The 57671-nt window shown below is 61.1% G+C and carries 52 protein-coding genes (1 of these 52 running past the window's edge); 21 read left to right on the top strand and 31 right to left on the bottom strand.

The annotated features are described in order from the left end of the window. The 4 genes from SPHS8_RS16670 to SPHS8_RS16645 form a co-directional block, all read left to right on the top strand. A protein-coding gene (locus SPHS8_RS16670; RefSeq protein ID WP_201516538.1) for a PD40 domain-containing protein crosses the window boundary here: on the top strand, positions 1-612 show its 3' portion. The gene continues 549 nt to the left of window position 1, outside the view; only the last 612 of its 1161 coding nucleotides appear in the window; its start codon lies off the left edge, out of view; the stop codon is at positions 610-612. Positions 613-728: 116 nt separating this feature from the next. After that, positions 729-3761, top strand: a complete 3033-nt coding sequence (locus tag SPHS8_RS20495) for a PAS domain-containing protein (RefSeq protein WP_236575232.1) — start codon at positions 729-731, stop codon at positions 3759-3761. A 180-nt stretch (positions 3762-3941) separates the two neighbouring features. Next, entirely contained in the window at positions 3942-4241 is a 300-nt protein-coding gene (locus tag SPHS8_RS16650; protein ID WP_236575231.1) for a hypothetical protein, read from the top strand. A 180-nt stretch (positions 4242-4421) separates the two neighbouring features. Next, complete coding sequence (locus SPHS8_RS16645; protein WP_201516536.1) at positions 4422-5399, top strand: SDR family NAD(P)-dependent oxidoreductase; 978 nt, start codon at positions 4422-4424, stop codon at positions 5397-5399. 46 nt (positions 5400-5445) lie between these two features. On the opposite strand, the gene SPHS8_RS16640 is transcribed toward SPHS8_RS16645, so the two are convergent. The 3 genes from SPHS8_RS16640 to SPHS8_RS16630 all read right to left on the bottom strand — a co-directional run bounded on the left by SPHS8_RS16640 (position 5446) and on the right by SPHS8_RS16630 (position 8616). After that, positions 5446-6339 (bottom strand): amidohydrolase family protein, encoded by an 894-nt coding sequence (locus tag SPHS8_RS16640; RefSeq protein WP_201516535.1) that lies wholly within the window; start codon positions 6337-6339, stop codon positions 5446-5448. Then, positions 6336-7505, bottom strand: a complete 1170-nt coding sequence (locus SPHS8_RS16635) for an alpha-hydroxy acid oxidase (protein ID WP_201516534.1) — start codon at positions 7503-7505, stop codon at positions 6336-6338. The genes SPHS8_RS16640 and SPHS8_RS16635 overlap by 4 nt, the downstream gene beginning before the upstream one ends. Positions 7506-7668: 163 nt before the next feature. Beyond that, positions 7669-8616: a LysR substrate-binding domain-containing protein gene (locus SPHS8_RS16630; protein WP_097093442.1), complete on the bottom strand. Its 948-nt coding sequence runs from the start codon at positions 8614-8616 to the stop codon at positions 7669-7671. An 89-nt stretch (positions 8617-8705) separates the two neighbouring features. Between SPHS8_RS16630 and SPHS8_RS16625 the strand changes: the two genes are divergently transcribed. Genes SPHS8_RS16625 through SPHS8_RS16610 form a run of 4 tightly spaced genes read left to right on the top strand, consistent with a single transcriptional unit; the run spans position 8706 to position 12723 of the window. Beyond that, a complete protein-coding gene (locus tag SPHS8_RS16625; RefSeq protein WP_097093441.1) occupies positions 8706-9257 on the top strand; it encodes a thiamine pyrophosphate-binding protein in 552 nt (183 codons plus the stop codon). Beyond that, positions 9245-9835, top strand: a complete 591-nt coding sequence (locus tag SPHS8_RS16620; RefSeq protein WP_097093440.1) for a thiamine pyrophosphate-dependent enzyme — start codon at positions 9245-9247, stop codon at positions 9833-9835. Before SPHS8_RS16625 ends, SPHS8_RS16620 begins: the two co-directional genes overlap by 13 nt. 25 nt (positions 9836-9860) lie before the next feature. Then, a complete protein-coding gene (locus SPHS8_RS16615) occupies positions 9861-11351 on the top strand; it encodes an aldehyde dehydrogenase (RefSeq protein ID WP_201516532.1) in 1491 nt (496 codons plus the stop codon). 4 nt (positions 11352-11355) lie between these two features. Next, on the top strand, positions 11356-12723 hold the full coding sequence (locus tag SPHS8_RS16610; protein WP_201516531.1) for an MmgE/PrpD family protein: 1368 nt from the start codon (positions 11356-11358) through the stop codon (positions 12721-12723). A gap of 70 nt (positions 12724-12793) precedes the next feature. Here the strand turns inward: SPHS8_RS16610 and SPHS8_RS16605 are convergent, their stop codons facing one another. From SPHS8_RS16605 to SPHS8_RS16590, 4 genes are all read right to left on the bottom strand, one after another. Next, positions 12794-13594, bottom strand: a complete 801-nt coding sequence (locus tag SPHS8_RS16605; RefSeq protein WP_201516530.1) for an FAS1-like dehydratase domain-containing protein — start codon at positions 13592-13594, stop codon at positions 12794-12796. Then, a complete protein-coding gene (locus SPHS8_RS16600; protein WP_201516529.1) occupies positions 13591-14712 on the bottom strand; it encodes a CaiB/BaiF CoA transferase family protein in 1122 nt (373 codons plus the stop codon). The genes SPHS8_RS16605 and SPHS8_RS16600 overlap by 4 nt, the downstream gene beginning before the upstream one ends. After that, the gene (locus SPHS8_RS16595) at positions 14712-15884 is read right to left on the bottom strand and encodes an acyl-CoA dehydrogenase family protein (protein ID WP_201516578.1); all 1173 of its coding nucleotides are present in this window, start codon (positions 15882-15884) and stop codon (positions 14712-14714) included. The genes SPHS8_RS16600 and SPHS8_RS16595 overlap by 1 nt, the downstream gene beginning before the upstream one ends. Positions 15885-15988: 104 nt before the next feature. Further along, positions 15989-16540 carry a cupin domain-containing protein gene (locus SPHS8_RS16590; RefSeq protein WP_201516528.1) on the bottom strand — a complete coding sequence of 184 codons (552 nt, stop codon included), beginning with the start codon at positions 16538-16540 and terminating at the stop codon, positions 15989-15991. A 150-nt stretch (positions 16541-16690) separates the two neighbouring features. Here SPHS8_RS16590 and SPHS8_RS16585 point away from each other — a divergent pair, with 150 nt between their 5' ends. The 7 genes from SPHS8_RS16585 to SPHS8_RS16555 all read left to right on the top strand — a co-directional run bounded on the left by SPHS8_RS16585 (position 16691) and on the right by SPHS8_RS16555 (position 25438). Beyond that, complete coding sequence (locus SPHS8_RS16585; protein WP_236575230.1) at positions 16691-18010, top strand: aspartate aminotransferase family protein; 1320 nt, start codon at positions 16691-16693, stop codon at positions 18008-18010. 86 nt (positions 18011-18096) lie between these two features. After that, positions 18097-18897, top strand: coding sequence for a phytanoyl-CoA dioxygenase family protein (locus SPHS8_RS16580; protein ID WP_201516527.1), 801 nt, complete (start codon positions 18097-18099; stop codon positions 18895-18897). Between the two features lie 67 nt (positions 18898-18964). Further along, the gene (locus SPHS8_RS16575; protein WP_201516526.1) at positions 18965-20011 is read left to right on the top strand and encodes a hypothetical protein; all 1047 of its coding nucleotides are present in this window, start codon (positions 18965-18967) and stop codon (positions 20009-20011) included. 83 nt (positions 20012-20094) lie between these two features. Then, complete coding sequence (locus SPHS8_RS16570) at positions 20095-22602, top strand: TonB-dependent receptor (RefSeq protein WP_201516525.1); 2508 nt, start codon at positions 20095-20097, stop codon at positions 22600-22602. A 68-nt stretch (positions 22603-22670) separates the two neighbouring features. Further along, entirely contained in the window at positions 22671-23057 is a 387-nt protein-coding gene (locus tag SPHS8_RS16565) for a VOC family protein (RefSeq protein ID WP_097093431.1), read from the top strand. Positions 23058-23105: 48 nt separating this feature from the next. Continuing rightward, positions 23106-23501 carry a VOC family protein gene (locus SPHS8_RS16560; protein WP_201516524.1) on the top strand — a complete coding sequence of 132 codons (396 nt, stop codon included), beginning with the start codon at positions 23106-23108 and terminating at the stop codon, positions 23499-23501. A 146-nt stretch (positions 23502-23647) separates the two neighbouring features. Continuing rightward, positions 23648-25438, top strand: coding sequence for a flavin-containing monooxygenase (locus tag SPHS8_RS16555; protein WP_201516523.1), 1791 nt, complete (start codon positions 23648-23650; stop codon positions 25436-25438). A 157-nt stretch (positions 25439-25595) separates the two neighbouring features. Here SPHS8_RS16555 and SPHS8_RS16550 read toward each other — a convergent pair whose 3' ends face one another. Both SPHS8_RS16550 and SPHS8_RS16545 read right to left on the bottom strand, forming a co-directional pair. After that, positions 25596-26384: an SDR family oxidoreductase gene (locus SPHS8_RS16550; protein WP_201516522.1), complete on the bottom strand. Its 789-nt coding sequence runs from the start codon at positions 26382-26384 to the stop codon at positions 25596-25598. Positions 26385-26547: 163 nt separating this feature from the next. Continuing rightward, positions 26548-27246, bottom strand: coding sequence for an SIMPL domain-containing protein (locus SPHS8_RS16545; RefSeq protein WP_236575229.1), 699 nt, complete (start codon positions 27244-27246; stop codon positions 26548-26550). A gap of 207 nt (positions 27247-27453) precedes the next feature. Here SPHS8_RS16545 and SPHS8_RS16540 point away from each other — a divergent pair, with 207 nt between their 5' ends. Further along, positions 27454-27870 carry a BLUF domain-containing protein gene (locus tag SPHS8_RS16540; RefSeq protein WP_201516520.1) on the top strand — a complete coding sequence of 139 codons (417 nt, stop codon included), beginning with the start codon at positions 27454-27456 and terminating at the stop codon, positions 27868-27870. A 36-nt stretch (positions 27871-27906) separates the two neighbouring features. Here the strand turns inward: SPHS8_RS16540 and SPHS8_RS16535 are convergent, their stop codons facing one another. The 13 genes from SPHS8_RS16535 to SPHS8_RS16475 all read right to left on the bottom strand — a co-directional run bounded on the left by SPHS8_RS16535 (position 27907) and on the right by SPHS8_RS16475 (position 42672). Beyond that, positions 27907-28392, bottom strand: a complete 486-nt coding sequence (locus SPHS8_RS16535; protein ID WP_201516519.1) for a nuclear transport factor 2 family protein — start codon at positions 28390-28392, stop codon at positions 27907-27909. A 43-nt stretch (positions 28393-28435) separates the two neighbouring features. Then, a complete protein-coding gene (locus SPHS8_RS16530) occupies positions 28436-30712 on the bottom strand; it encodes a TonB-dependent receptor (RefSeq protein WP_201516518.1) in 2277 nt (758 codons plus the stop codon). Between the two features lie 325 nt (positions 30713-31037). Beyond that, entirely contained in the window at positions 31038-32171 is a 1134-nt protein-coding gene (locus SPHS8_RS16525; protein WP_201516517.1) for a helix-turn-helix transcriptional regulator, read from the bottom strand. A 94-nt stretch (positions 32172-32265) separates the two neighbouring features. Continuing rightward, complete coding sequence (locus SPHS8_RS16520; RefSeq protein ID WP_236575228.1) at positions 32266-32982, bottom strand: SDR family NAD(P)-dependent oxidoreductase; 717 nt, start codon at positions 32980-32982, stop codon at positions 32266-32268. A gap of 11 nt (positions 32983-32993) precedes the next feature. Next, positions 32994-35126 carry an oxidoreductase gene (locus SPHS8_RS16515; RefSeq protein WP_201516515.1) on the bottom strand — a complete coding sequence of 711 codons (2133 nt, stop codon included), beginning with the start codon at positions 35124-35126 and terminating at the stop codon, positions 32994-32996. A 21-nt stretch (positions 35127-35147) separates the two neighbouring features. Continuing rightward, the gene (locus SPHS8_RS16510; protein WP_201516514.1) at positions 35148-35921 is read right to left on the bottom strand and encodes an SDR family NAD(P)-dependent oxidoreductase; all 774 of its coding nucleotides are present in this window, start codon (positions 35919-35921) and stop codon (positions 35148-35150) included. Between the two features lie 106 nt (positions 35922-36027). Continuing rightward, the gene (locus tag SPHS8_RS16505; RefSeq protein ID WP_201516513.1) at positions 36028-36477 is read right to left on the bottom strand and encodes a nuclear transport factor 2 family protein; all 450 of its coding nucleotides are present in this window, start codon (positions 36475-36477) and stop codon (positions 36028-36030) included. A 99-nt stretch (positions 36478-36576) separates the two neighbouring features. Continuing rightward, positions 36577-38244: an FAD-dependent oxidoreductase gene (locus tag SPHS8_RS16500; RefSeq protein ID WP_201516512.1), complete on the bottom strand. Its 1668-nt coding sequence runs from the start codon at positions 38242-38244 to the stop codon at positions 36577-36579. Between the two features lie 4 nt (positions 38245-38248). Further along, on the bottom strand, positions 38249-39292 hold the full coding sequence (locus tag SPHS8_RS16495; RefSeq protein WP_236575227.1) for a zinc-dependent alcohol dehydrogenase: 1044 nt from the start codon (positions 39290-39292) through the stop codon (positions 38249-38251). Between the two features lie 8 nt (positions 39293-39300). Beyond that, positions 39301-40089, bottom strand: coding sequence for an SDR family NAD(P)-dependent oxidoreductase (locus SPHS8_RS16490; protein WP_201516511.1), 789 nt, complete (start codon positions 40087-40089; stop codon positions 39301-39303). Positions 40090-40091: 2 nt separating this feature from the next. Further along, positions 40092-41378 carry an MFS transporter gene (locus tag SPHS8_RS16485; RefSeq protein WP_201516510.1) on the bottom strand — a complete coding sequence of 429 codons (1287 nt, stop codon included), beginning with the start codon at positions 41376-41378 and terminating at the stop codon, positions 40092-40094. Continuing rightward, positions 41378-41884: an SRPBCC domain-containing protein gene (locus tag SPHS8_RS16480; RefSeq protein WP_236575226.1), complete on the bottom strand. Its 507-nt coding sequence runs from the start codon at positions 41882-41884 to the stop codon at positions 41378-41380. Before SPHS8_RS16480 ends, SPHS8_RS16485 begins: the two co-directional genes overlap by 1 nt. A gap of 17 nt (positions 41885-41901) precedes the next feature. Further along, on the bottom strand, positions 41902-42672 hold the full coding sequence (locus SPHS8_RS16475) for an SDR family NAD(P)-dependent oxidoreductase (protein WP_201516509.1): 771 nt from the start codon (positions 42670-42672) through the stop codon (positions 41902-41904). A 243-nt stretch (positions 42673-42915) separates the two neighbouring features. On the opposite strand from SPHS8_RS16475, the gene SPHS8_RS16470 reads away from it, so the two are divergent. Further along, positions 42916-43662 (top strand): SDR family NAD(P)-dependent oxidoreductase, encoded by a 747-nt coding sequence (locus tag SPHS8_RS16470; protein ID WP_201516508.1) that lies wholly within the window; start codon positions 42916-42918, stop codon positions 43660-43662. An 11-nt stretch (positions 43663-43673) separates the two neighbouring features. Here the strand turns inward: SPHS8_RS16470 and SPHS8_RS16465 are convergent, their stop codons facing one another. The 5 genes from SPHS8_RS16465 to SPHS8_RS16445 all read right to left on the bottom strand — a co-directional run bounded on the left by SPHS8_RS16465 (position 43674) and on the right by SPHS8_RS16445 (position 48214). Then, positions 43674-44231 (bottom strand): dihydrofolate reductase family protein, encoded by a 558-nt coding sequence (locus SPHS8_RS16465; protein ID WP_201516507.1) that lies wholly within the window; start codon positions 44229-44231, stop codon positions 43674-43676. A 137-nt stretch (positions 44232-44368) separates the two neighbouring features. Further along, entirely contained in the window at positions 44369-45190 is an 822-nt protein-coding gene (locus SPHS8_RS16460; protein ID WP_201516506.1) for a class I SAM-dependent methyltransferase, read from the bottom strand. A 106-nt stretch (positions 45191-45296) separates the two neighbouring features. Beyond that, positions 45297-46532 carry a hydrolase gene (locus tag SPHS8_RS16455; protein ID WP_236575225.1) on the bottom strand — a complete coding sequence of 412 codons (1236 nt, stop codon included), beginning with the start codon at positions 46530-46532 and terminating at the stop codon, positions 45297-45299. Between the two features lie 106 nt (positions 46533-46638). Further along, a complete protein-coding gene (locus SPHS8_RS16450; protein WP_201516505.1) occupies positions 46639-47658 on the bottom strand; it encodes a DUF1338 domain-containing protein in 1020 nt (339 codons plus the stop codon). 88 nt (positions 47659-47746) lie between these two features. Beyond that, positions 47747-48214 (bottom strand): Lrp/AsnC family transcriptional regulator, encoded by a 468-nt coding sequence (locus SPHS8_RS16445; RefSeq protein ID WP_097093409.1) that lies wholly within the window; start codon positions 48212-48214, stop codon positions 47747-47749. 216 nt (positions 48215-48430) lie between these two features. Between SPHS8_RS16445 and hppD the strand changes: the two genes are divergently transcribed. Genes hppD through SPHS8_RS16430 form a run of 3 tightly spaced genes read left to right on the top strand, consistent with a single transcriptional unit; the run spans position 48431 to position 51092 of the window. Continuing rightward, positions 48431-49522, top strand: coding sequence for a 4-hydroxyphenylpyruvate dioxygenase (hppD, locus tag SPHS8_RS16440; protein ID WP_201516504.1), 1092 nt, complete (start codon positions 48431-48433; stop codon positions 49520-49522). Further along, the gene (locus SPHS8_RS16435; RefSeq protein WP_201516503.1) at positions 49519-50061 is read left to right on the top strand and encodes a VOC family protein; all 543 of its coding nucleotides are present in this window, start codon (positions 49519-49521) and stop codon (positions 50059-50061) included. The genes hppD and SPHS8_RS16435 overlap by 4 nt, the downstream gene beginning before the upstream one ends. Further along, on the top strand, positions 50058-51092 hold the full coding sequence (locus SPHS8_RS16430; protein WP_201516502.1) for a fumarylacetoacetate hydrolase family protein: 1035 nt from the start codon (positions 50058-50060) through the stop codon (positions 51090-51092). Before SPHS8_RS16435 ends, SPHS8_RS16430 begins: the two co-directional genes overlap by 4 nt. A gap of 212 nt (positions 51093-51304) precedes the next feature. On the opposite strand, the gene SPHS8_RS16425 is transcribed toward SPHS8_RS16430, so the two are convergent. Both SPHS8_RS16425 and SPHS8_RS16420 read right to left on the bottom strand, forming a co-directional pair. Beyond that, positions 51305-52909, bottom strand: a complete 1605-nt coding sequence (locus SPHS8_RS16425; RefSeq protein ID WP_201516501.1) for a DUF5597 domain-containing protein — start codon at positions 52907-52909, stop codon at positions 51305-51307. Positions 52910-53048: 139 nt separating this feature from the next. Beyond that, positions 53049-54137: a Rieske 2Fe-2S domain-containing protein gene (locus tag SPHS8_RS16420; protein WP_201516500.1), complete on the bottom strand. Its 1089-nt coding sequence runs from the start codon at positions 54135-54137 to the stop codon at positions 53049-53051. Positions 54138-54437: 300 nt separating this feature from the next. Between SPHS8_RS16420 and SPHS8_RS16415 the strand changes: the two genes are divergently transcribed. After that, positions 54438-55148 (top strand): 3-keto-disaccharide hydrolase, encoded by a 711-nt coding sequence (locus tag SPHS8_RS16415; RefSeq protein WP_236575224.1) that lies wholly within the window; start codon positions 54438-54440, stop codon positions 55146-55148. 93 nt (positions 55149-55241) lie between these two features. Here SPHS8_RS16415 and SPHS8_RS16410 read toward each other — a convergent pair whose 3' ends face one another. Together SPHS8_RS16410 and SPHS8_RS16405 are read right to left on the bottom strand one after the other, a co-directional pair. Then, positions 55242-56492 (bottom strand): serine hydrolase domain-containing protein, encoded by a 1251-nt coding sequence (locus tag SPHS8_RS16410; RefSeq protein WP_201516498.1) that lies wholly within the window; start codon positions 56490-56492, stop codon positions 55242-55244. Positions 56493-56686: 194 nt separating this feature from the next. Continuing rightward, positions 56687-57286: a hypothetical protein gene (locus tag SPHS8_RS16405; protein ID WP_097093402.1), complete on the bottom strand. Its 600-nt coding sequence runs from the start codon at positions 57284-57286 to the stop codon at positions 56687-56689. Positions 57287-57671 lie beyond the last annotated feature (385 nt).

Genomic DNA, 57671 nt, shown 5'->3' with positions numbered 1-57671 from the left:
CTCACCAAGGCAAGGCTCGTCAATGACGGACGCACCGCCCGCCTTGCGGACCAGCAGGCCCTTTATACCTATCGCCCCGGCCAGCCCGGCCCGGCCAGCTTCCCTGAAGCCTATGACTTCATCGACGGCGGGCGGAGCGTCATGTTCTGGACCACCGAGGTGGCCACGCTTGACAGCGAAATGTACAAGGTCGACATCGCGACCAAGGCCGTGAGCAAGGTGTACGCCACCCCGTCACATAACGAAACCCATGTCTTCCCGGACGAGCGCTATGGCCTGGAAGAAGCGAATATCCATTCCGATCCGGATGGCCCCTATCGCGGCATCAGCGCCCATATCAAACCGGGCGTCGAACAGATTCTGCGCTTTGCGGGTAAAAGCAATGCAGCGGAGATCGCCGCCGCCAACTCCGGCAAGGGCTTCGACATCTTCGTCATCACTATGGACGGCAAGTCTCGCCGAGCCCTTACCAATGTCAGCCGATCGGGGGCGCAGGCGCATCAATCCACCGTGTCCCCGGACGGCCGCCGCATAGCTTTTGCCATCAAGGATCCCGCCGGAAAGTCCGGCCACTCGGCAGGGCTTTATATCGGAACCTTCGGAGGAAAATAATTCTTCAGGGGGCGGGTTTTAACCCGCTCCCACCTCCAACCGAAAAGCTACGAAGAAGTGGCCGTCCATTTAGCTCTCTGGCGCATCGACGCGATCTTCTCTATCGCTAGGCGCAAATGCAACAGAGCGACCAATGCACCACCGACCTGCCGCTCATTGCGGAGCAGGAGCTGCTGATAGCTGCTGTCGCGGACCAGCCGATGTCTGTCAGATTGATCACCGGCGTCATCGCGGATGCGCCGTTCCCGATGTTTATCCTCATCGGGGAGACGCGTCGGCTGGTCTACAACAGCGCGTACATTCCCATCCTCGGCCCGCATCACCCCAGCGCGATGGGCCGCCCGTTCTTTGAGGTGTGGCCGGAAGTCCGTGATGTGATCGAGCCGGTAGTGGACCTGGCATTTGCAGGGGAAGCGACACGCTTTGAAGACCTGCCGGTCACGCTTCATCGGCCCGAGCCCGGGCCTGCCTGGTTCACCTTCTCCTATAGCCCAGTACGAGACGAATCCGGAGCCGCCGTTGCCGCCCTTTGCGTCTGCACGGAAACGACCCGAACCGTGATCGCGCGAGAGCGCCAGCATTTCATGAGTCGGCTGGAAGCTTCCTTCCGCAATTTGCAAGACGCCGAAGAGATTGTCATGGCGGCGCAAGCGCTGCTTGGTGAGCATTTCGGGATGAGCCGGGTCGGCTATGGCGGCCTGGATCCGGAAGGGCGCTATTTCACCACGTCCGGTAACTGGACTGATGGCTCCGTGCCGCATCACAACGGCACCCATGATCTCGCCGCCTTTGGTGACGAGATTTTCTCTGCGCTGCGCAATGGCGTCTCCCTGGCGGTTGAGGATACGTTGACGGACCCGCGCGCGCAGGGTTCCATGAGCGCGGCGGCGTTCGCTGCCCTGCAGGTCCGCTCTGCGGTGACGGTATCGCTGATCAAGGATCGCCGCTTCGTCGCCGCGCTTTACCTGCATCATCAAGAACCGCGCCGCTGGACGGCCGAAGAGGTCGATTTGATCCAGGAGGTGGCTGAGCGCACCTGGTCGGCCGTGGAGCGGGCCCATGCTCAAGCGGATTTGCGCGCTCTGGCTGAACGGCAAGGCTTTTTTCTTGAGCTTGGGGATGAATTGAGGCCCTTGGTTCGGGCCGAGCAGATCAAGGAGACTGCGGCGCGCCTTCTGGGACGATATCTGCGCGTGGGCCGCGCCGGCTATGGTGAGATCGACGCGGAGCAGCGCCATGTCACCGTCGAGCGCGACTGGAGCGATGGCCGCATGACCTCTCTCGCGGGCGAAACACGTCCCTTGGATGTTTTCGGCCCCGCCATCATAGCGCAGCTAAAGGCAGGCAAGCTGCTTCGGATTCCGTCGGTCGCGGACGATGCTGTCGCCGCGCCTTTCGCCGAGGGATATGCCAGCATCGGCGCTACGGCCTTGTTGATCGTGCCACTCATAAAGGAAGGCCGCCTGACGGCGATCCTATACCTCCACGAAGCCGAAACAAGAATGTGGACCGATGAGGAGGCCGCCGTTGCGTTGGAGGTCGCGGAGAGGACTTGGGCAGCGGTCGAACGCGCACGTGCCGAAGATGCAGTGCGGCAACTCAACGCGACGCTGGAACGTCGGGTCGGTGAAGCGCTGGCCGAGCGTCGGCTGTTTGCTGAAATCGTCGCCGCGACGGACTCCCCGATCCAGATGATCGGCGTGGACTATCGTTTCCTGGCCATCAACCCGGCCGGTCAGCTTGATTATGAACGCGTATTCGGCGTCCGGCCCCAAATCGGTCAATCATTGCTTCAATTGCTGTCGCATCTGCCTGAACAATGTGAGGGAGCGCGAAAGCTGTGGGCGCGAGCTCTCGCCGGTGAGTCTTTCCAGCAGCGCGCATGGTGGGGCGACAGCCCGGCAGACCGGCGAGCCTATGATATGCATTTTGAGCCGGTGCGCGGTGCGTCTGGGGAGGTGACGGCGGCTTACCTCATCGGGCGAGATGTCACCGATCTGCTGCGCGAGCAGGAGCGCCTTGCTGAAGCGGAAGAACAATTGCGCCACGCCCAGAAAATGGAGGCGATGGGCCAGCTCACCGGTGGCGTCGCACATGATTTCAACAATCTTCTGACGCCGATCGTCGGCAGCCTCGACATCCTGCAACGGAGGGGGTTGGGAGGCGAACGCGAGCAACGTCTGATTGCAGGCGCGGCACAGTCGGCTGAACGCGCCAAGGTTCTGGTGCAACGCCTGCTCGCTTTCGCTCGCCGCCAACCGCTGCAACCGAGCGCGGTAGACCTTGGCAGCCTCGTCCATGGCATGGCCGATCTTATCGCCAGCACGGCGGGCCCTCAGATCAAGGTAGCGGTAGAGGTCGCGGACGATCTTCCTCCCGCACATGCCGATCATAATCAGTTGGAGATGGCGCTGCTCAACCTCGCGGTGAACGCACGCGATGCCATGCCAGACGGCGGCATGCTCCGCATCAGCGTGGTTGCCTCCGAGGATCAGGGCAACCGCCCGGAACAACTGACGGGCGAACGCTATCTCAAGCTTTCCGTTGCCGACACGGGGGTAGGCATGGACGAAGCGACATTGGCACGCGCGATCGAACCATTCTTCTCAACCAAGGGCGTCGGCCAAGGCACAGGTCTTGGCCTGTCCATGGCGCATGGCCTTGCATCGCAACTCGGCGGCGCCCTCACCATTCAGAGCCACCTGGGAGTGGGAACCAACGTGCAACTGTGGCTGCCGATCAGCGGCGCTCACGCCACTGCCGCCCCGCTCCCCACGGCAGCGGCGGGTCAGAAAGCGGCGGCCGGGATTGCGCTGGTCGTCGACGATGAAGATCTTGCCCGCATGACGACGTCCGCGATGCTGAGCGACATCGGCTATGATGTGGTCGAAGCGGACTCCGCCGAACAAGCGATGAAGTTGGTCGAACGAGGATTGTCGCCCGATTTGCTCGTGACCGATCATTTGATGCCGGGGAAAAGCGGAACAGAGCTTGCGCGCGACCTGATTGTGGCACTGCCTCAAATACAAGTGCTTATCGTCTCGGGTTACGCCGAGCTGGATGAGATCGCGCCGGATCTGAGGCGGTTAGTGAAGCCGTTCCGGAGCGACGAGCTTGCCGCGGCCTTGGACGAGGCGCCCGGCGTCTGAAGAAATGTCATTGATCCGAAGCAATGAAGACCTTCTTCACCTTCAATATCTGGAACATCTGAGCCAAGGAATAATTGGTGCTGCGCTTGAACCGGAGTCAGCATGCGCATCCCCCCTCTCGAAGTTCTCATTGGAACAGCCTGTATTGCCGGTGCCGCAGGTTACACCATTCTCTGCTATTTGTTCAAAATGAGCGACATATGCTGCCGGGATGATGTAGGCATTATCGTCTCGGCGAGCCTGCTATTCGTGCTCTTGCCCCTGTTGATGCTGGGGTCGAGCCCGGCCCGGATCGGCGTGACGATCGTTGCTGGATCAGGCCTTGCTCTGGCGCTGCACCATGGAGGCATCACGCTACATGACGGCGCGCTGCATAGCGCAATGGCGAAGGCCGTGGCGGTTCTGCTGATGGGAACGGCCGCCCTGTGGCATTCGCCAGCCAATATCTGGTTCCGTCGCGGGCAGGGCCTGACCTGCTGATCTCTTTCCGTCAAGTTTGACGGATTGAATAGGTCTGCTCCTCTGCCGGCTGGAGCTATGCCCGAAGCAGCGGCTTATCGCATCATGCGCAAAATTCATGAAAAATGCGCAATAATGGAGCCGCTCGGTTGCCGCACTGAACGCGAACGGTAAAGCGTGACACCAATCACGGGAGATAAAATGTCCGATACCATATCGCTGCCGACCGCAGATGACGTGCTGCGTGGCGTGGACCTGACAGGACGCACTGCCGTCGTAACTGGAGCATCCTCCGGCGTCGGCGTGGCCATTGCCGCAGCGCTTGCCGGTGCGGGAGCCGAGGTAACGCTGGCGGTGCGCGACATGGCCGCTGGACGGGACGTATCAGAACGCATCGCCGCTTCGCGAGGAGTGGCACCCCCTGCTGTCGAACAGGTTGATCTCCTTTCAATGGCCTCTGTCCGCGCCTTCGCCGAGCGTTGGCGCAGTCGGCCGCTCGATCTCCTCATCAACAATGCCGGGCTGATGGGCCCGCCGCTCACGATGACTGAGGATGGCTTCGAAAGCCAAATGGCCGTCAACTATTTCGCGCCGTTTCTCCTGTCAGAGCTGCTTCTGCCATCTCTGGCAGCAGCGAGGGAAGGAAGCGGGATCGGCCGGGTAGTCATCGTCTCTTCAGGGTCCCATCAGTTGGCGACTTTGGATACCCACGACCTCAATTATGAGAGGCGTGCCTATGACAAGTTCGAGGCCTATGGCCATGCCAAGCTGTGCGCCAACCTGCTTGCCGTCGAATATAGCCGTCGCCATGCGGATGTGGGCGTGACGATGAATGCGGTCACGCCGGGTGGGGTTGAAACCAAACTGGGCCGGCATGTCACCTTTGAAGACGCGGTCAAGCTGGGTTGGGTCAATGAAGACGGCTCATTGCCGCAGGGCCGCATGAAGACGGCGGATGAAGGCGCGGCAACTCCGGTGTGGGCCGCTGTCGCACCAGAGCTGGAGGGCCAAGGGGGACTGTATCTCGAAGATTGCGCCATTGCGCCGATCTGGGCTCCGCCGATGCCTTCGGGCTGGGGCGTGTCCGCCTCTTCGCTTGATCCGGATGCGGCCCGCCTGCTCTGGCAGGTAGCTGAAGATTTGCTCAGGAGCGCCATGCCCGTGCGCAGTAAATGCTGACCGAACCGCTGCGCAACCGCCTCCCCGCGAGGCCGTCATGACAGCATCAGAAGCCATAGAAGCGTGCCGGATTATCGACGAGAATGCGGTTGCGCACCGTTTCGTCAGGCACCCATTCGGCTAGCAGGTCGAGCAGCCCCGATACCGTAGGCATGGGCCGCCACTGCGCGACATGGGGCCAATCCGATCCCCAGACGCAGCGATCGGGCGCGGCAGCGACCAGCGCCTGGGCGAAGGGGATGGAATCGCGATAACCGGGCTGTTCCGACATGCGGAAGGCGTCCGAAATCTTGACCCATCCGCCATCCGCGACCATCTGCACCAGCGTCTGGAAACCCGGATGATCGACGCCAGCCTCATAGGGTATGTGTCCCATATGATCGATGATCCACGGGGCACGAAGACGAGCTATGCGCGGGGCGAGGTCCACAAGGTTCCGCCCGTCGAGCAGGAACTGAAGATGCCAGCCTATTTCACAGGCCAGCGCGTCGAACCGCTCCAGATCCTTGAAACCTATGCCCCCACCGTACAGACCCGCGCCATCTCGGATGAAATCGTTGAGGCGAAGGCCACGCACGCCCGCCTCATGCGCCCGCGCATATTCTGCCTCGGGCAGGTCAGCGGGCATCACTGCAACGCCGCGCAATCGTGCGCGATGTGCCGACAGTGTCTCATGGAGCAGCCGATTGTCCGTTCCATGCACGCTGACCTGGATAAGGACGCCCTTGGCGAAACCCACAGCATCCAGCATCGCGAGATAGGCCTCGGCGCTCGCAGGCGGCGGGGTGTAGGACCGTTCCGCCACCAGCGGATATTCCGGCGGCGCGCCGATGACATGGCAATGCGTGTCGATCGCGCCTTCAGGCATCACGAAACGGGTTGGCGGGCCCTGCTCAGCAGGCGGGCCGGGGCATGGGCGGGGCTGCTCGGTCTCTGTCATATGGCTGCTCCGTCCGTGCGGTAAAGATAGTCCGGCCCAAGCTCATCCAGCGAGTTGGTCCCCAAGAGGGCCATGTTGCGGTCGATTTCCGCACGCAGCAGCCCGATGGCGTGGCGCACGCCCGCTTCCCCGTGAACCGCCGCAGCATAGAGGAAAGGCCGTCCAATCAGAACCATGCGCGCCCCCAAGGCGATCGCCTTCAATATGTCGCTGCCCCGGCGGAACCCGCTGTCGATCAGGACCGGCATATCGCCTGCTGCGGCGACGGCGGCGGGCAAGGCATCAAGCGTCGCAATCGCCCCGTCGAGCTGCCGCCCGCCATGATTGGACAGGATGATTGCATCCGCCCCAACGCTGCGCGCCAAGCTGGCATCTTCCGCGTGCAGCAATCCCTTGATGACCAGATTACCACGCCAGCGGTCACGAATGTGCCTGATCCCGTCCCAGGTCAGCCGGTCGCGCTGTCCGAAGCTCCGCTCGACATTGCGGGCGATCACTGGCGCGCCCCGCGTCGCGCTCGAATTCTCGAACGCCGGCATGCCATGGCGGAGCAGGGTCAGCGCAAAGGTGCCGAGCAGCCAGCGGGGGTGCAGCACCCCGTCCAGCGCGAGCCGAAGCGACGGCTTGAGCGGCGTGGAGAAACGTTCGCGGATCAAATTCTCACGATTGCCCAGAACCGGCACATCCACGGAAATGACGAGCGTGCCAAAGCCTGCCGCTGTGACCCGGTCCACCACACCGTCGATCCAGTCGCGATCAGCGGGAAGATAGGCCTGGAACCAGCAGGAGGGCGAAACCGCCCGCACCTCCTCCAGCCGGATGAGCGATGTCGCGCTGAGCAGCATCGGCACATTTTCGGCGTGGGCGGCCTGTGCGAGGGCAATGTCCCCCCGCATCGCGATCAAAGCCGAAAGTCCCATCGGTGCTATGCCGAACGGAGAAGACCAGTTCTCACCGAACAGGGAGACTTGCTGCGTCCGGCCCGCCATGTCCCGCAAAGCGCGCGGGACGAAAGCGACGCGGCGCATCGCCTCCCGATTGGCCGCGACCGTCAGATTATCTTCGCATGCTCCAGCGACATAGCCGAACAGCGGGCGTGGCAAATGCGCGCGCGCAAGGGCTTCATAGTCCCCAAGGGAAAGGACGCCCGCTGCCTTCCGCTTCATTCGGGCCGATGGCTCGGCTTCCCGCCTATCCAACCCTGTCCTCCCCACCATTTCCTCGTTCCGGCATCGCGATGAAATAGCCCCCGCACTGCGCTCATAGTCATAGAACAGCTATCGCCACCTATGCCGGATCGATATGTCCGAACGGCGCGATACCTCTTAATCAATATTGCAGCTGGGCCTTCCAGACACCGCTATCCACCAGATGCTTGATCTCCTCACGCACCAGCCGAACGATGATCCGCGTCGAACGGGTCAGCTGCTCCTCGCGCGGCATGCCGAGCACCAACTGGCGGACGACGGGCGGATGGCCGATAGGCGCATAGCGCAAGATGCCAGCATCGACTTCGCGGCTCATCGATGAGAGTGGCAATACAGTATAGCCAAGACCGAATTCCACCAGCTCCTTCAGCACCAGAAAGGAGTCCGCTTCAAATCGGACATTGAGCGGAACACCGGCCTTGCGCGCCGCTGCCTCCACGATCAGCCGAAGTCCGTGCGACTGGCTGGGCAGCACGATGGGCAGCTTGACGACTTCCTGGATCGAAATCGGCGTCGCAGGATTGAGGTCGGAGGATGAGGGGCCGACAAGGACCAACTCCTCATACAATATCTCCGCCACATTCATCTGGAAATCCGAAGCCGGGCCGTACAGCAGCGCGACATCGATCTCGCCTCTTTGCAGCCAGTCGATCAGGTGCCCGGCATAGCCCTCGACGATCCGCAGCGAGATATTGGGCGCCTGCTCCGCGACACGGCGGGCAAGCCGTCCAGCCAGAATATAGCTGACCGTCGGAGGAACCCCCAGGGCGATCTGGCCGCCTCCTTCCGCCGATCGGTTGCGTATGTCGTCGAACGCCTGCCGGACCTGGCGCACGGGTCCTGCGATATGCTGCCGCAATTCCTCGCCAGCCGGCGTGAGCTGCATGCCCCTGCGATGGCGGTAGAACAGCGGCGTGCCCGCCTCTTCCTCAAGGATGCGCATCTGTCTGCTCAACGCGGGCTGAGCGATCCGCATCCTGTCCGCCGCCCGGCTGAGCGAGCCGAGCTCGGCGATTTTCAGGAAATGTTCAAGCCGCCGGAAATCCACCTGCACGCGCCTTTCTATCATGCCCAACCGACATAGCTGGACGCGTATATTGTTCCTATTGGTTTAGCAAATCCCGCAATAGGCTTTGCGAAATCCACTTCGAGGGACACATGTCAGCCATTAGCGAGACGGAAACAGGGGCACACGCCGACTCCCCCTGGGCACCTATAATCTTCGACGCCTTGCAGCAGGCGAATGTACGGCAGGTCAGCTATGTTCCGGACGCAGGCCATGCCCGGCTGATCCGCATGTGCAGCGCCGCCGAGAACATGAAGAGCATTGTCCTCACCACCGAGGAAGAGGGCATAGCGCTCTGCACCGGCGCGTGGCTGGGCGGGGAGCGGAGCGCCCTCCTCATGCAGTCGAGCGGGGTTGGCAATTGCATCAACATGCTCTCGCTGCTGGCGAGCTGCCGCGTTCCGTTTCTGACGATCGTCACGATGCGCGGCGAGTTTCAGGAATTCAACCCGTGGCAAGTCTCGATGGGCCGCGCAACGCCCGCCGCGCTTGAGATCATGGGCGTCACCACCATCCGCATCGACCGGCTCGAAGACCTCGCCCCAATGATGGCGTCCGCCGCGACCATGGCGTTCGAAAGCGATCAGCCGATCGCTATCCTGTTGTCGCAAAGCATGCTGGGAGCGAAGAAATGGCTGAAGTGAACCGTCTCCACCGCCGCCAGGCCGTGGCGGACCTGCTCGCCGATCGCAAGGATATGCTGATCGTCACTGGCCTTGGTTCCCCCACCTATGATGTCTTCGCGGCGGGCGACCATCCCGGCAACTTCTACCTGTGGGGAGCCATGGGCGGCGCGGCTTTGACCGGACTCGGCCTCGCTCTGGCGCAGCCGGAGCGTCCAGTGACGGTCGTGACCGGCGATGGAGAGCAGCTGATGGGCATTGGCGGCCTTGCAACGATCGGCGTTCAGCGGCCGAACAACCTCTCGATCGTTGTTCTCGACAATGGCCATTATGGCGAAACCGGCGGACAGATGAGCCACGCGGGCGCAGGGATCAACCTGGCCGAGATGGCGCGAGTGTGCGGTTTCACGGAATGTTTCGAAGTCACCGATGAGGCGGGCATCGCTCGGGCACGCGAAGCGATCGGCACGATCGGTGAAGGTCCGCGCCTGATCGTCATCCGCATCGTGCACGAGGAAACGCCGCGTGCCCTGCCCGCCCGCGATGGTGTATGGCTGAAGGCACGCATGCGCGAACATCTGGGCTTCGGGCCGAATTGAAGCAGCAGGTCGAGGGGAGAGTTTAATGGCTGAGGATCTGGTCCGGTTCCGCAATCTGCTGGCGGGGAGTGCGCGTGAGGCGGGTGGCGGCGAATGGCTGGAGAGCCTTGACCCCGCGACTGGCAAGCCCTGGGCTCTGATCCCGCGCTGCACCTCTGCCGATGTCGATGCAGCGGTGGAGGCGGCGCGCACCGCCTTCCGCTCGCCCGAGTGGCGTGGCCTGACAGCAACCGCGCGCGGCGCCCTGCTCTACCGCTTTGCCGACATCCTCGCGGAAGAAGCGGAACGCCTCGCGCAACTCGAAACGCAGGACAATGGCAAGCTGATCGCGGAAATGCGGGCGCAGCTTGGCAATCTCCCCACCTATTATCGCTACTTTGCGGGTCTGGCCGACAAGATCGAGGGGCAGGTCCTCCCAATCGACAAGCCGTCAATGCATGCCTTCACCCGCCGCGAGCCGCTGGGGGTGATCGCCTGCATCACGCCGTGGAACTCGCCGCTCATGCTGCTGGCGTGGAAGCTGGCGCCATTGCTGGCGGCGGGCAACACGGCGGTCATCAAGCCGTCGGAACATGCATCCTGCTCGACCCTCGCCTTTGTCGAACTGTTCGAACGCGCGGGCTTCCCGGCGGGGGTCGTCAATACCGTCACCGGCCTGCCACAGGAATGTGGCGAGCCGCTGGTCAAACATCCTGACATTGCCAAGGTCGCCTTTACCGGGGGCGAACCCGGCGGCATCGCCGTCTATCGCTCCGCTGCCGAAAATCTGAAAAAGGTCACGCTGGAGTTGGGCGGCAAGTCGCCCAACATCATCTTTAACGATGCCGACCTCGACCGGGCGGTTTATGGCGCGGTGTCGGGCATCTTCGCGGCATCGGGCCAGACCTGCATCGCGGGATCGCGCCTGTTGGTACAGCACGACGTGCATGACGAGGTGGTGGAGCGTCTGGTCGCCTTGGCCGGCACCGCTCGCATCGGCGATCCGAAGCTGACCGACACACAGGTCGGGCCGGTGACGACCCTGGCGCAGCGCGGCAAGATAATCGATCATATTGCCGGGGCTCGTCAATCGGGCGCAGAATGCGTGCTGGGTGGCGGCCTGCCTACGATTGCCGGGTTGGAAGACGGCTGGTTCGTGCAGCCCACCATCTTCACCGGCGTCAACAACCAGATGCCGATCGCGCGCGAGGAAGTGTTCGGGCCGGTGCTTGCCATCATCCCGTTCGATGATGAGGAAGAGGCGCTGTCGATCGCCAATGACAGCCCCTATGGCCTCGCTGCGGGCGTATGGACGCAGAATATCGGCCGCGCCATTCGCATGTCTGAACGCGTCGAGGCGGGCACGGTCTGGGTCAACACCTATCGCGCCGTCAGTTTCATGGCCCCGTTCGGCGGCATGAAGCGCAGCGGCATCGGACGCGAAAACGGGCAAGAGGCGATGGACGAATATCTCCAGACCAAAAGCGTATGGATCGACCTCGGCTCTCCGGTATCAAATCCATTCGTGATCCGGTGAGATCATGAAAATCACGGAAGCCTTGTCGGATTTCTGTGCCAACGTCTCGATAGCGCCCCTGCCCTCAGAGGTGGTCGAGCGCACGCCCCTTCTCCTGCTCGACCTCATCGGCAACATCGTGCGAGCGCGCAGCGAGGCGGCGGTCGCTCCGCCCCTGCTCGCCACCGTAGCCGCGATGGGCATGGGCAATGGTGCAGCCCGTGTGTTCGGCGATCGGACAGGCTATGCCCCGGCGGGTGCGGCGCTGCTCAATGGCGCGCTGGCGCATGCGCTCGACTTTGACGACACCCATGCCGCTGGGACATTGCATCCCGGCGCGCCGGTCATCCCGGCCGCACTTGCCGCAGCGGAGATTGTGGGAGCATCCGGCGCGGACATTCTAGCCGCCATCGTCGCTGGCTATGAGACTTGCTGCCGGATCGCTGTGGCACTCCCAGCGGGCGATCATTATGCCCGCGGCTTTCATCCCAGCGCGACCTGCGGCGTGTTCGGCGCTGCTGCTGCGGCGGCGCGGATATTCGGCCTTGATGCCGCAGGGATCAGCTCCGCGCTGGGCATTGCGTTGAGCCAGAGCGCGGGAAGCCTCCAGTTCCTGGCCGATGGCGCGCAGACAAAGCCGTTTCAAGTCGGATGGGCGGCGATGGCTGGCCTTACCGCTGCGACATTGGCGCGCAATGGCTACAAGGGTCCGGCAGAAGCGATCGAGGGACGCCATGGCTTTCTTCAGGGCTACGCGCCTGCGCCCAGGCCAGAGCGGGTCGTACAGGATCTCGGCTCCGTTTACGAGTTGATGCATACCGGCATCAAACCCTATCCATCCTGTCGCTACGGCCATGCCGGTATAGACGCGGTGCTGGCGCTGCGGGCGGAGCATGGATTGTTGCCGGAGCAGGTGGACAGCATCACCTACGGCCTGTCCAACGCTGGCCTGCTGCTGGTCGGCGCGCCGATCGAGCATAAACGCAATCCACGCAACATCGTGGACGCGCAGTTCAGCGCGCCGTTCGTCCTCTCCTGCGCGCTGGTCACAGGCGCGATGGAATGGGACAGCTATCAGCGGTTGAACGACCCTGTCATCCGCACGATGCTGCCCAAGGTCGACTGCATCCACGATCCGGAGATCGAGGCGGAGTTCCCAACCAACATGTCGGGGAAAATCACCATCGCGGCGCGCGGTCAGACTTTCAGCCGCAAAGTGGTCGTGCCGCTGGGCGAACCCTCCAACTTCCTCGGAACAGATAAGCTGTTGGCTAAGTTTATGGCGCTTGCCGCTCCAGTGCTGGGAGCGACCAAGGCGGACACGCTTGCCAAGGCTGCACTTGACCTGGCGTCACTGCCGGAGGTCGAAAAGCTGACGCGCCTAGCCTCATAGCCGCCCAGTCAAAGAGCCTACTTTGGCACTGGCGACCTGGCGAGCCCCTGCGCCCGCGAACAGGACTAGATTAGCGGGTTTCTACTCGCGCCCGCATCGCCAAGCCGCCCGCTTGATCAATCGCCATCAAGTCGCCACCTACACCCTCCGGTGACAGGCCCAACATAAACGGCTCTCCCGCAAAAATCGGCCGCTGCGCGCGGAAGGAGAAGCTTGAGACCTGCGCGGCTGGAGCATGGCGCAGGAAATGATCCATCAGCAATGTCGCGATGAAGGGGCCATGGACGACCAGCCCGGGATAGCCTTCCACATCCTGCGTGTAGGGCAAATCATAATGGATGCGGTGCGCGTTGAAAGTGAGGGCGGAGAAGCGGAAAAGCTGCACCGGATCAATCGTTACCGCACGCGCAATTTGCGGCGCGGGCGTCAGCGCATCGGGCGGCGGAGGAGCCCCGTTCCGCCCAGCTTCGCGATAGACGATGTCCTGCTCTTCCTCAACACAGACCTGGCCGTCCACCTTCAACAGGTGACGCAGGGTGACGAAGCGCATCCGCCCGGATCGCCCCTCTTTGTCGTTGATCGCGATCGCGCTCGTTTCCCGCTCCACTTCGCTGCCAAGCGGGATCGGCGCGAGAAAACGCACGCGGCTGCCCGCCCACATCCGGTGCGGCAGGCCATCATCCTCCCGCATCGGGTGACCGTCGGGTCCAATGCATGATTGCCGCGCGTCCGGCGGAAACAACAACCAGTGCGCAAGCGGCGGCAACTCTCCCGCCCGCCACGGCGGCCTGTCATGATCAAGCAGCGCCGCAAGCAAATGCGCCTGCCGAGCGGCGGCTATATCGGTGCGATGTTCGACCGCTCGGCTCACAGAAACTCCGCCCGGATCGCCTCATCATCGCCCCCCAAAGCCGGAACCGGCAGCGCAACCGCCTCCTCCCCATCCCATCTTACGGGCGAGGCTGGCAAGGCGACAGGTCCAGTCGGGGTTTGCGCGGTGACGCGGCGAAGCTGGCTGTGCCGCGACAAACCATCGACACCGTTCAATCGTGCCCAAGCCGTGCCAGCCGCTTCCAGCCGGGCGATCAGTGCGTCAGGCATTTCGGCTGCAAAAACACGGCCGACCATCGCGTCCAGTTCAGGACGATTGGCACTACGCAGCGTGTTGGACGCATAGCGCGGGTCCGTCGCTAGGCCTGCATCGCCCAGCACCGTGGCGCAGAACTTCGCCCATTCCCGCTCATTCTGGATCGACACCACGATCTGCGATCCGTCCGCAGTCGCAAAGGCGCCATAGGGCGCGATCGAAGGATGCTTCAGCCCAGCGCGCGACGGCGCCTTGCCGCCATAATCATAATGTAGCAGCGGCACCGTCATCCAATCGGCCAACCCATCGAACAGCGACACCGCGATGCCGCGCCCCTTGCCGGTCTGTCCCCGCTCGATCAACGCCTGAAGGATCGCAGCATGCGCATTCATCCCGCAGGCGATGTCGGCCACCGAAACCCCGACCCGCGCAGGATCATCCGCCGTGCCGGTGATGCTCGCCAGCCCGGCTTCGCACTGGATCAGGAAGTCATAGGCCTTCATTCCAGCCGCATCGCCGCTCTCGCCATAGCCGGTGATGTCGCAGGTGATGAGGCGGGGATAGCGGGCGCGCAGATCAGCCGATCCGAAACCCGATCGCGCCGCCGCGCCCGGGGCGAGATTCTGGACCAACACGTCTGCCTTGGACAGCATCCGTTCCACCAGCGCCGCGTCGGCGGGGTCTTTCAGATCGATGCGCAGCGACTGCTTGCCGCGGTTGAGCCAGACGAAATAGGCGCTTTCGCCATGCACGACGGAGTCATAACCACGCGCAAAGTCTCCCTCCGCCCGCTCAAGCTTGATGACCCGCGCCCCCGCTTCTGCAAGGCGGCTGGTGCAGAGCGGCGCGGCCACCGCCTGTTCCAGCGAGACGACCAGCAGGCCTTCCAGCACTTTTCCCATCAGAAGCTCTTCGGCAGGCCCAGCACATGCGTCGCCACATGGCTGAGGATCAGGTTGGTCGAAATCGGCGCGACCTGGTAAAGGCGCGTTTCGCGGAACTTGCGCTCGATGTCATATTCTTCCGCAAAGCCGAAGCCGCCATGGGTCTGGACGCACATGTCGGCAGCATACCATGACGCCTCGGATGCCAGCATCTTGGCCATGTTCGCTTCGGTGCCCGGCTGCACCCCCGCGTCGAACAACGCCGCGGCCCGATCCACCATGGCAGCGGCGGCGGTCGTCTGCACATAGGCGCGCGCGATGGGGAATTGGACACCCTGGTTCTGCCCGATCGGACGGCCGAAGACGGACCTGTCCTTTGCATAGGCGCTCGCGCGATCAATGAAGAAGCGCGCGTCGCCAATACATTCCGACGCGATCAGAATGCGTTCGGCGTTCATGCCGGACAGGATGTAGCGGAAGCCCTTGCCTTCCTCCCCGATCAGGTTCGCCGCTGGCACGCGCAAATCGTCGAAGAAGAGTTCCGTCGTCGCATGGTTCAGCATGGTGCGGATCGGCCGAATGGTAAGGCCGTTGCCTACCGCTTCACGCATATCGACCAGCAAGACACTGATGCCATCGGTAGGCTTGGCGCATTCCTCACGCGGCGTGGTGCGAACCAGCAGGACCATCAGGTCGGAATGTTCAGCGCGGCTGATCCAGATCTTCTGGCCATTCACGACATAGTCGTCGCCATCCCGCTTGGCGAAGGTCCTTATACGGGTCGTGTCAGTGCCGCTCGTCGGTTCGGTGACCCCGAACGCCTGGAGGCGAAGCTCACCCGACGCGATCTTCGGCAAATAGCGTGCCTTCTGCTCCTCCGACCCATGCCGCAGGACAGTGCCCATGGTGTACATCTGCGCATGGGCCGCACCGCCATTGCATCCCGAACGGTGCACTTCCTCCAACACCGCCGTTGCAGCAGCCAGCCCAAGACCCGAGCCGCCAAACTCCTCCGGGATCAGCACTGAAAGCCAACCCTCGCTGGCCAGCGCCGTCACGAACTCGGTGGGATAGCGCCGCTCAGCATCCAGTTCCTGCCAATAGGCCCCGGGAAACCGCGCACAAAGCCGGCGGATGCCTTCGCGGATGTCTGAAAACGTCTCTTCTTGTTCGGGCGCGCCCATTTCCATCCCAATCATATCTAAGCTTGCCAGCCGGTATCGACGGACAGGCCATGCTGAAAAGTACAGAAATCAAACCGAGCTATGCGAAGCTGGCATATGATCCAAATATCCTAGACGGTGGGAGGAGTGCACGCACTGATGCAGCGAGCCGGCTCATCCCCGACGCAGCGGAAGCGATGTGGCCGCCTGCTGTCGAAGTTGTAAGCGTCGCCAGGTCCAAGGATGCATCGTTCGTCATCGACGGTGATTTCAATGAAGCCTGATATCACCACCCCGCCCTCCTCGCCTTCATGAGTAAGGCTGATCTTCCCCGTGTCCGAGCCCGGCTGCCACGTCTCCGACAGGATCTGCAGTTGCCGCCCAGCCAGGTTGGATCCCACCTGACGCAAGGACACGGACCCCTTGCCAATTTCCGTGAGTTCGGAAGCCTTGTAGAAAGACTGAGGGCGGTCCGGTTCGTCCATCGCGAAAAAATCGGACAAACTGACGGACATGGCATCGAGCACGCGCTTCAAGGCGCCGATCGACGGATTGGTGCCGTTCGATTCCATCAGCGAGATGGTAGAATTGGTAATCCCAGCACGTTTGGCCAGCGTGCGCTGAGATATTCCGGCCTTTTCACGCGCACGGCGCAGGCGCGATCCGATCTCCACTTCCGACACTGAAACGACTCTCCCTGTTGAACATGTTCGATATATCGAACGTTCATCAAAGCATCCTATTGAAAATCAAGGATCTTCTTAAAAGCTGAAAACGCCTTGCGGCATGCCTGGATAAACGGTCAACATGTCAACAAATTGACGGATGATCAAATGAAGACTTTGACCAACAGCGTAGCACTCGATGCTTATTGGATGCCGTTCACGCCTAATCGGAAGTTCAAGGCAGCGCCGCGGATGCTGGTCGAAGCATCCGGCATGTATTACCGCAGCGATGACGGACGCGACATCCTCGATGGGTCAGCTGGCCTGTGGTGCGTCAACGCTGGCCATGGCCGTAAAGAGATTGCTTCAGCGGTCGCCGCCCAGTTGGAGGGCTTGGACTACGCACCAAGCTTTCAACTAGGTCATCCCCTTGCCTTCCGCTTTGCAGAACGCCTGGCCGAAATAGCGCCCGCGGGTCTCGACCGGATATTCTTCACCGGATCCGGCTCGGAATCCGTGGACACGGCGCTCAAGATCGCTCTCGCCTATCAGCGCGCGATTGGTCAAGGCACACGCACTCGGCTGGTTGGGCGTGAGCGTGGCTATCATGGCGTCGGTTTTGGCGGCATTTCAGTAGGGGGGCTGGTCAATAATCGACGCGCCTTCTCCACCCTCCATGGCGTCGATCACATGCGGCATACCCACGATCCAAGCCGCAACCTTTTCTGCAAGGGCCTTCCCGAACATGGCGCCGAACTGGCCGACGATCTGGAGCGGCTCGTCCAACTCCATGGCGCGGAAACGATCGCTGCGGTTATCGTCGAACCGGTTGCTGGCTCGACAGGGGTGTTGCTGCCTCCACAGGGCTATCTGAAGCGGCTACGCGAAATCGCGACGCGGCACGGCATCCTCCTGATCTTCGATGAGGTCATCACCGGCTTCGGCCGCCTGGGCAGCCCCTTTGCAGCCCAGCATTTCGATGTCGTACCGGACATCATGACGACGGCGAAGGGGCTGACCAACGGCGCCATGCCGATGGGTGCGGTGTTCACATCCCGCTACGTCCACGACGCCCTCATGCAGGGGCCCGAGGCCGCGATCGAGCTATTCCACGGCTACACCTATTCCGGCCACCCGGCCGCCTGCGCAGCTGGTCTTGCCAGCCTCGACATTTATCAGCGCGAAGGCCTCTTCACGCGCGCTGCGGAACTTGAAGAGCATTGGCAGCGCAATCTGCTCTCATTGCAGAATGCGCCGCACATTGCCGATATCCGGGCCATGGGCCTGGTCGCCGCAATCGAGCTTCTGCCCCGACCCGATGACCCCGGATCACGCGGCTTTGATGTATTTGTGGACTGCTTTGAAAAGGGGCTTCTGGTCCGCGCCAACGGTGACACCATCGCATTGTCGCCGCCACTCATCATCGATCGAGACCAGATCGATCGCATCACGCAAACACTCTTCGACATACTTAGAAAAACGAGGTGACGCAGTTTCGGTTTAAATCTGTTTCGGACGACATCTCCCAAGAAGCCGGGATGACGACCGTACAAGCTCGATGAAGGAGCTTCACAATGAGCGTGCAGCATCTGCCAAATACGGCGACGATCGAAGAAGCCACTGCAGTAATGCAGGAACATGGTCATGTCATTATCGATTGCCTGGTTCCTGAGTCGGTGATGGATCAGGTCCGATCGGACATGCAGCCATTCAATCCGCAGGCTCAGCTGACCGACGCAGAGTGGGGCGGGGACTATGCGCAACGGGTGGGCAAGCTGATCGCCCGATCGGCCGCCGGGCGCGATCTGGCGATGAACCCGCTGGTCCTGGGCGTGGTCAAGAATATTCTCACCTGCGCATCGACGTTCCAGATTTGCACGACCGAGATGATCTCGCTCAACCCGGGTGCTCCGGCGCAAGTCATTCATACAGATGAACTACTGTATGATGATTTCATTTTCCCCGATGACTGCATCGCCTGTTGCAACACTCTATGGGCTGTCACCGACTACACTGAAGAAAATGGTGCTACACGGATCGTCCCCGGAAGCCATGCTCGTCCGCCTGCCCATTACAAAATGGAAGACACGCTGCCGGCAGAAATGAAGCGGGGATCAGTGCTGATCTTCTCAGGCAAGCTTTGGCATGCCGGCGGCAACAACCGGTCGAATGATGTGCGTATTGCGCAGGCGATAAACTATTCCCTTGGATGGCTGCGACAAGGCGAAAATCAATATATCGCCTGCCCCCCGGAAATCGCGCGGACCTTGCCTGACGATCTGCTCAAACTCATGGGATATCAGGTCGGTCCCAAATATGGATACGGCCATGCCGGAGCGCAGGCTGATCCATTGAAAGCACTTAGGGAAAGCTGAGGGATATCTTTCTCTCACAGCGATAACACAAAAACAATTGGCTGTTCCGGCAGCAAAAGGAGAAATCATGAACACGCATTCTTTCCTGCGACCGATCGCTGAGCCTCAGCTTATAGAGAACGCGTTCAGCGAAGATCAGCGGCAGCGGCTTTTCTCTGTCTTGCGCAATAAGGGCCCTTGGACGACGATCCTCTCCCAGGAATTCAGTTCGCCTGAAGAGGTGATCGGTGCAACATCCGGCTCACTTCCTGAAGGATTCGTACCGATGTGGGACATGTTCCTCAGCCCCGTCTTTCGGTCAACGCTCGGCCGCGGCTATGCAAGCCTTTACCCAGAGGTTGAGGATTGCTTCTACAACAGCAAGTTTCTTGATCTCGCCCGGGGTTATTGGGGCGCCAAATATGCAGCGCCAAACCTCATGCTCTGCAATATTCAGGGACCCGCCGGTGCGGGCGGGGCGCCTCATGTCGATGGCGCCGACTATCGGGGCGTGACCATTCAGAACACACCCGGCTGGCTTATCGGGCTTATGACCAAATGCGGGCTGTTTCGCCCTTGGCAGGTCAAGAAAGCGCAGGTTCTGACCTGGTACTATAAGGGGCAGATCGGCGGCGGCTTCACCTATTGGCCTGACGGCCCCGAGGGGCAGCCCAAACAGCTTTATGCGCCAATGTGGGGCCGTGCTGCCGTCGTGGAAAATGAGGTCATGTATCACGGCGCCAATGCATGCGGCCCGGCTGAAATGCGCAAGCCCGAAGGCTTGGCAATCAACTCGGTGATCGCAGCCGACCCCGATTCAGACGGCTGGCAAATCAAGACGGATGGAAACGTCATTCAGCAGTTGCCCGCCGACGAGATCCGCCTGCTATTCCATTGGGGCGCCGACATGTACATGGACCTGGATGAAATGACGGTCGCGCTGGATCATAGTGACGACCTGTCTCATGAGCAGGTTTTCGATATCTTCCTGTCGGAACTGCGCGCACGCGGCATAGCTTTCAAAACGCCGAGTTATCCGCTCCACGACCCCGAGTTCATCCAGTTGCTCACCAGCGTGTTCGAGCCAGGCTCGCCTACGATCATGCCCGCAATATACGATCTGGTGGCAGAATGAAGAAGCTCGTCGCCAATTACTGATGAATAACGACAGCCAATAGATTTTGGCACGACATTAAACGAATAAAGGGAGGCTGTTAAATGGTCGGATATACTAGGATTCGCATCGCCTTATTATGTTCAGTTACTCTTTTGCCTGTCGCCATTCCCCAGAATGTGCAGGCCCAGGGTCAAGATCAAGCCGTTGCGGAGCCCGATCCTAACAGCTTTCCTTCGAACGATATCGTCGTGACCGCCCAACGCCGTGATGAGCGCGCGCAAGACGTGCCTATAGCGATCACGGCCTTTTCTCCTGAGCGTCTACAGCAGCAAGGCGTTACGGAGGCGCAAAACCTGCAAGCGACAGTTCCCTCCCTGGTCGTGGGCAATAACGGAAATCCTTCGCGTGAAGCGCAGAGCTTCACGATCCGCGGCCAGGGTGCGACCTTCCAGGCGTCTCCTGGTGTAGTGGTGTACCTCAACGAAGTCTCGCTGCCCGCGTCCATTTCAACCCCGCAGCAGGGCGGCGCCGGGAACTTCGTCGATCTGGAGAATGTGCAGGTTCTGAATGGGCCGCAGGGCACGCTCTTCGGCCGCAACACCACTGGCGGCGCCGTTCTCCTCGTCCCGCACAAACCGACGAACAGATTTGAAGGCTATGCGCAGGCCAAGTTCGGCAACTACGATAATAAGCAGTTGGAAGGCGCGATCAACGTGCCGATCGTCGATGACAAGGTTCTCCTGCGCGTTGCAGGTGCCTATCATGACCGTGACGGCTACACCTATGATGTAGTCTGGGACAAGGATCGCGACAACACCCACTGGTATTCTGGACGCATCGGCCTGACGCTCAAGCCCTTCGAGGGGTTTGAGAACTACACCATGGCATATGGAGCCAATTCCAGGAATAATGGCACCGGCACGGTCAACACTGGGTTTAACATCGCTGCATTGTCAGACCCCACGCTCGGCTTTTGTCAGGAAGGCCCGACCATCCCCGGCGTGATCGCGTCATGTGATGTGTACCGGGCGGCTGTCGCCGATTCAGAAGCCCGCGGTCCCCGGCAGACGGCTCATGGCACCGACTCCTATCAAAAAACGAAGACGTGGGGCATAACCAACACCTCCTCGCTAGCGTTGAACGACGAACTGACCCTCCGCAACATTGTAAGCTACCAGCGTTTCAGGTCATCCTACAGCATCGATAGCGACGGCAGCGTCTTCCAACAGGAAGATAATGACCCACGGCGCTATCCTGCGCCGGGACAGGCAGTTTTGCCGGGCGATGGAACGCCGCTTACATACCTGAATGCGACATTGACCGATCTTCCAAGGGACGACTTGAAAGTTTTCACCGAGGAACTGCAACTGCAGGGCAATCTGCTCGACAATCTTCTGACATTCACCACCGGCGCATTTCTCTACGACCAGCGTCCGGTAGCAAATCAGGGTGCCGGTTCTGTCGGCTTTTGCCCTGCCGCCTTCACCGGTTTCTGCCCGGGATACGACATCAGATATTCAATCACCAACAGGTCGAAGGCGCTCTATGCGCAAGCGACGCTGGACCTAGGCCTGCTTACCCCTGCCCTCGCAAATTTGAAGCTCACGGGCGGATATCGCCATACCTGGGACAAGGTGAGCGGAACGGCGAATTTGTATCAGGCGGGCCCGGGCTTTGTCGCCTGCTATACCGATCCCACGATCCCAGCCACCACGCCTTCCGATTGTCAGTTTTCGGCTAATCTGAAGACCAATGCGCCAACGTGGAATATCGGCCTCGACTATAGGGTATCTCCTGCCCTGCTGCTGTACGGAAAGGTCAGTCGCGGCTACAAGGCCGGTGGCATCAACGCCAACGCCGTCTTTGCGAACACCCGTACATTCCCGCCCGAATATGTCACTTCTTATGAAGGCGGCTTCAAGTCGGACGTCCGCATTGCCGGCATGCCGCTCCGTTTGAATGCCACCTATTATTACCTGACATACAAGGATATCCAGCGAGCGGCCGGTGATTTCAATCCTGCCACGCAGGCTGCTGGCGCTCAGGTTCTGAAGGCTGATGCCCGCATTCAGGGCGTAGAGGCGGAAGCTTCGCTACGGCCGTTCCCCGGCGTGGAGATCGGCGGCACATTCAGCTACACCGACGCCAAATATAAGCGGTACGAATATCAACCGAGCGTGCTGGTACAGGACTGCTCGGGCAACTTCGTCAGCGCGCCTGGCACCGCAAACTTGACCTGTCTGCCGTTCCAATATGTCTCGCCCTACATCTACAGCATTCATGCCTCGGCTGAACAATCGCTTGGCGGCGATCTCGGCACGATCTCGTTCTTCGCGATCTACTCACATACGTCTTCGCAGCACACGTCGGGCACCATAGTCCCGCCGAACGAGCCTGGCGAAAAGCTGCAGGCGTTTGGCACGCTCAACCTGTCGATCGATTGGAAGAAAATCGGCGGGAGCAATCTGGATCTCGGCCTTTACGGCACCAACATCACCAACAAACTGTACCGGGTGTCCAACAGCAATGTGTTCAATTCGGTTCTCTACTCTGCCACCTTATATGGCGAGCCACGCATGTACGGCGTTCGTGCACGCTACTCCTTTTAGGGCGAGCATAGAGGCATCAGGAAATTGAATATCAAAAGCCGGTAATTTGATCGCAAAGAGGTAAATCGATGAGCAATACTTCCCTTTATTACGTCAAGTTGATGGTCGACGATGCGGAGGCTTTGGCGCCATTCTATCGTGAGGTCTTCGGAATGAAGGAAATCCGGCGTATTCACGAACCCGAACATGTACGCCCTCACCTGGAGATATATCTGTCGGCAGGAGAGACCGAACAATTGTGCCTGATGCAATATTTCAACAAGCCCACGCCCCAGCCTGGCGAAGTCAGGGTCGCCTTCACGGTTGGAAATGTGGACGAAGTCGTGGCGGCTTCGCAAGCCAGAGGCGGCGGCATAATCCTACCGGCCGAAACGCTGGAGGCATATAATTTCCGCTGGGCAACGATTACCGATCCTGAAGGTCACGCCATCGAGGTCATGCAGTTCGGCCTTTGACAAACATAGACCATATTTCAGTGATTTGATCACGATAGGAAAAAACCGATGAGCAAGATTTCCCTATATTATTTCAAACTGATGGTTGGCGATGCAGAGACATTGGTGCGTTTCTACAGCGACGCTTTCGGAATGAAGGAAGTGGGACGCTTCGACGGCCTCGAAACCGAAGAGCCCCACATAGAGATTTTCCTAAAAGCAGAAGGGGGAGAAAGCAACCAGCAACTCGCCTTGATGCATTATGTGAACAGGCCTACGCCAACGCCGGGAGAGGCAGCGATTGCCTTCATAGTCGACGATGTGGACGCCGTCGTGGCTGCAGCGCTGGCCGCGGGCGGCAGCATCGCCAGAGCGGCTGAGACGCTCGAGGAGCATAAGTTCCGCTATGCGATCGTGGCCGACCCCGAGGGTCATAAAGTCGAAGTCATGCAATTTGTCGCCTGACCACGGCAAATGAAGGAACGGGCGACGAGTCCCGCCGTCCTCTCAACAGGACGGTCGGGACTGATTGCCTCTCGCATGGTCTATACTGAAGTGGCGCATCGCGGGATGATATTCGAAGATGAATTTGAAGATTTTGGAGCTAGCTCATGAGCGATGTTAAAACAGCAGTCCGGATATCTCCTGAAGCGCTAAGAGAAAAATACCGCATCGAACGCGACAAGCGTCTGCGGGCCGATGGTCCGAACCAGTATCTTGATCCCAACGCCGTTTTCCGCGACTTCGACGCCGACCCTTATGTCGAACCAGGCTTTGCGCGCCCGGCGATCGTCGAAGAAACAGAGGTCGCAATCGTCGGCGGCGGCTTCGGTGGGCTCCTCACCGGTGCGCGCCTGCGGCAGCAAGGCATCGAGGATTTCCGCATCATCGATCGGGCAGGCGACTTCGGCGGCACCTGGTATTGGAACCGCTATCCGGGCGCGGCTTGCGACATTGAAAGCTATATCTACCTGCCGCTGCTTGAGGAAACCGGCTACATCCCGACGGAGAAATACGCCAAGGCGGCGGAAATCTTCGGCTATTGCCAGCAGCTCGGCCGCCATTTCGACCTTTACGACCGCGCATTGTTCCAGACGCAAGTAACGGAAGTGCGCTGGGATGAGCGACGCGCCCGCTGGCTGGTGCGCACCAACCATGACGACGTGCTGGCGGCCCGCTTCCTCGTCATCGCCGGCGGTATCATGCACAAGGCCAAACTGCCGGGCATCCCGGGGATCGAAACGTTCAAGGGACACAGTTTCCATACCAGCCGCTGGGACTATGCCTATACCGGTGGCAGCCCGACCACGCCGATGGATCGCCTGAAGGACAAGCGCATCGGCATCATCGGCACCGGCGCGACCGCGGTGCAGGCGGTGCCCAACCTCGCCCGCGACGCAGAGCATCTCTACGTCTTCCAGCGCACGCCGTCCGGCGTGGGTGAGCGGAACAACCAGCCGACCGATCCTGCATGGGCGGCTTCGCTCCAGCCAGGATGGCAGCAGGAGCGGATCGAGAATTTCGAGGCGCTGGTCGCCGGTCAGCCGGTCGAGCAGGACCTCATCAACGATGGCTGGACGCAGATTTCAGGCGGCGTCAATTTCGAAGGCGGCGCGGCTGATGACGATCAGTATGAACTGGCCGACTTCGCCCGCATGGAGGGCATTCGCGCCCGCATCGATCAGATCGTGCAGGATCCCGCCACGGCAGAGGCATTGAAGCCCTGGTATAACACCATGTGCAAGCGCCCCTGCTTCCATGACGAATATCTGCAAAGCTTCAACCGTCCCAACGTCACCCTGGTCGATACCGACGGCAAGGGTGTCGAGCGCATCACCCCCACCGGCGTGGTGGTCGGCGGCACCGAATATCCCGTCGATTGCCTCGTCTATGCATCGGGCTTCGAAGTCTCGACCGGCTATACCCGCCGCCTGGGCTTTGAACTGTACGGCAAAGGCGGGCAGTCGCTGACCGACGCGTGGAAGGACGGCGCCGCCACCCTGCATGGCATGTATACGAAGGGCTTCCCCAACCTGCTGATGTCCAGCCTGGTCCAGGGCGGCACCGGCGTCAACGTCGTTCCCATTCTCGATAATGTCGCGACACAGACCGCCTACACGATCAAGCGCATGGTCGATCTGGATGCCCGCGCCTTCGAACCGACCGAGCAGGCGCAGGAAGACTGGCTTGGCGTGCTGATGTCGCATCTGACGGGCACCGGCAAGTTCTCCTCCGAATGCACTCCCGGCTTCTACAACAACGAAGGATCGCTCGGCGACCACAAGATGGCCCGCAACGCTCCCTATGCCGGTGGCACCCTGGCCTATTTCGAAGAACTGAAGAAATGGCGCGAAAAGGGCGATCTCGAAGGACTGGAAGTTTCCAGGAATTCGGAAGCCTAGAGACAGCGACGAAGCTATCCGGATTTTGGTGCCGATTTCGTGCACCGAAATCCGGAAGTTCGAGTCGGCCCGCCTCCGGGTGGCAAAGTGCTGTAGTGACGCTTCAATCTGGCTTGACCTTCATCTTGCGGAAGGTCGGCCAATCTCCATCATAGGTTCATTGCTCTGCCCCGAAAATGGCATAGACTTCCGCAATGGACGGATTACGCCGCAGCGTCTGGCCGCCACTGACATGGATCACCTGGCCTGTAACAAAGCTCGACTCTTCGCTCGCCAGCCATAGCGCGGCGTTGGCGATATCCGCAGACATGCCCGGTCGCCGGAGGGGGATCTCTCGCATATAAAGTTCGCGCATCGCCGGGATGGCCATTCCCCCGCCGGACATGGGTGCATCCGCGACGCCGCCAGCCGCGATACTGTTGGCGCGAATGCCCCTGTCGCCAAATTCATTGGCGATCGTGCGGATGACGTGATCGATACCGGCCTTGGTGCCCATATAGGCGGCATGATCCTCAAACATGATCGTCGCCGTCACCGATGAGATTTGGATGATGGACCCGCCATGCTGCATGTTCCGCACCAGCGCCTGGAAAAACTGGAACGGCCCGGTGAACTGGACAGCGGCCATGCGCTCCAGCTCGTCACGGCTTGTTTCCAGAAACGGCTTGAGCAAGCCCCAGCCAGTGCTGTTGACGCCGATGTCGAGCCCGCCCATCTTGTCGGCGGCATCCTCCACCGCCTTGTTGAGACTGGCTTCGTCGGTGATGTCGCAGGCAACCCATTCCGCCCCGATCTCGTCCGCAATCTGTTGCAGCGGTTCCGTTCTGCGACCGGCAATGACGACCTGTGCACCATGATCGATATAGGTACGCGCGATGGCGGCGCCGACATTCTGTAGAGCGACGCCAAGGATCATGGCCCGTTTGCCGCTCAATCGACCGCTCATCTACTCTCTCCCAATTTTCTCGTCACGCTCGGCGTTAGTGGACCGGCCTGCTGTTGCGAAGGCCCAGCATGCCACCCCTCCTAAAGTCATGGCTACGCAAAGTACAAATAACATGATCGCCGTTCGTGCTAACGGCTGCTTCGATCGCGGTTAGATAGAGCGCCTATTTCGGCTTGAGTGCGAAATCCACCTGCACGGCGACTGTGCTCGTTGTCTGCCCCGGCATCAACGGCACATTCGAAGCGTTGGCGGCGGATTGTTCGACCGCGATGGGTGGGGGCGCTACCGGCACCGCACCCGGCAGATAGCGGTTCCCTTGGGTGCCGCCTGCATCGCGTATCGACAGCACGCGCGCGATAGTCATTCCTGCCGCATCGGCATAGGCCTCAGCGCGCGCATGCGCGGCCTTGTACGCTGCCGTGTATGCGGAGTTCGCCGCCTTCTCCGGATCAGCCATGCGCAGATCGGGACCACTCAGGACATTGGCACCCGCCGTGGTAGCCGCTGTCACTGCGGCGGATGCCCGATCAACGTCCCGCACGGTTACGTTGATGATGTTGCTGGCCTGATATTGGCCTTTGCGATCGCCCCAATCGAGCCGTTGCACACTCAGGCTCCGTGTCTGGATGTCCTTCTCCGCTATCCCTGCACCGGAAAGTGCGTCCACGATCTTTCCAATCAACTGTTGGTTCGCGGCAGTGGCTTCGGCGGCTGATTTCGCCCAGCTATTGATACCAGCCTGGAACTGGGCCTGATCAGGACGCGTGTCGCCCTGTCCCGTTGCGCTGACGGACAGCAGCGTTTCATCATGACCAACGCCACGCGGGTCGCGCGGCTCTCGATCACAGGCATGGAGGAGCATCAGCGGGCTCAATGCCAAACACAATTTAGCAACGGACATCATCTCTCCTGAGCTTTGCGGTGAAGCCGAACGTGCCCCACGAAAGATGAAGCGAAGCTGAGCGAAAGGCTGGGCCCACGGTTGGGACTTTCTGCTTAACCCTAGTGAGTTGGAGACGGGGCAGCCGCTTCTCCTGTAATGACGATCGACAATCCCGGAGTTCGCTAAATGATTTTCCGATGGTTCTACATCAGCACGAGCAGGCTTGCCGAGGACGAGTCCGATGAGCTGGTGGCGGATATCGTCAGGGACTCGATACCTCGCAATCGCAAGCTCCAGGTCACGGGCGCACTGCTGTTCACCGGCCGCCATTTCGCGCAATATCTTGAAGGCCCCGCGACTTCGGTGGACACATTGCAGCGGATCATCCTCGATGACCTCCGGCACGAAGATATCCGCACCATCGCAGAGGGCGCATATCCCTGCCGCCGGTTCGTCACCTGGTCGCTGGCATATGTACCCCCCGCGAGATCGGGTGAGCGGAGGATTGAACGGCTGCTAACCGACGCGGCGCGCGCCCGCGAAGACTGTGTCGAAGCATTAGCCCAATTCATGTCCGAATCCGCCATGATGGGACATGCATGAGCCGCTCCGCTTACCCCTCGATCAGCACCCACGCCATCAGATTTCCGGATTGGCGGCCTTCTCCGCAAGATAGCGCGACGTGAAATTGGGCGCCACCGCCGGCTTCTCCATCCGCTCATACAGGCGGCGGTAGGAGGACCGGGCGATCTGCCATTGGCCATCGACCTTGCGATATTCATCACGATAGAGGCAGGCGCCGCTCGTTTCCATGCCCGTACGGAAGTCCATGGCATAGTCGGTAAGCGTCCAGCGGCCCTCCGCCCGATCATCGCTCGTCACGTTGATCTCGGGCTGATGCACGGTATGACAACCGACGAAGTCCTCATGGAAGGCCGCGTGGAGCAGAGACACCACCTCATCGCGGCCCTCGGCATGGAAGTGATAACTGGCGCCAACATAATCGACGACGATGTCTGCCGTAAGGACGGAGGCAAGGCCTTCTGCATCGGCCGTATCCAGATACCGGCAATATTTATGTTTCAGCTGCTTGATGAGCTCTATGTCTTCGAGCCGTATCATCATGACCAATCCTCAAATTTTGCGATAAGGTTCGAACGCGGTCCCATCAAAACTCCACGCCGAAATCGACGCCATAGGTGCGCGGCGCCTGGAAGGTTCCGACAGTCCAGGTATCGAATACGGGAAAGAGGAATTCCGGCTTGTCCGAATTGTTGAGGTTCTTGCCCCACAGCGAAATCCGTCCCTTCACACTGCCAAGCGGGATATCGGCAAAGGTCATGCGGGCGCCGATCTGCCAGCTCGAAGGAATGACCAGCGCGCGATCAAGCGCAGCGTCTCCGCTCCCCAGACAGCCTTCGGTCGGCGACTGCAGCGCGCCGATCGGGCACTGAAGCCGGTAATGCTTGCCCTCATATTGGCCATCCACGCGGAAGCTCAGCGTCGTGCCGTCCGGGAAGGCCGCCGCTTCATATTGCGCCGCGAGATAGGCGGTATGCCGGGGCTGGTAGGACCGCACCGGCGTCGCGGCGGGATTGGACGATTCCGCCTTGGGCTTCACATCGGTGAAGCCGTAATTGGCGTTGAGGGTCAGGCCATCCACCGGCACCACGGTGGTTTCGACCTCGACACCGCGCGCCCGCTCCGTGCCAGTGTTGAGCAGGATGTTGCCGCCCTGGTTTGGATCGAAACCGGTAACCTGAAGCGCCTTGCGATCCGCCTGGAACAGCGCCAGGTTGACGCGGACGCGCCGGTTCAGGAATTCCGATTTAAGGCCGACTTCATAGGATTTGATCGTCTCAGGCTCGAATTCCGCGCCATGGAAGATACCGCCTGAAACGAACCCGGTGGTGAACTTGGCATAGACGCTGCTGTCGGGCGCGAAGCGGTAACGAATGGAGGCGTCATAGTCGAAGCGCCCCTGCTTCGCCCGGAAGCTGCCGCGCGGCACCGTGGGGGTACGCGGAGCCGCCAGCAGGTCGTTCTCCGTTCGATCATCCTTGGAATAACGTGTGCCCGCGCTCAGCTCCAGCTCGTCGGTCAACCGGAAATCCACATGGGCATAGGCGGCGTAAGACTTGTTAAGCACTCGCAACAGGTCGCCACCGGCCAGATAGCTGTCCGGGTTGACGATCGGGATCGGCTGGCCGGGTTGCGCCACCAGGCCGAAGATCACCGGGCTGTTGAGGAAGGCTTTCTCGCGATAGTAGAACAGGCCGCCGACGAAATCCAATCGGTCCATATGGCCCAGCAGCTGGAGTTCGTGGGACCATTGCCGTTGCTTGGCGTATCTCACTGCGCCCAATGCCTGGAAATAACCGCCCGTCCCGCCATAAGGATCGACAAGCGCGTTGCCATCCAGATCGGAAGTGCTGTTCACCTTGAAGCCGCGAAGAGCCCCGATATATTTGACGCTGAGCGCATCGTTCAGGTCATAGACCGCCGTAAGACTATGTCCCCAGGTCTTCTGGCTCGCGGCAGCCAAACCGTCGATCGGCACGCGGTCCAACCGCCTCAAACTCTCAACCGCCGTTCCGCCTAAAGCAGGTTGGTTGGGAAAATTGGTGATCGCGCCAAAGGCCGCACCGCCGTTCAACAACTGCATCGCATCGAGCGTCGTCACCAGATCGGCATAGTCGAACCGATAGTCGAGCGTCAGATTGTCGATGCCAGAATAGCGTACCGCCGCGAAAACGGATTCATTGTTGTTCGCGCCGAAACTGTCCGCGCTGGTTTGCGGCCCGAAAGGTTCCGGAAACAGATAGGTTCTGCGCGGACCGCTATTCTTCACATAGCCGGTATTTTCATCATGCACATAGGTGACCCGCGCGGACAAGCCATTCCATTCCGGTGTATTGACGGTAATCCGCCCCCGCCGCCGCTGGTAATTTCCGATGGTGCCGTCAACGACGACGCCGAACTTGCCGGTCGGCCCTGCCGTCACGAAGCTGATTGCGCCGCCGGTGGAGTTACGGCCAAACAAAGTGCCCTGCGGTCCGCGCAGCACTTCGATCCGTTCGATATCTGCGAGGTCGAATGCGGAATTGCCCGGCCGTCCTAGATACACACCATCAATATAGAGAGCGACGCCGGAATCGATCTGGAAGTTGATCGATCCCGAAGATACGCCGCGAATATTGAATTGGGGCGCGGTCGGCGATCCGGCCTGCTTCTGGATAACCACGTTCGGCGCCGTCTTGCCGACATCCTGAAAGCTTTCGATCTGGAGATCCGCGATCAGCTTCGCATCCATTGCAGTGACTGCGGTTGGAACATTCTGGATATTTTCAGAGCGTTTGCGCGCCGTCACAATGATGTCGGTCAGGCCAGCCTCGGCCCTGCCCGCTGCTGGAGCACTGTCCTGCGCACGGGCGACACCTGTCATGAGGGCGCTCGGCGCGACACAGCTCAATAATGCGCAACAGAAAATTCGAGACATGCTGTTCCTCCCCATTCTCTACGCCAGCGCCCGACGAAGGCATCACTGGCTGCGTCGCGAACGGAGGGAGTGGCTAAGGCTGCCCGGCTGATCCGCATGGCGCGCATTCGCGAGGATCGCAATCCGACCCTATTCGCGTTGGCCATGAGGCGCCTTGTGGCAGCCCCTCCTCTCCTCGTCTCGCGTCTGCCTTCAGCAGATCGTCTCGAGGAGCATCGCGCAGCTAAGGGAGGGACGACACCTCCATATCGATTAAGTCAAATCGAAGAGATCAGCCACGCGGCAGCGTCAGTTCCGGCATGCTGGTGTGGATCAGGTGAACAAGCTGCGATTGCCGGGCGACCCCCGTTTTAGCGAAGATTGACCGCAGATGTGATCGCACCGTGTTTTCAGCAATGCCTAGCCGGTGCGCGGTATCGATGACTGACACACCATTGGCGAGCGACGCGGAAATCGACGCCTCGGTCGGTGTGAAGTTGAAGAGCTTGCGCACGGCATCTGCTGTCACGACGCACTGCCGCTCCGGGTCGCCCAGGAACAGCGCGAGGGCGGGCGAACTGCCGGTATGCATGAAACCGGGGATCTGCACCGGTTGCACGACCATTCCGATGTCGCGATGACCGGAAGGACGCTCCGCCAGGAAAACGAACCGGCCTCCCCCGTTGCCGCATTCCGACGCGGCCGCCTTCAGCCTCTTACGGAATTCGGCGTCGCGGGATGGGTTGGTAAGGGCGACACGGCCTCCCACCAGCCCGATGCCGTCGCCATCCGCCAGGATTGATGCCGCAACCTCGTTGACCTTCAACACCTTCAGATCATGGTCCAGAATGACGGTGCCGACCGCGAACTGTTCGATCGCGCCGATCATCACGGCCTGTTCGGATCTGGATGTTTCCAGTCTCTGATATAATTCGATCGCCTGCCGCAGATGCGGGACGATTTCCTCTACCCGGCTGGTTTCCTCGCGATTGAAGGGATCGCCGCCCGGAGCACGGGTCAGGCGCAGACGCGCTTCGAACCCGCCGCTCATGCGCAGATCGACGCCCAGCACATGGGACCCGTCCATGGATTCAATCCATTCCTTGTAATAGGCGGAGTTCTTGAGCGCCGCCTCTCCCACATATTCATACAGCGTCATGACCTTGCCCTCGGGCAGGTTCACGAACGGATCGATCTCCAGATAGCGGTCCAGATAGCGCTTTATGGACTCGCTGGTCGCAGTCGGCGTGATCATCGTGGTGAGCGAAAGATCCGGCGGCGTCAGGATCAGCGTTCCGTAACGGGCATTGGTCTGGTCGCGCAGCATCAACAGAAATTCGCGCCACGGGTCATCGCCCAGCAGCCCCTGGTTCAAGGCCAGCATCAGGCGCGAAAATTCCATCCGCCTGCTCGCATCGTCAGTCATCTTCGTGCCTCTCCCGCACCGGCCCTGTGCGGCCGTTTCCAGCATGGTAGAGGCTTGAACAGATGTTGCCAATTGCGCAGCAGCCGAGCGGCCCTTACGCCTCTGCGATCATGTAGCCACCGCTCACCACCAGACATTCTCCGGTAATGAATGCCGCCGCGGGGCTGGCCAGGAACAATGCGGGACCAGCGATGTCCTTGGGCTCTCCCCAACGGCCAAGCGCCATGCGCTGCGCGGTCGCCGGGCCATAAACAGGATCGTCGGCATAACGCTCGGTCATGCGCGTGCGAACAGGGCCGGGCGCCAGCGCATTGATGCGAACCCCTTTGCCGCCCCATTGCTGTGCCAGCGATTTGGTCAGTAGCAGCATCCCAGCCTTGGCGGCGCTGTAGCCGGGAAACATGGAATTGCCGAATATCGCCATCATCGATGCGATCATCACCACCGCCGCGCCGCCTTCATGATCGCTCTGCTCCAGCAGGGGCATGCAAGCGCTGGTCAGGGCATGCACCCCCTTCAGGTTGGCGTCTATCGCAGCGTCGAAATCCTCCGGCATCGAAGTTCCGCCCGCATTGTTCACTAATATGTCGAGCTTGCCGAGGCTGTTTGCGAGTCCGTGGACGCTGTCCCGATCCTCCAGGCGGAGGCTGTGATATTCTGCGCCGGCAGGGATCAACTGCGGTTCGACCGCTTCTCGCGTGCCCGTGATGATCACCCGCGCACCGGCCTCCATGAAGGCACTCGCAATGACCGCGCCGATGCCGCTGCTCCCGCCGGTGACAAGCACATGACGCCCTGTGAAATCGAACATGCCGCCTCCCTTCATCCGATCGCGGCGACGGCATCCGCCGCATCCTGCATCGCGCCTTCGATATAGCCGACGCCATTGGCGTCGCCGATGCTGCGCACCTGAAAACCAGCATCGCGCAAAATGTCCGCCAGCCGCGCATCGCCCTGCGCGCCCTTCGCGATGATGACCTGGTCCGCGCCCACGGTCCGGCGCTGGCCAAATCCGTTCACATAGCTGACGGTGCGTTCGCCGATGGCGATGTCGGTGACACCGGGCAGCAGCTTGACGTTCAGGTGCTTCAATTCATCAAGCACACGCCACCGCCGCACCACCTGAAGCCCTGCGCCCATGCGGGAGGCTTCGTCGATCACGACGATCCGGCGATCGCGCTTGGCCAGGAACTCCGCCAGTTCCAGGCCGACCAGTTCGCCCCCGATGATGACGACCTGCTTGCCAAAAGGCATCCAGAAGTCGCTGGCCGCGCGGACGAAGCCGGGACGAGCGGTGAGGCCGGTCACTTTGCCCGCGCGCATCATCAGGCGAGTCTTGCCGTCGATCTTGCCGTTCAGCTGGCCAAGATCCTGTGCCAGCATCAGGCTGCGCATCTCGTCGCCACTGAATACATTGTCGCGGTCGGCGCCCGGGATAGGCGGCAGTTCGCGCCGCGCGCCGGTCGCGACGATCACCTCGTCGGGCGCGATTTCCCTCAGCAGTTCAGGCGTGGCCCGTGTGTTGAGGCGGATGGTGACATTGGGCTGCGCTGCTATCTCGCGCTTCAGCCAGTCGACGATGCCCTGATTGGGCGCATAGGCGATCGAAGCAAAGCGCGCTGTTCCGCCGAGCCCGCCGGTTGCCTCGATCAAGGTCACGCGGTGGCCGCTTGCCGCCGCTCTCCGCGCGGCTTCCATGCCTGCGGGACCGCCGCCGATAACAGCGATGTGCTGAGCGTGGGCCGTAGGATGCAGCGCCCTTTCCCGTTCGAACCCTGTCTCCGGGTTGACCGCGCACTTGACCGGGCGGCTGAAGAAAATCTGGCTGATGCAGGTATAGCAATAGACGCAGGGACGCACCGCGTCGGGTTTTCCGGCCTTCAGCTTGTTGGGCAATGCAGGATCGGCCAACAGCTTGCGGCCCATCGTCACGAAATCAATCTTTCCCGCCGCGATGAAGCGGTCGGCATCCCTGGGCTCGATCCGTCCCGGGCAGATGACGGGGATGTCCACCCGCGCCCTGATCCTCGCGGCCGCCTCGACGAAGCCGTTCCGGATGTCTGTGGCGTGGCCGGTCGAATAGGTCAGGCCGCGCCCGGGATGCCCGTCAGCGGACACATGGATGGCGTCCGCGCCCGCCTCCTGGGCAAGCCTTGCAGTGGTGGCGGCGTCTTCGACGGTGATGCCGCCGTCGATCAGGAAATGCTGGCTGTCGAGACGCGGCCAGATCGGCATGTCGGGACCCACGGCGGACCTGATCCCATGAATGATCTCACAAAGAAGACGCGACCGGTTCTCGATCGATCCGCCATACTCGTCTTTTCGCTGATTTATTAATGGGTTCAGAAATGACGAGATCAGATATCCATGCCCCGCATGGATTTCCACCGCATCCACCCCCGCCCGCTTCGCCCGTTCGGCAGCGCGAGCGAACATCTGCACCAGCTGCTCGATATCCTGCGCCGTCATCACCTTGTAATTGGGTTCCCCCATCGCCGCGAAGGGCGCGGTGAAGATCGCCAGCTCATCTTCCAGGAAGCCCTCCATCATGTCGCCGTCGCTCTTGCCGACCGCTGGAATGGAGGGCGTCCAGATCGGACGCCCGGCGAGCATGTCGTTCATGGCGACCAACCCCGCATGCTGAAGCTGCATCGCGAGCTTTGCACCATGCGCATGAACCGCATCGGCTAGCGCCCTGACGCCGGGCACATGCCGCTCGTCGGAGATCGCTTCGTTCCGCCAGTTACCCGATCCCTCGGGATAGCCGATCGACACCGAACCCATGGTGATAAGCGCCGCGCCGCCCTTCGCCCGCGCCTCATAATAAGCGCGCAGCCGGTCACCCGTGATGCCATCCTCGTCCGCCAGGTTCGATCCCATCGGCGTCATGAAGATGCGGTTGCGCAGCGGCATGGCGCCGATGCGTCCGGGCGCGAGGAGGTGGCGGTAAGCCATGATTATCCCTCTCCTGCCGCGTCAGATGCCGTAGCCGCCCGAGACGTTAATCTGCTGTCCCGTCACATAAGCGGCACGATTGGACGCCAGGAATACGGCAGCGTGGCCGATCTCCTCGGGCTGGCCCCAGCGTTTGAGCGCCAGGCCCTTCTGCACCTCGGCGACCCATTGGGCATCGAAGACGCCTTGGCGGGTGAGTTCCAGGAACATGCCCGCTTCGATCACGCCCACGAGCACGCTGTTGGCGCGGATGTTGTTGCGACCTTCTTCCTTGGCGATGCCGCGCACCAGCGACTCATTGCTCGCTTTCGGCGCGACGGACAGACCATCCTTTTCCGGCCAGTGCATATGGCCAGCGGACCCAAGCGTTACGAAGGAGCCACCGCCACGCGCGCGGAAATGGGGCAGCGCAGCCTGCACGGCGTTGAAGAAACCATGCACCTCGGTATCAATGGCCCGGCGCCATTGTTCATGCGTCATATCGCCTATCATCACCTGATCGACGAGAGGCCCGGCGGCCCAGACAATGGTATGGACCCGGCCGTGCGCGGCTACAGCTGCCTCGAACAAGGCCTCTACCTGTGCCTGATCGCGCACGTCGCCGCGATGGACCGAAACCTTGCACCCCATTGCTTCAATTTGACTGGCAAGCGATTGCGCAGCATCCGCCTTGCTGTGGTAGCCGATCGCGACGTCAGCCCCAGCTTCCGCGAAACTCTGCGCAACGCTGCGGCCAATGCCGCCGCTGCCACCAAACACAAGGGCAGCGCCCTCCGGAAACATTGCCTTTTCCATGATCCACTCTCTTTCTTTATTCCTCTGTCCGCCACCAGGCAGTCGGGACGCGCGGGGTGTAATGCAGGACATCATCTTGCGTTCGGCCCGGATACGTCGAAATCGATTAGACCCGGCGCTGTGCTCCGCCGTCCTCGCTCCAGGACGCTCCTTCGCCCAATATTAGGGCGACGACGCGTGGGTTTACATATTCCCGCCAACGGGTGATCCGCCCGCCAGCAAAATCGAAAACGCTGATGTAGCGATTGGAATATGGGGCGCCGGTAGGGATATACCGGCTGTGCGAGCTGTATTCGGCGATCAGCTGGTCATCTCCAACCAGGTCATGGATGGTTTCTATGCGATAGGCATAGTCGTCAAAGTCGCGCCAGCTCGCTTGCATGGCTTCCAGGAACCAGCGTGCGCCGCGATGCTCCACTGGGAAGCCATCCATGACGGGAAATGGCCATTCAAACAGGATATCCTCGGCCAGGCAGCGTTCGACTTCATCAAAGTCCTTTCGGCCCAGCGCCGTCAACATTGTTACGAACAGATCGCGATTTGCGCTGCTGGTCATTCACCCTCTCCTTTTTTCGATGTAGCAAAGAGGCGGACAGGCTAATTGATCAATTCAAGGGAAGCCGATGGACAAAGGCCGCAGCAAAGCAGAAGCCCGCTAGTTCGCACCCGTGGCATGCCGCGCGGCGATGTAGCCAAAGGTCATGGCTGGCCCGATCGTTGACCCGGCACCCGGGTAGGAGCGCCCGGTCACCGACGCCGCACTGTTGCCAACGGCATAAAGGCCCTCGATCGGCGACCCCATGTCATTCACGACCCGGCCGTTCCCATCCGTCGCAAGCCCACCATTGGTGCCGATGTCCCCCGCATTGACGGGCAAAGCATAAAAGGGCGCCTTTTCCAGCGGCAACAAGTTAGGATTGGGGCTTACCTTCGGATCGCCATAGTAGCGGTCATAGGGTTGCTGACCGCGGCTGAAATCCGGGTCTTCTCCACGGCTGGCATGATGGTTGAAGCGGGCAACGCTTTTCTCCAGCACGTCCGGGCTGACCCCGATCTGCACAGCGAGTTTCCTTATGCTGCTCGCCTTGCGCAATATGCGCCGTACAGCCTTTGGATGCATCCAGCTGGGGATCATCGGCATCAACGGTCCCATCGGGTAGCGCCATTTGAACCGTGCATCCAAAATCACCCAGGCCTGCCCTCCGCCCGCATCGCGCATGGCTTCGCCTGCCTTGTGGTATGAAGCTGCTTCGTTGAGGAAGCGGCGGCCCTTGGCATCGACAATGAGGGATCCGGGCAGCGAGCGCTCGAAGAAGAGAGGTCGGGCGCGATCCTCGCCGGGAACCTTGATCGTCGGTGCCCACCAAGCCGAATCCATCCGCCGCGTGGCTCCGCCTACAGCTTGGGCGGCACGGATCGCATCGCCTGTGTTGCCGTTCTGGCTGCCGGACCATTCCGGATTGGCCGATCCGGTCAGGTAGCGCCGCCGCATGTCCGCATCACGTTCAAAGCCGCCGGCCGCCAATATGACGGCTTGCCGCGCGGCGATCCGGCGGGTTCCAGCTGGCGTTTGCACCACTGCACCTTGTACCCGGCCATTCCGCTCGATCAGGGAGATGAGCGCGTGACGATAGCGTATCTCCACCTGACGATCGTCCAGCGAGAGCTTCAGCCGTGCAAGCAGGGCATTGCCGGAAGTCAGAAACCGGCTGCGCGTGGAGCGGAGGCGCTGTCCGACATCGGAATAATGCCGCCAAAGCGCGCGGGTCAGCATTTTTTGCCAACCGGGCATGCGCGTTATCATCGGTGCTGCTTCTGCCGCCGTCCAGCTGATCCGGCCGAACAGCATGCCCGCAGGATGGGTCGGCCGCAGCCGCGCAAGATCCGCGCCCAGCCGCCGCCCGTCTATCGGCTGAGGGTCATGGCTGCGCCAGCCCATCTTTCCGCCCGGCAGTTCGGCATGATAGTCGGTGTAGGGAATAGAGGCGTAGCGGACCTCCGTCCGCTCCTGCATATAAGCCAGCATGCGCGGTGCGTTTTCGACAAAGGCGCTGATGCGCTCCGGCTCGGCATCGTCGCCTGCCAACGCCGTTATGTAGCTTGCGGCTTCTTCCGGGCTGTCATCGGCGCCTGCGGCCTTGGCAAGATGGCTGGCAGGAATCCAGATTACGCCACCCGACGTGGCAGAGGTCCCGCCGAATTGATCGCCCTTTTCTATGAGCGCCACCGTCGCGCGATTGTCTGCGGCGACAATGGCAGCGGTCAGCGCCGCAGCCCCCGAACCCACGATCAGGACGTCCACTTCCTCGTCGAACGCTTCCACCTCGTCAGTTCCTTTCCATCGTCAGCATCACCTTTATGGCTTCCGGCGCACATTGAGCGGCGAAGGCCTGGGGTGCTTGCGAGATCGGGAAACGGTGGGAAATGAGAGACGCACGATCGACCTTGCGCTCAGCCATATAGGCCAGGGCTTCGACCAGTTCCTCGGCCGCATAGCCGTTCGATCCCATGATTGTCGGCTGCTTCTGTATCATAGGACCAAAGTCGATCGTCATCCTGTCCTCATAGGCGCCAAAGCAAACGATCCTTCCCCCGTCCAAGTCGATGAGGCGCAGCGCGGTTTCCAGGGGCGGCGGACCGGGCATATGCTTGATGTAGCCCGCGCAATCGATCACCGCGCCGATCCGCGCGGACTTGCCCTGATAGCCTTCCTCCGTGCCGGTGATTGCCGCGATCTGATCGAAGACGTCCCCGTCGCGGGCGTTGACCACGGCAGTCGCACCCTGCGCCAGAGCGGCCCCCAATCGTGCCTGATGAACGTCGACCGCGATGACTTGCCCAGCCTCTATCCCGCGCGCCCGAATGGCCTGGATGACGCTCAGCCCGATGATGCCGACACCGAAGATGACGACATGCTCCCCCGGCTTGATCGCAGCCTTGCGCACCATCTGGAGGCCGTCGGCCAATTGTTCGGTGGTGGCTGCCTCAATCATGTCCACGCCTTCTGGCATGCGCACCAGCTGAAATGGGTTGACGGGCACAGCCACATAATCGGCCATGCCGCCGCCCAGACCCGTCACGCCGACCACGCGCTCACCGACTGACCATCCGACCACGCCTTCGCCGATGGCGGCTATCGTTCCCGCGAATTCGTGGCCGGGGACATGATAGCCCTCCGGCGTCGCGCGGACGAGTTGATCGCGATAGCTGCCGTTGCGGAACATGTGCAGATCGGACCCGCAAATGCCGCAGGCTTCGACAGCAACGATCACCTCTCCGGCTGCAGGTACGGGACGCGTCGCATCGCTGCGCGCGGCGACATGTCCCGGATCGATGAAGTCCGCGACGCGCATGGTGGATAGTTCCAACATCCCCTCCTTCAACCCGGCATGAATTCGCCGCCGTTGATGTCGAGGCTGGCGCCCGTCACCACGGAGCAATAGTCAGACAGCAGCATGATAATCGGCCGCGCGCATTCGCGATCGGTCGGCATGCGGCCAAGGGCAATGCCCCGCTCCTGCTCCGCCTTCAGGTCAGCGACGCTCCGGCCACTTTCCTTTGCCATGTAATCGAGCGCCTGTTCGACCGAATGACCCCACATCCAGCCCATGAAGGTGGAGTTGACGCGGATGTTCCAGCGCCCGACCTCCGTCGCCATCTGCACCGTCGCCATGGCGAGCGCAGCCTTGGACGTGGCATAGGCGGCCTGCTGCACCCACGGCTTGCGCGTCACCTGCGTGTTCACATTGACGATGGCGCCTCCGCCCGTCTGGCGCATTTGCCGAATGACGGATTGGCAGAGCCCAACGGTGCCAAACAGGTTTACGTCGAACGTCCGTCGCCATTCGTCGAGGTCAGCATCGACAACGTCTGTAAATGCACCCGGGATATAGGCACTGTTGATAAGGCCATCGATACGGCCGAAGCGCTTCACGGTTGCATCGACCAGCCTCCCCACATCGTCCCGCTTCGAAATGTCGGTGGGGACTTTCAGGACTTGCACATCATGTCCCGCTTCCCGGATCATGGCTTCCGCTGCGTCCAGCTTCGAGGGGGTACGCGCGGCCAGCACGACATGGGCCCCTTCGGCAGCCGCCAGCGACGAGAGTTCCTGTCCCAGGCCAGGCCCAATGCCCGACACGATGACGACCTTGTCCTTCAATATCACGTCTATCCCTCCATATTCGATAGTTGTGCAGCGCCGCGGGCCTGCAGGATCAGGAAAATGACGGCGGCGAGAGCGAAGCCCGCGATCTGGAGCGCGATCGGCGTCCAGTAGCTGTGCGTCGCATCGAAAAGCGCGCTCGCGAGCGGGGCGGCGCCGAAGGTGAAGGGAACGGTGAACATCGTCACCATGCCCATCACTTGCGCGAAGTTTCGTGGTCCGAACAATCTGGTGAGCAACACCCCTTGGGCCGCCGCGATGCCGCCGCCGCATGCCCCCACGACGACCGCGTCCAGGACCAGCAGCCAATAGGGCGCGGGCTGAAGGAAGATGAACCACACCAATCCCTGCACCACACTGTTCGCGGCCAATGCTCTGCCCGGACCAAATCTGTCGGCCAGCCAGCCAAAGGCCATTGCTCCCAGGATACCGGTGCCCCCGGACAGGGCGAAGAGGAAGGAGGCTTCCTCCAGGCTCCAACCCTGCCCCATGATGAGCGGCACCATATGCGCGGCCTTCAGCACGCCGCCGCCCACAACGATGCCGACCGCCAGCGTGACGAGCCACAGTGCTGGGCGGGCGAGCAGTGTTCGCCAGGGAAGCAGCTGCTGTATTTCTGCGTGCGCGATCCCATCGGCGTGGCCAAGGGGCTGCTGACCGATCTGTTCGGGACGGTCGATCACGAACGGCATCAGTGGCAGGACAAGCAGGTGCGCAAGGCCTACGCCCACCAATACGGCGGTCAGTCCATAATGATGGAGACCCCAGGCACTGATCATCGGCACCAGCATGACGAACACCGGCATGGTCACGAAGCCCAGGGCCCGTCCCTGCTGCCGCACGAACCAATTGCTCGCCAATATGTTGGACGGAATAACGCCCAGCAGCAGAAAGCCGGGGGAGATCAACAGCGCGAAGATGCCGAGGAACTGGCCAATGCTGCCTGCCAGAGGGAGCAGACAATAGCCCGTCGCTCCCAGCAGCGCGCCCGTGGTCAGGACCCGCCGGATCGATGTCCGCGCGATCAACGGGCTGATCAGGGGGGCGCTGAGCGAATAGATGAGGATGACCAGCGAGATACCAAGCGCGGACAATGTGCGGGTCGTCGCGAACCGCTCTTCGATGGCCAGGACCAGCGTTCCAAAGGAGCCGAAGGTCAGACCCACCGCTACATTCTGCGTGACCGCCGCGATGGCAACCATGCGCCAGCCCAGGAAGCCCCGCGCGGCGTCGCGGTCCCCGTCTCCAGATGAAACGCACATTGCTGGCCTGCTCGCAAGCCGCCCGGACATCAGCGTCCTATCCTTTCGGCGTGCAGGGCTTCAGCCCGGGCCTTCAGCGCATGGGCGGTGTCGTCGAACGCCCGTTTCACCCAGGGTCCGCAAAAGCGCATGACATGGACGCCGTTTTCACCAAGAAATGCGTCGGTCGACCAATAGCGGCAGTGGCCGTTGGCCATCGGCTCGATGAACTGGTCGCGACGGGCGGCATAGGGCCAGTTCTCATGCCATCTCGCTTCCCAGGCGAGCCTCCGCTCTGGTTGGAGCTCGCATATATATTCGCATCCTTGGAGCAACGCCCCGGGATTGGGATAATTGACGAGGCTCATATAGACTGGCGCGCCCATTTCGAGCGTGGACGTGGCCTTCACGCAAAAGGGATTCCAATCGCCGTACCGATCGAGGTCGGTCAGGACTTCCCACACCAGAGCGGGCGATGCCTCGATCACTACCACTTCGGAAGTGACGACATTGGCAGGGTCGTAGCTGATTTTGGCGTCTATGGCGGCTTTCGGCACGATCTGGTTTCTCCGCTTCACTGGTTTTCGAGCGCAGGGGGGAAGGCGGACAACAGCGCTGCATCGACAAGCTGCGCCTGGCCGTTCAGAGCGGCCGCAGCAGGACTGAGCAGGAACAGCGCGACTTCCGCGACCATCTGTGGGGTGAGATTGCCGCGATAGGGCGGCGTGCCCAATTGATCCGGCGCAACGATGCTGTCCTGCTGCTCCGCTCCGGTCATCGGCGTCTCCACCCCACCCGGGCAAATCGCATTGACCCTGAGACCACGGCTGGCAAATTCGCGCGCTGCAGAGCGCACCAGGCCGACAACGCCATGTTTGGCAGTGCTATAACCCGCCGCATCCGAAAAGCCGGTGAGCGCGGCAGCCGAGGCGGTCACCACCACTGCACCCCCAGGGCGCAGACGTCGTTGCGCCTGCCGCAGGCCAAGATAAGGCCCGCGCAGATTGATGGCGATCATCCGGTCGAATTCTTCGACGGGCATCTGGTCGAACGGGCCATAGCGCTGGATCACGCCAGCATTGAGGAACGCCATGTCGAGCCCGTCGAACGCGGCTTCGGCCTGGGCGAAGAATTGCTCGTTGTCCGCCTCCCTGCTGACATCGCCAGCTATCGCAAGGGCGGTGCCTCCGTGCGCTTCGATCAGGCTCGCGATCCGCTCCGCATCCTGCATGCGGATATCGACCACGGCGACCTTGCAGCCTTCCGCAGCCAAGCGCATCGCAGCAGAAGCGCCGATCCCAGAGCCTCCTCCGGTCACAACTGCGGACTTCCCCACGAAGCTCATCCTGCTCTCTCCATCACCCCGGTCCTTTGCCGGTTTTTCGCAGCATGGCGTAGCTGAGACTCCTCCGCCTCGTCGAAATGGAGGGGGTCGCGCACGAGCGCTTTTCCCGGCGCCTAATTGATTTGGAGGTAGAGGGCGGTCGGCTTTTGAACCAGCCACATGAAGGCTGGAAGCAGGCCATTCTCAGGCCGATCAAACTAGGCCCGGGCGGACGGACAAAGATAAGGATTTCAAGGAGAGAAAATGCGCTATCGCGACAAGCTGGTCATCGTCACCGGCGCTGCATCAGGGATCGGCAGGGCGACCGCGCAGCGGCTGGCTGCGGAGGGCGCGCAGCTCGTGCTGGGCGACATCAATGAGGCGGGCGCTCGGTCCTTGGCAGACTCTCTGGATACGCAGTTCACGCCGCTAGTGATCGGCTTCGATGCTGGTGATCCTACCTCCTGTCGCGCTTTCATCGCCACTGCCGCCGAAAAGGCGGGACGGATCGACATGCTGTGCAACATCGCCGGGATCATGGATTGGGGGCCGCTGCCGATGTTCAGCGAAGAGCGATGGGAAAGAATGATGCGGGTCAACCTCTCCAGCATCTTCTACCTGTGCCAATCGGCGATGCCGCATCTGGTCGCCACGAAAGGCAACATCGTCAATATCAGCTCGGCAGCCGGATTGGTGGGTATCGCCTACACCACCGCCTATTGCGCGGCAAAGCATGGGGTCATCGGTCTGACCAAGTCGCTGGCGATCGAATATGCGAGCGCGGGCGTGCGCGTGAATGCGATCTGCCCCACCGGCGTGAAGACACCCATGACCACCGGCATCCTCCCCAAAGGCGTCGATATATCGCTCCTGATGCGCAACGCTTCAAAGATGGGTGATTTAATCGAGGCCGACGAAGTCGCCGGCGCCATCGCCTATCTAGGTTCGGCGGATGCGCGCACCGTGAGTGGCATCGCGCTGCCGGTAGATGGTGCCCAGACCGCAGGCTGAAGACGAGGAGGTCAGCTTGCACGCCGGTAATGCATGGCGACCACGCCGTTGCTTAGCGGGCTCGCCGAAATCAGTTCGAGCCGTCGCGTGCTGGCCAGCCCGCTTTCATAGAGGGTAGGCCCGTGGCCAGCGATCCGTGGGTGAACTAAGAACCTATATTCGTCGATCAGACCCAGCCGGTCCAGCTCAGCCGCCAGCTTAGCACTGCCTAGCAACACGCCGCCCGGCGTTGCGTCCTTCAGCCTCTGCACGCCCGCCCGCAGGTCGCCAGCGACGTGGTGACTGTTGGTCCATGGGAAGACATTCCGCGCTGATGACACGACATGTTTCGGCTTGGCTTCGAGCTTGACGGCCCATTCGCGCACCGCTGGCGGCGCGTCTGTATCGCCGCGCGCAACCGATGGCCAGTAGCTCTCCATCATCTCATATGTGACGCGCCCCCAAAGCATCGCCCCGCTCTGGTCCATAAGGCGGGTGAAGAAAACGTGCGTTTCGTTGTCTGCAATGCCTGCCTGGTGGTCGATGCAGCCGTCCAGCGTGACGTTGATGCTGAAAGTGAGAGATCCCATGGAGCCACTCTAGGCCGATTATGCGAAAGACTGTATCAATCGGTTCCGTCAGCTAGCAAGTGCTGCATGCGCCCTTGACGTGCACAGATGCATGCCGCTCAAGAACATGATCGTGGACAGGCACAGCAGCCAATATCCTATGGGGCGGGCTTCCGGAATTTCAGTGTCATGCGGTCGCTTTCGCCGACCGCTAGATATTTTGCCTTGTCCACATCGCCGTGGGCGAAAGTGGGCGGAAGGGTCCAAACCCCCTTGGGCCAATCAGCCTTGTCCTTGGAATTGGCGTTGATTTCCGAAGCTGCGACATATTCGAAGCCAGCGGCCTCGGCCAAGCGGCGAATGGTCGAGACCTTGAGATAGCCGCTTTGCTTCTCAAGCGCGCTGTCCCGGTCTTCAGGCAGGCGGTGATCGACGATACCGAGCGTCCCGCCAGGCTTGAGAAGATCATAAAATGCCTTGAAGGTCGCTGCCTCCGTGCCCGCCATCACCAAATTATGTACGTTGCGGAACGTAAGCAGCGTATCGACGCTGCCCGCAGGGATCATGGCGGTCTGGTCAGGATAGGAAATCAGCTTTACTTTGTCATAGACGGTCGGCTTGGCCGCGAGAAACTTGCGATAGTTCTCAAGATATCGGCCCGACGGCTGGAGCGCGTAGAACGTGCCCTTTTCGCGCAGCAGAGGCGCGAGGATTTCGGTGTACCAGCCGCCGCCCGGGCTGAATTCCACCACCGTCTGAGTTGGCTCAACATCAAAAAAGGCGAGCGTTTCTGCGGGATGGCGATATTTATCGCGAACTGTGTTGGCGGCGGTCCGGCTGGGCGCTGCGACGGCGGCTGCGATAGCGTCACCCTGTTGTGTTTTCCCGTGCTCAGCGTGATGAGTATGCTGTGCCGCTAGTGGCAAGGCGGGTACAGCAAGGGCAGTCAGCAGCAGACCGGCGCGCGCAAGACGGTTCATCCGTGATCCTCTCTTCTTCGGCGATAACCCTGATCTGCGCTTGATACTCGTGAATAGCAAGCGCACGGAGCGCTGACCCGCTTCTGCTCCGCTCAGGAGTAGGAGCTCAGGCAAGGCGGGGCATGCCCTCCCTGGCCAGGGTGCAGAGCAGCAATGCGGTCAGCGCCGCCCGCTCGCCTAGGCTCGGCACGATCAGATACTCGTCGGGCGAGTGGATCGATCCGCCGCGCACGCCCATCGTGTCCACCACAGGCACGCCGCACGCCGCGATATTATTGCCGTCGCACACGCCGCCCGTGTCGCGCCAGCCGATTTGCTGTGACAGCTTGCGCCCACAATCGCTGACAAGGTTAAGCAGCGCCAGCGCCTGGCGGTCGAGCGTCTTGGGCGGTCGACCAAAACCGCCATGCACGTGAATCGTAACCTCCCGCGCCTGCGCCACAGATGCCAGGATCGCCTGCATCGCGGTTTCGGCCATCATCTGCCGGTCGGCCGACACCGGCCGCATGTTCACGCGCAATATGGCATGGTCGGGCACGACATTGTTGGGGCCGCCGCCATCGATCCGCGCCGGGTTGACCGACAGCCCCTCGCCCGCCAGCTGTTCTAGCCGCAGGGCGATGTCGGCAGCGGCCAGCACCGCGTTGCGGCCGTCGCGGGGATTGCGTCCCGCATGCGCGCTGCGTCCCGCGACGATGATCGAGAAATTGCCGCTCCCCGGACGCGCGCCCGCCAGCGTGCCATCGGGCAGTGCCGACGGTTCATAGGTGAAGGCGGCCTGCTTTCCCTGCGCAGCTTCCCGCAGCAACGGCGCGGAGCCGGGCGAGCCGATTTCCTCGTCGCTGTTCAGTACGACCTGATAGCCGATGCGCGCGTGGAGTGGTGAAGCTTCAAACGCGCGCAGAGCCGCCAGCATCACCGCGATCCCGCCCTTCATGTCGGCCACGCCGGGGCCATTCAGCAGATCGCCGTCCCTGCGGCAGTGCTGAAAACTGCTCTCCGCCGGAAACACCGTGTCCATATGCCCGGTGAACAACAGTTGCAGCGGTGCATCGGGACGCACGGTGAGCAGGATGTTGTCGCCCAGATCAAGGGCGTCTTCCCGACCATCCAGCGCGATCGACGTTACCTCTGCCGCAGGGCGCAGTTGCATGTCGCCCGGCAGCACGGAAAAGGCGTCCGTCAGTAGCGACGCCATCGTCGCCAGCCCTGCCAGGTTCCGCGATCCGCTGTTGACTGCGGACCATTGCAGCAGCTGATCCAGCATCGGCGCGGCGCTGGCAGCCTCCACCACCGCCCGGTCGAGGCCCATATCGGCGCTGAAAATATGCTCGTCCGTCATGTCAGGCCTGGAACCGCCAGTTGTTCCGGCAGACTAACCTCGAAACTGGTGAAGGAATAGGCGCAATAGTCAGCAGCGCGCACTCATGATGAGGGCGCCGCCGCGATCATTGCTTGGTCATGTGGAAAATGCCGGTCGCATTGCCGCTGTCGAAGGAGAGGTCGAGCCTCCCGGTTGCGGGGTCCACGTCCCGGCTGATGAATTCATAGAAGGAGCCGGGCACCGTCATCTGGCACATGTCACCCTGATCATTGACGAATTCCCGTTCCACCATGTCAGCTCTGAAAGCGGTCTGGCGGACGCGGCCATTGCGGGAAAATTCCACCTTGTCCTTCATCGGCCGACCCAGCGCTTTCAGCTCCTCTGCTAGCGCGACGACGTCGGCCACCCGGTCGGTGGCGTGATTGAAGGCATTGCCCTCCGTCGCTATCCACGCCGCCTCTGCCGATGCGCTGCGCAGCGCCTCATAATCGGCGACCGTGCAGGGCGCATGATGTCGCCCGAAAGCAACGACCAGCGTCGGCAGCACGGCACGCGCAACGTCGAAGGGAATGGTTCCACCCGCGGCGAACTGATCCAGCGCGGCCAGAGCTTCTTCGTCCAGGGGGTCTTGCGAACTGCCAAATACGCGATCCGCGACCGCGGCGAACGCCTCGTCGAACTGGTCCACATGCAATTCGCTGACGAAGAATTGCGGGATGCTTTCCGGAAAATCCCGATGACGATAGGCGCGGCCGGTCATGCGCAGCGCCGGAAGCGGGTAGGTCGCTACATCCTCATAGCCCAACGGTTCCAGGATGCGCCGGAACGCCAATTCGCCGCGGGGCAGAGCGCCCGTATCCTTATCGACGAGGGCGATGGTGCGGATTGCGCCATGATCGAAGCACAGGCGGCGGCCGCTAGCGATGGCGTCCGAGACATAGCTGACAGCGCTCGGCACCCTTTCCAGCAATCCAGCGAACAGCAGCATGTTCATGGCGGCTGCCATTTGCGCGCGCGTAACGCCGGGCATGTCCTGATGTCCGGCCGGCAGCATAGGCGTCAGCATGGCGGCGATCCGGCCGCCATCCTCCTCACCCAGGATCGCGGTCACCAGCTTCAGCGCGCCTTCATTTTCGGTACTCATCCTGTAATCCTGTCATCAGCCAAGGCCGGATGCCGAAGATCGCAATAGCTTCATGTCTATAATCGATAATCGAGTATGATGGCATGGGTCAGATCGGCACGGCCGTCGTATATTTCACCTGCGACAAGGCGAAGTGGGACGACCCGGTCGCTACGGTGGGATGGCGCAGGACGGTGCGCATCAGGAAGTGATTATATTCTTCCACATCCGCGACCAATATCCGTAGCAGATAGTCCCAGTCGCCCGACATGGAATAGCATTCGATGATCTCGTCACGCGATGCGATGAAAGTCTCGAATGCCTCGGTCGTTTCTGCTTGATGGTTCTTGATCTTGATATGGCACAGCACGTTGAGGCTGCGCCCCAGCCGCGCCGGGTCAACGAGGCGGATTTGACGGCCCAGCACGCCGTCCGCCTCCAACGCCCTTATCCGCCTCCAGCATGAGGCGGTAGACGCGCCGACGCGCTCAGCAAGTTCGGCATGACTGATCGATGCGTCACGCTGCAATTCGTGCAGCAGCTTGCGATCGATCGCGTCAATGGGACGGATGGGCATCAGGCAGAGGCTTCCTTGTTTTTAACAGGAGCGAATCGCAGCCGCTCAGAGTCGATCAGCTCGGCGAAATCTTTGATGCATTTTCATCCATCACGCCAGCTTTGTGATGGGACCTCATCTCATATCACCCTGAATTTCCATCAAATGAAACATAATTTCGACCGTATATGCTAGGATTTCATCATCGTCGGCTCCATCGATTCAGGAAGTTTGCGCATGATTGATCTCGACAATCCCCTCGGGCTCGACGGCTTTGAGTTTGTGGAGTTCAGCGCTCCGGAAAAGGGCCTGCTGGAACCGGCTTTCACCGCCATGGGCTTCACCATAATTGCGCGTCACAGATCGAAGGATGTGCAGCTATGGCGGCAGGGCGGCATCAACCTGATCGCCAATTATGAACCGCGAAGCCCGGCCGCTTACTTCGCCGCCGAACACGGCCCGTCCGCCTGCGGCATGGGCTGGCGCGTGAAGGACGCAGCCAAGGCCTATGCCATGGCGATCGAGCGTGGGGCGGAGCCGGTGGAGGTGCGCACCGGACCCATGGAGTTGCGCCTGCCCGCCGTGCGCGGCATCGGCGGGTCGATCATCTACCTCATCGACCGTTATGAGGGCGAGGATGGCACGCTCTCCATCTACGACATCGACTTCGTTTATGAACCAGGCGTGGAGCGGCATCCTGTCGGCGCTGGATTCAGGATCATCGATCACCTGACGCACAATGTCTATGGCGGGCGTATGGCGCACTGGGCGAGCTTCTACGAGCGTGTCTTCGGTTTCCGCGAGATCCGCTATTTCGATATCAAGGGCGAATATACCGGCCTCACCAGCAAGGCGATGACCGCGCCAGACGGCAAAATTCGCATCCCCCTCAATGAAGAGGGCAAGACCGGCGGCGGCCAAATCGACGAATTCCTGCGCGCCTATAATGGCGAGGGCATTCAGCATATCGCGTTGTTGTGCGACGACCTTGTTGCCGCCTGGGATCGGCTGAAGGCGATGGGCACGCCGTTGATGGCCGCTCCGCCCGCCACCTATTATGAGATGCTGGATGAGCGGCTGCCCGGCCATGGCGAGCCGGTGGAGCAGTTGCAGGCGCGCGGCATCCTGCTCGACGGGTCGACGCAGGAGGGGGACCCGCGTCTCCTCCTCCAGATCTTCGCGCAGCCGACGATCGGCCCTGTGTTCTTCGAATTCATCCAGCGCAAGAAGGATGAGGGCTTTGGCGAAGGTAATTTCACCGCCTTGTTCGAAAGCATGGAACGTGATCAGATGCGGCGGGGCGCGCTGAACGTGGAGCAACCGGCATGACCGTCCCAGACCTCAAACGCATTCACCATGTCGCCTATCGCTGCATCGACGCGAAGGAGACGGTCGATTGGTATGCCCGCATGCTGGGCATGACTTTCACCACTGCCTTTGCAGAGGACAAGGTGCCTTCGACCGGCGAAGACGATCCTTATATGCACGTCTTCCTCGACTGCGGCGGCGGCAATGTCCTCGCCTTTTTCGAGCTGCCGAACCAGCCTGCCATGGGCCGCGACGCCAACACGCCCGCCTGGGTCCAGCACATCGCCTTCGAAGTGGAGGATGAGGCCGCGCTGCTCGCCGCGAAAGCGCACCTCGAGGCGCAGGGCGTCGATGTGCTCGGTCCCACCTGGCATGGGGTTTTCAAGTCGATCTACTTTTTCGACCCTAATGGCCATCGCATCGAACTGGCGGCCAATATCGGCACGGCTGAACAATATGCGGAGTTGAAGCGCGTCGCGCCGCTGATGCTTGAGGAATGGAGCCGTACAAAGCGCGCGCCCCGCCACGCGCAATGGCTGCATGAGGGGCCAAAGGCATGAAGCTCGCCAGTCTGAAAGGAGGCCGAGACGGACGCCTTGTTGTCGTATCCCGCGATCTGTCCTCCTATGCCGATGCGCAGGCGATCGCTCCGACCCTGCAGGCGGCGCTGGACGATTGGGCGGCGGTCGCGCCCCGCCTGGAAGCACTTGCGCGCGACCTTGAAAGCGGCGCGGTGACCGGCCAACCCTTCAACGAGACGGAGGCGGCCGCTCCCCTGCCCCGCGCCTATCAATGGGCGGACGGATCAGCCTATGTGAACCATGTCGCACTGGTGCGGCAGGCGCGCGGTGCACAACTGCCCGACAGCTTCTGGCATGATCCGCTGGTCTATCAGGGAGGGTCGGACAGTTTCCTGGGTTGCCGCGATCCTATACCGCTCGCCGATGAGTCATGGGGCTGCGATATGGAGGCGGAGATCGTCGTGATTACCGATGACGTGCCACAGGGCGTCAGCCCGGAGGATGCGCACGGCCTCATCCGGCTCGTCGGCCTGGTGAACGACATATCGCTGCGCAACCTCATTCCAGGCGAGTTGGCGAAGGGCTTCGGCTTCTACCAGTCGAAGCCCGCCAGCACATTGTCACCGGTCTTCGTGACGCCCGATACATTGGGCGCGCAGTGGCGCGACGGCAAGCTGCACGGCACGCTGAAGGTCGATCTGAACGGCCAGCCCTTTGGCCGGGCCGATGCCGGAGTCGATATGACGTTCGATTTCGGCATGCTGATCGCCCATTTGGCGAAGACCCGGTCGCTCGCTGCGGGGACGATCGTCGGGTCGGGCACCGTGTCCAACCGTGACGCGGACGGTGGCCCCGGACGGCCCGCAGCCGATGGCGGCCTTGGCTATAGCTGCATCGCCGAAGCGCGCATGGTCCAGACGATCCTTCGGGGGGAGCCGCATACGCCTTTCCTGCGGTGGGGCGACCGAGTGAGCATCTGGATGGAGGATGAAGCGGGTGCACCAGTCTTCGGCAGGATCGATCAGACAGTTGCGCAACCGGAGACCGCCGCTTCCGGCAATCAGCGCTGAAATAGCGGGGATCAACCCGCTCGTCGTCGCGCTGGCGTGCCCGTAGCAGCCGCAGGGCTGCTTACCCTTAAAAATGATTGTTTGCCCTGGCCCCGCGCTACTATGGCCACTGACGTGCAGGAATGTGGAATTAATTTGCACTGCAACCGGACGGGTCGAAATTGCTGGCGACAGCAGTTCCGACCACGCTCAATGCATCGAGGGTAATGCCCTCAATATGTCGAGAGCCTTACCCGAAGCAGAGCCGGCTGTTCGTTGAAATTGAACCCATAGGAAGTCTGGTCGCCATTCCAGCGACGTGATGCCTTCCACTGGCCGTTCACGAATGTCCCCTCCTCAGCGCTCAAAATTTGACCATTCAGCGCAGCGTCGGCCGGGGTGAACTGGAAACGGCTATATTGCCCGGCAACGAGGAACTCGTCTGGTCCCAATTGCGCGACGACCCCACCACCTACAGCTTCCTTTGCCCAAGCGGGCGACTCCATGCCGGGCCAGGCGGGGATATCGAAGTTGTTGCGGCCATAGATAGCGGTGATTTTCCACCGGCCCATCGACGTGGATTCTTCACTCTCGCTGCCTTTTGAGCTTCCCCAGGTCGGGTGCTTTCCAGCGATCGCTGCCCATTCGCTCGCGATCGGCTTGAACAGCCGGTAGGGAGCGGCGAACGCTTCGATCGTTGCGGCATCCAACTTGCGGGCACCGAGGGGATAGTTGGAATAGTTGGTGGCATCCATACCGAACGGGGCCCAGCCGATGGCTCCCCTGCCCAGGGCTGCCCAGAAAAACCGCGCGCTCGACGCAGCATTGCTCGTTTCGGGGACGAACAAGGCGTTGTCCGGTCGCGTGTAGCGGTCAAGCAATCCAAGGTAGGTCTTTTCAATCGGCAGATACAGGTCGGGACCTATCAGGTCCAGCGCCGGCGCGATCGTCTTCCAGATCGGCAAGACATTCCAGTTGGGCCCGCCGCTACCGACCTGTGCGGCCATCATGGTGCTCGTCGCGTCGAACACAGCAGCGTTGGTGTACATTGGCAGATTCTTCTCTGCCTTCCCCGCAGCGGCGACCTCTTGCACATAACGCGCATATGTCCAGGCGGCGAATGCCTGATCCGCTTCCTTGCCAAAGGCTTGGGCCCATGTCCCGGCAGGCTTGCCGGAGGCGCGCAAGACCGCTTCTGGAACCGCTTGGTTGAAAAGCTTCTCGGCAGCAGGCGAATAATCACGGGCAACGCCATGCGTCCCCACCTCATTTTGAACCTGCACCATGATCACCGTGTGCTTGGGATCCGATTGCTTCAGATGCCGCATCAGCATCGTGAATGCCTTCCGATCGGCAGCAAGGCTCGCTTCGCCCAAAGGAGACAGCGTCTTCGTAGGACGGCCATCGCGCCGCATCAGGCGCGGGAAACGGGTCGTGTCATTCTTCACCCATTCAGGGGTGTAGGTGGATTCGCCATTTTTCCAGCTGCCGAACCACAGCAGGACAACCCGCATGTCGTTCTGGCGCGCCTGTGCCAGCAAGGTATCGACCCAGCTATAGTCGAATTTCCCTTCGACCGGTTCGAACTGCTCCCATGCTACGGGAATTTCGATCGTATTCGCATTCAGCGCCTTCATCACGGGCCAGACCTGCGGAAGAACCGCGGGGTAGTTGCTTGAATTGTGGACCTGAGCGCCAAGCATGAGGTAGGGCTTGTCATCGACCAGGAATGTATGCCGTCCACCTTCACTCTGAAGCCGCGGTACATCCGAAGCCAAAGCTGTCCCGGGGAGCACCAATCCACAGAGCAACCCGAGCAAAAAATGATGGCGGACCATAGGATTCCCCTTTGAGACTTGGCTGCGCCCCCTGTTCAGGGCGCGACATGAACGACCGCCGCCGCTATATCCCACCGACACCAAAGAAGTAAACACATTCGTTGCATTTATTGGGCTCAGATATGGCTTTTCGGGCTGGTCAGGCCGCTTCGCCGCCTTTCAATGTGGAGCTTTGATCCAGCGTGACGATCGTCCCGTTAACGCGGGACTGAATATTGGCCACTTTGTCGCGCTCATTGTAGAACTGCTTGTACCAGTTGCGGAGCCGCCCATAAGGACCATCTGCGGGCACGGTGAGCAGATGTATGCTAGAACGCTTGTTGGCCCATATTTCCACGTCCTGGACTAGGCCGTCCCTCAACTGGTCCTGATATGTCGAAGCGACATGACGTTCCTCGTCGCTCAGCGCCCCTGAGCCATCGCTCATCCGTACCATTGTCGCGTGCCATACACGGGTGCGGCCATCCTCGATCGGCGTATGCGCGACGAGCATGAACACCGGCAGGTGGCTGTTCATGTCGGACTGAAGAATGCCCGGCCCGGTATACCATGTATCGAGTTGGCTCAGCGTCGGCGGAAGATTTCCCCAGCCCCGGTTCACCGCGGTAAAAAGCTGGTGAACGACATGGCCGTCAAATCTGTTCGCGAAGTAGATGCAGCGTTCGGCTCCATGGATGGGCGACATATGCCCCACGTCCGCCATGTTATCGACAATCTCACAGCCGTGGATGTCGATGTCGCCCAGATGATCGATCTTCCAGTTCACCCACCCCGCCTGATCATAATGGCCGCCGAAGTCCGGCAGAGCATAGTCCGGCTCCAGCCCTTCAGGATCGTGCCACACCCACAATATCCCGGCCCGTTCCACCAGGTGGTAGGTTTTGAGGCGCGCAGTTCCGGGAATGAAGTCGGAATAGGGAATATCATTGCACCTTCCATCGGGGCCATAGCGCCAGCCGTGGAAGGGGCAGCGGATGGATTCACCCTGGATTTGATCGCCATCTCGCATGATGTAACTGGTGGCGTTGTTGGCCAAATGAGCGCCCATGTGCGGGCAATAGGCCGAAACGAGGTAGGCCCTGCCACTCTCACCCCGGTAGAGGACGAGATCCTCGCCAAAATACCGCACCGGCACGGGCCGGTCCATCACCTGATCTGCGGCCCCTATCATGAACCACCCGCGCGGATATTGGACCGGGCCGAAGCCATAATCGCTGCTGCTCGCCATCTCTTCATCCTCTGATCACGCGGTCTTGATCGCCGCGATGCCCTTGACTTGATTAGCACTTTGCTCGGCGGGTGGCGACCCCGAGCATCGCTTCCTGCCAACTGCCGGGCCTGATTTTGCAAGTTCACGCCTAACTGGATGCATCGGAGGCGTGGACAAGCGGATCGGCTTGCGCCGAGCAGCATTTTCCGCGACCACTCCTGTAAATTGCTGGCCGCACCTGAAGGGGACATCATGGAACACCGGACCGGACGTCGAACATTCATTGCAGGCGCTGGCGCCTTGGCGATATTCCCTTCCTTGACCTCTGCCGCGCAGCGGCCATTGCCGCCGGGACCAAAGACGATGCCTTTGATGCCTCGGCCGGCCAAGGGCGACGGGCCCGGCTTCACGCCGATTTTTGATGGCAAGAGTCTGTCGGGCTGGCGCGGTGATCCCACATATTGGCGCGTGGAGGACGGCATGATCGTGGGAGAGGTGACACCGGACACCCTCCTCCGCAGCAATACGTTTCTGATCTGGAACGGGGGTCAAGTCGAAGACTTCGAACTGAAGTTGGACTATCGGATCACGGCCCAGGGCAATAGCGGAGTCAATTACCGCAGCAAGGTCGTCAAAGACGAAACCACCCCCACCAACCGCTTTGCGCTGTCGGGCCTGCAGTTCGATATCGATGGCCAGAATCTTTTCACCGCCATGGTATATGAGGAGCGAGGACGGAGCTTTATCGCCCGACGCGGCCAATTCGCACGCACGACGACAGAGCCTTCACAAGTGGTCGGAGCGATTGGGGAGCCTGGATTCCTGAAGACGCTGATCAGACCGGACTGGAATGAAGTCCACATCATCGCCAAAGGCCCTGCCCTCTATCATCTCTTGAACGGACAACTAATGGCGGCGGCAATGGATGAATCGAAAGGCCGCCGCCGCAGTGGCGAGATCGGAATGCAAGTGCATGTAGGTCCACCGATGAAGGTGGAATATCGGAATATCCGGTTGAAACGGCTGTGATGCGGAAGTGCCTCGACTTCGTGCATTGGTCCTGATTAAAGAAATCGCAGACACCAGGCCTTGATAACATCATGCCCGGCTTAGCGGTCGCATTCAGCAATCAAGATCATGATGCAGTATCGCCCTCGGCCCAGCAGGCCAGAGCCCCAGGTCAGCATAGACCGCCGCGACAGGGTCTTCACGGAAGGTCAAATTGATCTCCGGCGGAAAATATTGGGTCATCAGGACGACATGCAGCCGGTGGATCGGATCGACCCACATTCCGGTGCCAGCAGCGCCTCCCCAGCCGTACAGCCCCGGCGGCGTGCGTGAGGCAGACAGGTTCACCTGCATAGCCGCGCCAAAGACGACATCCTGCATCACATTGCCGTAGAATTGGGCATTGATCCCGGTCGGCAACAGGTTGGACCGCGCTAAACGCGCGGTTTCGGGTTTCAGCAGCCTTTTGCCACGATATTCACCCTCATTCGCGAGCATCGCGGTGAATCGCGCATAATCCTGGGCGGTCGAGACAAGCCCGCCACCGCCTGAAAGCAGCGCCGGACGGGCATAAGCGCTATCGGCTGGACCATCCACCAGGCGCCATGTCCCATCCTCACCGCGTTCGTGAAGGTTGACGAGCCGGTCGAGCTTATCGGAGGGTACGACGAAGCTGGTGTCCACCATCCCGAGCGGACCAAAGATGCGCTCCTGGAAAAAGGCATCAAGGCCACGGCCGGAAACGCGTTCGATAAGCGCTCCAAGCACGTCTATCGAGAGGCTGTATTCGAACATTTCGCCAGGATCGCGCGCCAACGGCAAGGTGCCGAGCAGTTCAACCATGTGCGCCAAATCGTGCGGATCTTCGCCACCGTCACGATGCGCGGAAATCCTGTCGCCGGGCAAGAGGCCCAGTTCCCGGTAACGCGCCGCAAGAGGTGAGAATTGCAGACCATAGCTGAAGCCTGCACTATGGGTAAGCAGATCGCGCACCACCGGCTGCCGCTTGGCCGGACGCACGGCGTCGCCTTCTTCTGAAACGAGCACATCGAGCTTGGCAAGTTCCGGAAGCAATTCGCCTATGGGTTGATCGAGACCGATCACGCCCTCTTCGACGAGCATCATCGTGGCGATCCCGGTGATCGGCTTCGTTTGCGAATAGATGCGGTGCAAGCTGTCGGGCTGGACTGCCCGGCCGGTTCCGAACCCCGTCTCGCCGACGGAAATGAAGCAAGGGTCTTCATCGCCCACGGCAACCGCGAGCACTGCCCCTGCGACATCACCCTGACCAATATGGCGCTCGAACAGGGTCGTCACTTCGCGGAAGCTTGCCGGATCAAAGCGGCGTGATGATTCTTGGTTCACATCCAATTCCTTCATCCGGAGCAATTCGCCGGGTTTTGCACATTAGGAGCCGTTCATCGCTGACATAACGGCGCTCAAGTACGGTCGAGCCACTTCCGGCAACTGATGATGCCGGAACATTTTCCAAAATATTGTCTGTCGTCAACATTATTGATCGACGGAACGGAAATAATACCGGACTGAGGTCAGCAGTTCTACAGGCCAAGTTCACCTTGACGGGGTTGCGAGGGCGTCGGGATCGGCGCTGGGGCGAGGGACCGGGACGAGAAGGGCGCGGCCGGAGCGACGAGGATGCGCGCAAGGCCGGTCAAGGTATAGACCGCCTGCCGTTGCGCCCCGCGATTATGATGATCGACACGATAGCCTTGATAATGACGGCGGAGTAGTCCTGCCGCCACCATTTCCGAGACGGCACGGCTGAGATTGGTCTTGCCCGACGCGCGGACCCGCAGCTTCACTTCCTCTTCGACCACCAGGCCCGCAGCGTCTTGGTCAGTTGGCAGACGCTCCTGCCCGGCAAGTTCGGCCCGCACTCGTGCGGCGAGCGCGAGGCGGCGAGGATCGCGCCCGCCCATCGGGGTCAGCGCATCACACAACCAGTCGCGCAGCGGCTGCAGCCCGCCATCCTTCGCCACCAAGGGTCCCGCGCTGCCGTCGGGCCGGGCAACTTCGGCGATCAAGGTGAGCAGCATGAAAGCATAGCGCGGCCGCGTACTCGCATGAGCGAGCCGGTCAAGCAGCGCCGACAAATCGCCGCTTCCGGATGATGGGGGCCTAATCGAACCGTGAAACATAACGGGGATGAATCAAGCACAGGTGGAGGCCAATGTGAATCCCTTGCGACAGGAATCGGTCGCTTTTGTCGCGCATGACACTTTGCCCGAAGGTAAAGTGTCATCGCTGGCACTTTAGGTCGCAAGATTTGGCCGCGCACGATGTTGGCCGGTTAGCGCCCGAGGGGAGCGCATTTTCAACCGATGGAGCAGGGATGCTGCAAACCTTCCTTTCAAGAACGACGCGCCGATCTTTGCTCACTCTCGGTGGCATGATCTCGGACACGAAAAAGCCCGCTGCTTTTTAGAGCAGCGGGCTTTTCTCTTTTACCAGTGGGTGGGGCTCAGTGTAGGCCGCTTCCGCCGCCTGCCAGTTCCTTGGCGATGGAGCCGACCATGTCCTTGG

Source organism: Sphingobium sp. S6, assembly GCF_905120495.1.
GTDB lineage: Bacteria > Pseudomonadota > Alphaproteobacteria > Sphingomonadales > Sphingomonadaceae > Sphingobium > Sphingobium agri.
This window is presented reverse-complemented; position numbering and strand designations above follow the sequence as displayed.

What these genes read in the sequence shown, in the direction of transcription:
- SPHS8_RS16570 (WP_201516525.1), top strand. Translation starts at nt 20,095, where the DNA reads ATGGTCGGATATACTAGGATTCGCATCGCCTTATTATGTTCAGTTACT.
- SPHS8_RS16645 (WP_201516536.1), top strand. Translation starts at nt 4,422, where the DNA reads ATGTCCGATACCATATCGCTGCCGACCGCAGATGACGTGCTGCGTGGC.
- SPHS8_RS16485 (WP_201516510.1), bottom strand. Translation starts at nt 41,378, where the DNA reads ATGTCCGGGCGGCTTGCGAGCAGGCCAGCAATGTGCGTTTCATCTGGA.
- SPHS8_RS16620 (WP_097093440.1), top strand. Translation starts at nt 9,245, where the DNA reads ATGGCTGAAGTGAACCGTCTCCACCGCCGCCAGGCCGTGGCGGACCTG.
- hppD (WP_201516504.1), top strand. Translation starts at nt 48,431, where the DNA reads ATGATTGATCTCGACAATCCCCTCGGGCTCGACGGCTTTGAGTTTGTG.
- SPHS8_RS16445 (WP_097093409.1), bottom strand. Translation starts at nt 48,214, where the DNA reads ATGCCCATCCGTCCCATTGACGCGATCGATCGCAAGCTGCTGCACGAA.
- SPHS8_RS16430 (WP_201516502.1), top strand. Translation starts at nt 50,058, where the DNA reads ATGAAGCTCGCCAGTCTGAAAGGAGGCCGAGACGGACGCCTTGTTGTC.
- SPHS8_RS16580 (WP_201516527.1), top strand. Translation starts at nt 18,097, where the DNA reads ATGAGCGTGCAGCATCTGCCAAATACGGCGACGATCGAAGAAGCCACT.
- SPHS8_RS16405 (WP_097093402.1), bottom strand. Translation starts at nt 57,286, where the DNA reads ATGTTTCACGGTTCGATTAGGCCCCCATCATCCGGAAGCGGCGATTTG.
- SPHS8_RS20495 (WP_236575232.1), top strand. Translation starts at nt 729, where the DNA reads ATGCAACAGAGCGACCAATGCACCACCGACCTGCCGCTCATTGCGGAG.
- SPHS8_RS16450 (WP_201516505.1), bottom strand. Translation starts at nt 47,658, where the DNA reads ATGAGTACCGAAAATGAAGGCGCGCTGAAGCTGGTGACCGCGATCCTG.
- SPHS8_RS16530 (WP_201516518.1), bottom strand. Translation starts at nt 30,712, where the DNA reads ATGACAGGTGTCGCCCGTGCGCAGGACAGTGCTCCAGCAGCGGGCAGG.
- SPHS8_RS16610 (WP_201516531.1), top strand. Translation starts at nt 11,356, where the DNA reads ATGAAAATCACGGAAGCCTTGTCGGATTTCTGTGCCAACGTCTCGATA.
- SPHS8_RS16630 (WP_097093442.1), bottom strand. Translation starts at nt 8,616, where the DNA reads ATGATAGAAAGGCGCGTGCAGGTGGATTTCCGGCGGCTTGAACATTTC.
- SPHS8_RS16435 (WP_201516503.1), top strand. Translation starts at nt 49,519, where the DNA reads ATGACCGTCCCAGACCTCAAACGCATTCACCATGTCGCCTATCGCTGC.
- SPHS8_RS16635 (WP_201516534.1), bottom strand. Translation starts at nt 7,505, where the DNA reads ATGAAGCGGAAGGCAGCGGGCGTCCTTTCCCTTGGGGACTATGAAGCC.
- SPHS8_RS16495 (WP_236575227.1), bottom strand. Translation starts at nt 39,292, where the DNA reads ATGTTGGAACTATCCACCATGCGCGTCGCGGACTTCATCGATCCGGGA.
- SPHS8_RS16535 (WP_201516519.1), bottom strand. Translation starts at nt 28,392, where the DNA reads ATGATGATACGGCTCGAAGACATAGAGCTCATCAAGCAGCTGAAACAT.
- SPHS8_RS16565 (WP_097093431.1), top strand. Translation starts at nt 22,671, where the DNA reads ATGAGCAATACTTCCCTTTATTACGTCAAGTTGATGGTCGACGATGCG.
- SPHS8_RS16595 (WP_201516578.1), bottom strand. Translation starts at nt 15,884, where the DNA reads ATGGAAATGGGCGCGCCCGAACAAGAAGAGACGTTTTCAGACATCCGC.
- SPHS8_RS16600 (WP_201516529.1), bottom strand. Translation starts at nt 14,712, where the DNA reads ATGGGAAAAGTGCTGGAAGGCCTGCTGGTCGTCTCGCTGGAACAGGCG.
- SPHS8_RS16520 (WP_236575228.1), bottom strand. Translation starts at nt 32,982, where the DNA reads ATGTTCGATTTCACAGGGCGTCATGTGCTTGTCACCGGCGGGAGCAGC.
- SPHS8_RS16460 (WP_201516506.1), bottom strand. Translation starts at nt 45,190, where the DNA reads ATGAACCGTCTTGCGCGCGCCGGTCTGCTGCTGACTGCCCTTGCTGTA.
- SPHS8_RS16615 (WP_201516532.1), top strand. Translation starts at nt 9,861, where the DNA reads ATGGCTGAGGATCTGGTCCGGTTCCGCAATCTGCTGGCGGGGAGTGCG.
- SPHS8_RS16470 (WP_201516508.1), top strand. Translation starts at nt 42,916, where the DNA reads ATGCGCTATCGCGACAAGCTGGTCATCGTCACCGGCGCTGCATCAGGG.
- SPHS8_RS16515 (WP_201516515.1), bottom strand. Translation starts at nt 35,126, where the DNA reads ATGGCTTACCGCCACCTCCTCGCGCCCGGACGCATCGGCGCCATGCCG.
- SPHS8_RS16540 (WP_201516520.1), top strand. Translation starts at nt 27,454, where the DNA reads ATGATTTTCCGATGGTTCTACATCAGCACGAGCAGGCTTGCCGAGGAC.
- SPHS8_RS16575 (WP_201516526.1), top strand. Translation starts at nt 18,965, where the DNA reads ATGAACACGCATTCTTTCCTGCGACCGATCGCTGAGCCTCAGCTTATA.
- SPHS8_RS16640 (WP_201516535.1), bottom strand. Translation starts at nt 6,339, where the DNA reads ATGACAGAGACCGAGCAGCCCCGCCCATGCCCCGGCCCGCCTGCTGAG.
- SPHS8_RS16465 (WP_201516507.1), bottom strand. Translation starts at nt 44,231, where the DNA reads ATGGGATCTCTCACTTTCAGCATCAACGTCACGCTGGACGGCTGCATC.
- SPHS8_RS16475 (WP_201516509.1), bottom strand. Translation starts at nt 42,672, where the DNA reads ATGAGCTTCGTGGGGAAGTCCGCAGTTGTGACCGGAGGAGGCTCTGGG.
- SPHS8_RS16550 (WP_201516522.1), bottom strand. Translation starts at nt 26,384, where the DNA reads ATGAGCGGTCGATTGAGCGGCAAACGGGCCATGATCCTTGGCGTCGCT.
- SPHS8_RS16625 (WP_097093441.1), top strand. Translation starts at nt 8,706, where the DNA reads ATGTCAGCCATTAGCGAGACGGAAACAGGGGCACACGCCGACTCCCCC.
- SPHS8_RS16545 (WP_236575229.1), bottom strand. Translation starts at nt 27,246, where the DNA reads ATGCTCCTCCATGCCTGTGATCGAGAGCCGCGCGACCCGCGTGGCGTT.
- SPHS8_RS16425 (WP_201516501.1), bottom strand. Translation starts at nt 52,909, where the DNA reads ATGGTCCGCCATCATTTTTTGCTCGGGTTGCTCTGTGGATTGGTGCTC.
- SPHS8_RS16420 (WP_201516500.1), bottom strand. Translation starts at nt 54,137, where the DNA reads ATGGCGAGCAGCAGCGATTATGGCTTCGGCCCGGTCCAATATCCGCGC.
- SPHS8_RS16585 (WP_236575230.1), top strand. Translation starts at nt 16,691, where the DNA reads ATGAAGACTTTGACCAACAGCGTAGCACTCGATGCTTATTGGATGCCG.
- SPHS8_RS16555 (WP_201516523.1), top strand. Translation starts at nt 23,648, where the DNA reads ATGAGCGATGTTAAAACAGCAGTCCGGATATCTCCTGAAGCGCTAAGA.
- SPHS8_RS16525 (WP_201516517.1), bottom strand. Translation starts at nt 32,171, where the DNA reads ATGACTGACGATGCGAGCAGGCGGATGGAATTTTCGCGCCTGATGCTG.
- SPHS8_RS16505 (WP_201516513.1), bottom strand. Translation starts at nt 36,477, where the DNA reads ATGACCAGCAGCGCAAATCGCGATCTGTTCGTAACAATGTTGACGGCG.
- SPHS8_RS16455 (WP_236575225.1), bottom strand. Translation starts at nt 46,532, where the DNA reads ATGACGGACGAGCATATTTTCAGCGCCGATATGGGCCTCGACCGGGCG.
- SPHS8_RS16560 (WP_201516524.1), top strand. Translation starts at nt 23,106, where the DNA reads ATGAGCAAGATTTCCCTATATTATTTCAAACTGATGGTTGGCGATGCA.
- SPHS8_RS16510 (WP_201516514.1), bottom strand. Translation starts at nt 35,921, where the DNA reads ATGGAAAAGGCAATGTTTCCGGAGGGCGCTGCCCTTGTGTTTGGTGGC.